The 56,485-nt window shown below is 51.6% G+C and carries 45 protein-coding genes, 1 tRNA gene and 1 other annotated feature (1 of these 47 running past the window's edge); of the genes, 6 read left to right on the top strand and 40 right to left on the bottom strand.

The genetic code is table 11. From position 1 onward, the window contains the following. From DWY84_RS17705 to DWY84_RS04655, 3 genes are all read right to left on the bottom strand, one after another. Positions 1-340: Rho termination factor N-terminal domain-containing protein (locus DWY84_RS17705; RefSeq protein WP_243024757.1), on the bottom strand; the 340-nt coding region annotated here is incomplete at its 3' end. A gap of 164 nt (positions 341-504) precedes the next feature. Further along, positions 505-1,851, bottom strand: a complete 1,347-nt coding sequence (locus DWY84_RS04660; RefSeq protein ID WP_118531272.1) for an AAA family ATPase — start codon at positions 1,849-1,851, stop codon at positions 505-507. A gap of 211 nt (positions 1,852-2,062) precedes the next feature. Continuing rightward, a complete protein-coding gene (locus tag DWY84_RS04655; RefSeq protein WP_243024756.1) occupies positions 2,063-2,770 on the bottom strand; it encodes a polysaccharide deacetylase family protein in 708 nt (235 codons plus the stop codon). Between the two features lie 157 nt (positions 2,771-2,927). Between DWY84_RS04655 and DWY84_RS04650 the strand changes: the two genes are divergently transcribed. Both DWY84_RS04650 and DWY84_RS04645 read left to right on the top strand, forming a co-directional pair. Next, entirely contained in the window at positions 2,928-3,812 is an 885-nt protein-coding gene (locus DWY84_RS04650; RefSeq protein WP_178716437.1) for a LysR family transcriptional regulator, read from the top strand. 306 nt (positions 3,813-4,118) lie between these two features. Continuing rightward, positions 4,119-4,325 (top strand): cold-shock protein, encoded by a 207-nt coding sequence (locus DWY84_RS04645; RefSeq protein ID WP_118531268.1) that lies wholly within the window; start codon positions 4,119-4,121, stop codon positions 4,323-4,325. Positions 4,326-4,458: 133 nt separating this feature from the next. On the opposite strand, the gene rplL is transcribed toward DWY84_RS04645, so the two are convergent. From rplL to DWY84_RS04575, 14 genes are all read right to left on the bottom strand, one after another. Beyond that, the gene (gene rplL, locus DWY84_RS04640) at positions 4,459-4,833 is read right to left on the bottom strand and encodes a 50S ribosomal protein L7/L12 (RefSeq protein WP_118531266.1); all 375 of its coding nucleotides are present in this window, start codon (positions 4,831-4,833) and stop codon (positions 4,459-4,461) included. Between the two features lie 115 nt (positions 4,834-4,948). Next, the gene (gene rplJ / locus DWY84_RS04635) at positions 4,949-5,443 is read right to left on the bottom strand and encodes a 50S ribosomal protein L10 (protein ID WP_118531264.1); all 495 of its coding nucleotides are present in this window, start codon (positions 5,441-5,443) and stop codon (positions 4,949-4,951) included. A 33-nt stretch (positions 5,444-5,476) separates the two neighbouring features. Continuing rightward, positions 5,477-5,619 (bottom strand) — a sequence feature (ribosomal protein L10 leader region). A gap of 48 nt (positions 5,620-5,667) precedes the next feature. After that, on the bottom strand, positions 5,668-6,363 hold the full coding sequence (rplA, locus tag DWY84_RS04630; RefSeq protein WP_118531262.1) for a 50S ribosomal protein L1: 696 nt from the start codon (positions 6,361-6,363) through the stop codon (positions 5,668-5,670). Positions 6,364-6,443: 80 nt separating this feature from the next. Next, on the bottom strand, positions 6,444-6,869 hold the full coding sequence (gene rplK / locus DWY84_RS04625; protein WP_118531260.1) for a 50S ribosomal protein L11: 426 nt from the start codon (positions 6,867-6,869) through the stop codon (positions 6,444-6,446). Positions 6,870-6,946: 77 nt separating this feature from the next. Beyond that, complete coding sequence (gene nusG / locus DWY84_RS04620) at positions 6,947-7,462, bottom strand: transcription termination/antitermination protein NusG (RefSeq protein ID WP_118531258.1); 516 nt, start codon at positions 7,460-7,462, stop codon at positions 6,947-6,949. 19 nt (positions 7,463-7,481) lie between these two features. After that, complete coding sequence (gene secE, locus DWY84_RS04615; RefSeq protein ID WP_118531256.1) at positions 7,482-7,685, bottom strand: preprotein translocase subunit SecE; 204 nt, start codon at positions 7,683-7,685, stop codon at positions 7,482-7,484. A 12-nt stretch (positions 7,686-7,697) separates the two neighbouring features. Further along, positions 7,698-7,847 (bottom strand): 50S ribosomal protein L33, encoded by a 150-nt coding sequence (gene rpmG, locus DWY84_RS04610; RefSeq protein ID WP_080552267.1) that lies wholly within the window; start codon positions 7,845-7,847, stop codon positions 7,698-7,700. Positions 7,848-8,086: 239 nt separating this feature from the next. Next, positions 8,087-8,854, bottom strand: coding sequence for a ComF family protein (locus DWY84_RS04605; protein WP_347560767.1), 768 nt, complete (start codon positions 8,852-8,854; stop codon positions 8,087-8,089). Between the two features lie 20 nt (positions 8,855-8,874). Beyond that, entirely contained in the window at positions 8,875-11,151 is a 2,277-nt protein-coding gene (locus DWY84_RS04600) for an ATP-dependent RecD-like DNA helicase (protein WP_118531254.1), read from the bottom strand. 80 nt (positions 11,152-11,231) lie between these two features. Continuing rightward, positions 11,232-12,239: a rod shape-determining protein MreB gene (mreB, locus tag DWY84_RS04595; RefSeq protein WP_118531252.1), complete on the bottom strand. Its 1,008-nt coding sequence runs from the start codon at positions 12,237-12,239 to the stop codon at positions 11,232-11,234. A gap of 420 nt (positions 12,240-12,659) precedes the next feature. Beyond that, complete coding sequence (locus DWY84_RS04590; RefSeq protein ID WP_118531250.1) at positions 12,660-23,528, bottom strand: hypothetical protein; 10,869 nt, start codon at positions 23,526-23,528, stop codon at positions 12,660-12,662. A 72-nt stretch (positions 23,529-23,600) separates the two neighbouring features. Continuing rightward, positions 23,601-27,200 (bottom strand): hypothetical protein, encoded by a 3,600-nt coding sequence (locus tag DWY84_RS04585; RefSeq protein ID WP_118531248.1) that lies wholly within the window; start codon positions 27,198-27,200, stop codon positions 23,601-23,603. Between the two features lie 16 nt (positions 27,201-27,216). Then, on the bottom strand, positions 27,217-28,101 hold the full coding sequence (locus DWY84_RS04580) for a DUF6273 domain-containing protein (protein WP_118531246.1): 885 nt from the start codon (positions 28,099-28,101) through the stop codon (positions 27,217-27,219). A gap of 178 nt (positions 28,102-28,279) precedes the next feature. Next, positions 28,280-29,833, bottom strand: a complete 1,554-nt coding sequence (locus DWY84_RS04575) for an ABC-F family ATP-binding cassette domain-containing protein (protein ID WP_118531244.1) — start codon at positions 29,831-29,833, stop codon at positions 28,280-28,282. A 224-nt stretch (positions 29,834-30,057) separates the two neighbouring features. Between DWY84_RS04575 and DWY84_RS04570 the strand changes: the two genes are divergently transcribed. After that, complete coding sequence (locus DWY84_RS04570; protein WP_118531242.1) at positions 30,058-30,291, top strand: FeoA domain-containing protein; 234 nt, start codon at positions 30,058-30,060, stop codon at positions 30,289-30,291. 78 nt (positions 30,292-30,369) lie between these two features. Next, entirely contained in the window at positions 30,370-30,951 is a 582-nt protein-coding gene (locus tag DWY84_RS04565) for a hydrolase (protein ID WP_118531240.1), read from the top strand. 36 nt (positions 30,952-30,987) lie between these two features. Here DWY84_RS04565 and DWY84_RS04560 read toward each other — a convergent pair. From DWY84_RS04560 to DWY84_RS04490, 15 genes are all read right to left on the bottom strand, one after another. After that, a tRNA-Gly gene (locus DWY84_RS04560) sits at positions 30,988-31,058 on the bottom strand. A gap of 96 nt (positions 31,059-31,154) precedes the next feature. Continuing rightward, positions 31,155-32,558, bottom strand: coding sequence for a serine hydrolase domain-containing protein (locus DWY84_RS04555; protein WP_178716435.1), 1,404 nt, complete (start codon positions 32,556-32,558; stop codon positions 31,155-31,157). Next, the gene (locus DWY84_RS04550) at positions 32,555-33,640 is read right to left on the bottom strand and encodes a dipeptide epimerase (RefSeq protein WP_118531236.1); all 1,086 of its coding nucleotides are present in this window, start codon (positions 33,638-33,640) and stop codon (positions 32,555-32,557) included. Before DWY84_RS04550 ends, DWY84_RS04555 begins: the two co-directional genes overlap by 4 nt. 21 nt (positions 33,641-33,661) lie before the next feature. Further along, entirely contained in the window at positions 33,662-34,684 is a 1,023-nt protein-coding gene (locus DWY84_RS04545) for a dipeptide ABC transporter ATP-binding protein (RefSeq protein ID WP_118531235.1), read from the bottom strand. Then, complete coding sequence (locus DWY84_RS04540) at positions 34,684-35,670, bottom strand: ABC transporter ATP-binding protein (protein WP_118531233.1); 987 nt, start codon at positions 35,668-35,670, stop codon at positions 34,684-34,686. The genes DWY84_RS04545 and DWY84_RS04540 overlap by 1 nt, the downstream gene beginning before the upstream one ends. Positions 35,671-35,682: 12 nt before the next feature. Then, on the bottom strand, positions 35,683-36,600 hold the full coding sequence (locus tag DWY84_RS04535) for an ABC transporter permease (protein ID WP_118531231.1): 918 nt from the start codon (positions 36,598-36,600) through the stop codon (positions 35,683-35,685). 3 nt (positions 36,601-36,603) lie between these two features. Continuing rightward, positions 36,604-37,536: an ABC transporter permease gene (locus tag DWY84_RS04530; protein ID WP_118531229.1), complete on the bottom strand. Its 933-nt coding sequence runs from the start codon at positions 37,534-37,536 to the stop codon at positions 36,604-36,606. Between the two features lie 88 nt (positions 37,537-37,624). Next, positions 37,625-39,244, bottom strand: a complete 1,620-nt coding sequence (locus DWY84_RS04525) for an ABC transporter substrate-binding protein (RefSeq protein WP_118531227.1) — start codon at positions 39,242-39,244, stop codon at positions 37,625-37,627. Between the two features lie 442 nt (positions 39,245-39,686). Beyond that, positions 39,687-39,809, bottom strand: coding sequence for a hypothetical protein (locus DWY84_RS17950; protein WP_279220306.1), 123 nt, complete (start codon positions 39,807-39,809; stop codon positions 39,687-39,689). Positions 39,810-39,927: 118 nt separating this feature from the next. Then, positions 39,928-41,103, bottom strand: coding sequence for an ATP-binding protein (locus tag DWY84_RS04520; RefSeq protein WP_118531225.1), 1,176 nt, complete (start codon positions 41,101-41,103; stop codon positions 39,928-39,930). A gap of 179 nt (positions 41,104-41,282) precedes the next feature. Next, positions 41,283-42,050, bottom strand: a complete 768-nt coding sequence (locus tag DWY84_RS04510) for a hypothetical protein (protein ID WP_147354274.1) — start codon at positions 42,048-42,050, stop codon at positions 41,283-41,285. After that, positions 42,047-42,673, bottom strand: coding sequence for a cytidylate kinase-like family protein (locus DWY84_RS04505; protein WP_118531219.1), 627 nt, complete (start codon positions 42,671-42,673; stop codon positions 42,047-42,049). The genes DWY84_RS04510 and DWY84_RS04505 overlap by 4 nt, the downstream gene beginning before the upstream one ends. Positions 42,674-42,691: 18 nt before the next feature. Next, the gene (locus DWY84_RS04500; RefSeq protein WP_118531218.1) at positions 42,692-44,800 is read right to left on the bottom strand and encodes a hypothetical protein; all 2,109 of its coding nucleotides are present in this window, start codon (positions 44,798-44,800) and stop codon (positions 42,692-42,694) included. Positions 44,801-44,821: 21 nt separating this feature from the next. Beyond that, positions 44,822-47,077, bottom strand: a complete 2,256-nt coding sequence (locus DWY84_RS04495; protein ID WP_118531217.1) for an MMPL family transporter — start codon at positions 47,075-47,077, stop codon at positions 44,822-44,824. Between the two features lie 74 nt (positions 47,078-47,151). Continuing rightward, positions 47,152-47,928 (bottom strand): hypothetical protein, encoded by a 777-nt coding sequence (locus DWY84_RS04490; protein ID WP_118531215.1) that lies wholly within the window; start codon positions 47,926-47,928, stop codon positions 47,152-47,154. A 263-nt stretch (positions 47,929-48,191) separates the two neighbouring features. On the opposite strand from DWY84_RS04490, the gene DWY84_RS04485 reads away from it, so the two are divergent. Beyond that, positions 48,192-48,785: a TetR family transcriptional regulator gene (locus DWY84_RS04485; protein WP_118531214.1), complete on the top strand. Its 594-nt coding sequence runs from the start codon at positions 48,192-48,194 to the stop codon at positions 48,783-48,785. A 72-nt stretch (positions 48,786-48,857) separates the two neighbouring features. Here DWY84_RS04485 and glpK read toward each other — a convergent pair whose 3' ends face one another. Then, on the bottom strand, positions 48,858-50,354 hold the full coding sequence (glpK, locus tag DWY84_RS04480) for a glycerol kinase GlpK (RefSeq protein WP_118531213.1): 1,497 nt from the start codon (positions 50,352-50,354) through the stop codon (positions 48,858-48,860). Between the two features lie 210 nt (positions 50,355-50,564). Here glpK and DWY84_RS04475 point away from each other — a divergent pair, with 210 nt between their 5' ends. Beyond that, entirely contained in the window at positions 50,565-50,792 is a 228-nt protein-coding gene (locus DWY84_RS04475) for a hypothetical protein (RefSeq protein ID WP_118531211.1), read from the top strand. 63 nt (positions 50,793-50,855) lie between these two features. Here the strand turns inward: DWY84_RS04475 and DWY84_RS04470 are convergent, their stop codons facing one another. The 7 genes from DWY84_RS04470 to DWY84_RS04440 form a co-directional block, all read right to left on the bottom strand. After that, positions 50,856-51,287 (bottom strand): hypothetical protein, encoded by a 432-nt coding sequence (locus DWY84_RS04470; protein WP_147354273.1) that lies wholly within the window; start codon positions 51,285-51,287, stop codon positions 50,856-50,858. Positions 51,288-51,634: 347 nt separating this feature from the next. After that, positions 51,635-52,099 carry an Hsp20/alpha crystallin family protein gene (locus DWY84_RS04465; RefSeq protein WP_118531209.1) on the bottom strand — a complete coding sequence of 155 codons (465 nt, stop codon included), beginning with the start codon at positions 52,097-52,099 and terminating at the stop codon, positions 51,635-51,637. A gap of 126 nt (positions 52,100-52,225) precedes the next feature. After that, entirely contained in the window at positions 52,226-52,690 is a 465-nt protein-coding gene (locus DWY84_RS04460) for an Hsp20/alpha crystallin family protein (protein ID WP_118531207.1), read from the bottom strand. Between the two features lie 366 nt (positions 52,691-53,056). Continuing rightward, positions 53,057-53,818: a class I SAM-dependent methyltransferase gene (locus DWY84_RS04455; protein WP_118531206.1), complete on the bottom strand. Its 762-nt coding sequence runs from the start codon at positions 53,816-53,818 to the stop codon at positions 53,057-53,059. Between the two features lie 21 nt (positions 53,819-53,839). Beyond that, positions 53,840-55,459 carry an ABC transporter substrate-binding protein gene (locus DWY84_RS04450; RefSeq protein ID WP_118531205.1) on the bottom strand — a complete coding sequence of 540 codons (1,620 nt, stop codon included), beginning with the start codon at positions 55,457-55,459 and terminating at the stop codon, positions 53,840-53,842. Positions 55,460-55,511: 52 nt separating this feature from the next. Next, the gene (locus tag DWY84_RS04445) at positions 55,512-56,285 is read right to left on the bottom strand and encodes an ATP-binding cassette domain-containing protein (RefSeq protein ID WP_118531203.1); all 774 of its coding nucleotides are present in this window, start codon (positions 56,283-56,285) and stop codon (positions 55,512-55,514) included. 1 nt (position 56,286) lies between these two features. Next, positions 56,287-56,485, bottom strand: the 3' portion of a protein-coding gene (locus tag DWY84_RS04440; protein ID WP_118531202.1) for an ABC transporter ATP-binding protein. 587 nt of this gene lie beyond the right edge of the window; the window shows 199 of its 786 coding nt (coding positions 588-786); the start codon falls outside the window, past its right edge; its stop codon occupies positions 56,287-56,289.

Below are 56,485 nucleotides of genomic sequence, written 5' to 3'. Positions count from 1 at the left end.
GGTTCTGGTAAGACTGTTCGCCATTCTGGTTCTGGCGGTTCTGATAAGTCTGTTCGCCATTCTGATTCTGGCGGTTCTGGTAAGACTGCTGCTCCCCCTGCGCGTTATTATTCCGTCTTGCCGCGGCAGGCCGGCCATTCTGTCCACGGTTCTGGTAGGAAGTGCGGGTCGGCTGGGAATTCTCCGGCACTGCCGTCTCATGACCGATATTTTCCTCTGCTGCATTGCAAAGCGCTTCGATCAGTTCTGCTTTTCTCAGGGCGGTTGCCCCCTTAATTCCCTGCTTCTTCGCCATTTCCTTTAATACAGCTACAGGTAATGTCTGCAATTTTTCTCTCATATATGTTCTCCATTCTAAACTTGTTCAAGTGGGTGGGATAATAATGATAGATATGGTTTTCACCATGTGATTAATTAACTTCCGAATGATGCGGGAGCTGCAGTCCGCAGCCCCCACGCATGATTTTATTATAATGGAATTCCCGAAAAAAGAAAAGATTTATTTTACCTGGATTCGCTGTCATCCCTTACCGATTCCCGCAAAAAGCGCATATGTTCGCCAATTTTCGACTCATAGCCGTTTTCGGACGGATGGTAAAATACCTGTTCTTCCATTCCATCCGGCAGATACTGCTGTTTTACGTAATGATTCGGATAGTTGTGAGCGTATTTGTATCCGATTCCGTGTCCCAGTTTTGCGGAGCCACCATAATGGGAGTCCTGCAGATGCGCCGGAACCGGCATGGAACGCTGACTTTTCACGGCATCCATTGCCTCGAACACGGCATTGCACGCGGAATTGGATTTCGGTGCTGTTGCCACATAGAGGACCGCCTGGGAAAGAATGATCTGGGCCTCCGGCATACCAATGCGCTCCACCGCCTGTGCCGCGCTGACGGCCACGGTAAGTGCCTGCGGATCCGCGTTTCCCACATCCTCTGCCGCGCAGATCATGATCCGGCGGGCAATGAACTTGATGTCCTCTCCGGCGTAAAGCATGCGTGCCAGGTAGTAAACCGCCGCATCCGGGTCCGATCCGCGCATGCTCTTGATGAACGCTGAGATGGTATCGTAATGGTTATCTCCATCTTTATCGTAGCGGACCGCGCGTTTCTGAATGCACTCCTGGGCCACCTCCAGCGTAATGTGGATCAGGCCGTCTGCCTGGTCACGCTCCGTGGTAAGAACGCCCAGTTCCACGGCATTTAAGGCCGCGCGGGCATCTCCGCCAGATACATCCGCGAGGAAATCTGCCGCTTCGTCATCGATCACCGCATGATAACTTCCCATGCCCTTTTTCTCATCCCTCACCGCCCGCAGGATCAATTCTTTTACATCTTCCTTCTCCAGTGCCTTCAGTTCAAAGATCCGGGAGCGTGAAAGAAGCGCGCCATTTACCTCAAAGTAGGGATTCTCCGTGGTCGCGCCAATGAGAATCAGGGTTCCATCCTCCACATAAGGAAGCAGATAATCCTGCTGGCTTTTATTGAAGCGGTGGATCTCATCTACAAACAGGATGGTCTTTTTTCCGTACATGCCCAGGGCATCCTTCGCCTCCTTCACCACATCCTCCATGTCCTTCTTCCCCGCCACGGTTGCGTTGATCTGGCGGAAGCTGGCACTGGTGGTGTTGGCAATCACCTTGGCCAGCGTGGTTTTTCCGGTTCCCGGCGGGCCATAAAAGATGATGGAACCAAGCTGGTCCGCCTTGATGGCGCGGTAAAGCAGCTTGTCCTTTCCGATGATGTGCTTCTGCCCTACCACCTCGTCCAGCGTGGTGGGGCGCATACGGGACGCCAGGGGCGATTCCTGCTCCTGGGTGCTCGCTCTCATATAGTCAAACAGATCCATGTATCTTGTTTCCTCCTCTTGCCGCAGCTTTCCGGACGTCTGGCCGCAAACTGCAGCGTATGCTTTTTTCCAGTATAATCCGCGCGGATTCCTGCGTCAACCAGGATTCGCGGCGGTAATCCGGCCAGCTCCGCAGTGGCTGTTTTGTCTGCTCAGCCGGATCAGCTGCCCGCCTGCATTATCCGGACAGTGCCAGACACTCTGCCCTGCTTCAGTCCACCAGCAGTTCTTCCACGGTCACAAATTCATAACCCTGCTTCTGCAGGTCATCTACGATCCGCAAAGCCGCCTCCACGGAGGTTGGGAAGATATCATGCATCAGGATGATGTCACCATTCTTCACATCTTTCTCCACCCTCCGTACAATCTGCTCTGTGTTCTGCAGCTTCCAGTCCAGGGAATCCACATTCCACAGCACTGTAGTCAGATTCACCCGGCACTCCAGCTGTTCATTCCAGGCACCGTAGGGCGGACGCAGATACTCCGGCCGTCTGCCGGTGATGTCCTGAATAAGCGTCTCCGTCTGTTCGATTTCCGCGCAGGCCTGCTCTGCCTCTTCCTTTGTCATCTGGATGTGGCGGTAGCTGTGATTGCCGATAAGGTGTCCCTCCTCCTGCATCCGCTGTACCAGTAATTCTTTTCCGGCAATATTTTCTCCCATGAGGAAAAATGTGGCTTTCACGCCGCGCTGCTTCAGTCCGTCTAGCAGGGCAGGCGTGCAGGTCTGATGGGGGCCGTCATCGAAGGTGAGGGCAACCTGGCGAGGCTGGGCGGTGGATGCTTGAATGGTGGATGACTGGAAGGTACCGGACTGGTGCCGCGCAATCGCAAAAACCGTGCCGGCCAGGGCTCCATCTGCCAGAAGCACCAAAAACAGCAGCAGACTCATTGCCGGCAGCTTCCATTTTCTTTTGCTCACAGCAGTACCCTCCACGCCCTCTTTTCCCTATTATTTATATCAGAATTTCCCTGCGGATATGCTTGCGTTTTTCCTCCATGTGCGCTACAATAGTCATGTCAAATATTTTGAAGTATTTGAAATATACTTCATTAATTCCGATATTAGAAAGTATTTCATGGAAATTAGAAACCTGATTACATTTACCAAAGTAGCTGAGACCCAGAGTCTCTCCAAGGCTGCAAAAGCGCTGGGTTACGCCCAGTCTACTGTTACCATGCAGATGCAGCAGCTGGAGCAGGAACTCGGAGCGCAGCTCTATGAGCGTGTGGGTAAACAGATCCGTATCACACAGATCGGGCAGGAATTCTTATCCTACGCAGGCGCCATCGTCCGTATGTCGGAAGATGCCCTGATGGTTGGCAGACAGAAGGAGGCCGCTGTAAGCGGTTCTCTGCGTCTTGGCATATTAAGCCCGCTGTCCCCGGCTGTTGGCAGCGCCATTGCGCGCTACCTGCAAAGCTATCCCCAGGTTGACCTGGAGGTGCAGACCGTACAGAATCCGGACGATCTGCTTTCCCGTCTGCGGCATAACGAGATTGACCTCGCCCTGACGCTGGACACGCTTTACACCGATGCCGATCTGCTCCATGCTTTGGAAGATCAGCCGGTTCCGGTTCACTATTACACAAACAAAGCACATCCTCTGACCAGCCATGCAGGACCGGGCGCAGAAGATGTTTCCCATTATCCGATCATCCGCACCAGCTGTTACAATTCCAGGGCGAACGTTTCTGCTTCCAGGCAGCTGTATATTGCGGATCCGGGATTAGCGCTTTCCATTGCAGCCAGCGCGGATCCACAAAGTGGTTCCTCTGTTATTGTTCCGGTTCCGGATCTGATTGCGCAGAATCATCCGCTCTTTCAAAATCTGGCCCGGCTGAACTGCGAATGCGACATTCCATCACTCTGGCTGCAGACGCTTTACCACCGGAACAAATGGCTCACCGGAGCCATGAAGGCCTGGCTTTCTGATAGCCAGAAGCTTTCCTTTTCCCTTTGACAACTTTTCCATTTTTTGTTTTGGCATAGCGTGCGTGGCCGGCCACTTTCCCCGGTCACGCACCCATCACACAAGCTTTAAAACTCCTGCCTGTGAACTGCAATCACCCACTGCTTCAGTATCTAAAGAAATGCCGAAATTGCTTGACAGAAAAGGGGTTGGGTGGTAAACTCACAGTGTATTTTGATATGAGCTTTTGATTCACATATTTTTGTAAGTCAAGAAGTACATTCCAGATTTACAAAAATATGTGATTTTTGTTTCATACGAAAATACAAATTTTATTTTTTTATAGGAGGTACCACAATGAATAACGGTACAGTTAAATGGTTCAACGCAACTAAGGGTTATGGCTTCATCACCAACGATGAGACTGGCGAGGAAGTATTCGTACACTTCTCCGGTATCGTAGCTGACGGCTACAAGACCTTAGAGGATGGCCAGAAAGTTACCTTCGATACCGCTGAGGGCAACCGTGGTCTGCAGGCTGTTAACGTTCACGTTGTAGCTTAATTTACCACCTGAAAATAGGATACCCGGAAATCCGCAAGGGCTTCCGGGTATTTTTTTGCATATTTTTTGTATAACAGAAAAACCCCGGAATTCCTTGCGGATCCCGGGGTTTTAAGCTCTAGTTGAGTTTTAATTACTTCAGGGTAACTTTTGCGCCCTCAGCCTCAAGTTTAGCCTTGATGTCCTCAGCCTCTTCCTTAGAAGCGCCCTCTTTCAGGACCTTCGGAGCACCGTCAACTACGTCCTTAGCCTCTTTCAGACCAAGACCGGTAGCTTCACGTACAACCTTGATAACTTTAACCTTGTTCGGGCCAACCTCGGTCAGCTCTACGTCGAACTCAGTCTTCTCCTCAGCTGCCTCGCCTGCGCCTGCTGCTGCTGCAACTACAACGCCTGCTGCTGCGGATACGCCGAACTCTTCCTCACAAGCCTTTACCAGGTCGTTCAGCTCTAATACGGATAACTCTTTGATAGCTTCGATAAACTCTGCAGTGGTTAACTTTGCCATTTTAATTTCCTCCATTAAAATAATTATAATTCTAAATCAATTGTTGTTCGATATGACATCGAAATGCTTACTTCTGACTGCTCATACGGCTGGCCGCAGAACCATGCTCAGATAATTAAGCCTCTGCGCCCTGCTTCTCAGCGATCTGATTAAGCACACGAGCGAAGTTGGTGATCGGAGACTGGATGCTTCCCAGTAACTTTCCGAGAAGTACTTCTCTGGACGGGATGGTTGCGATAACCTGCATACCCTTCTGATCATAGTAAGTACCTTCAACAACACCAGCTTTGATCTCAAGCTTGTCTGCCTTTTTAGCAAACTCAGCCAGGATTCTTGCCGGAGCTGTAGCGTCATCCTTAGATACTGCGATTGCGGTCGGTCCTTCTAAATCCGGATCCAGAGCTGCGAAATCAGTACCCTCAGCTGCACGCTTGATCATGGTGTTCTTGTATACTTTGTAAGTAACACCAGCTTCTCTTAACTGCTTACGAAGCTCGGTATCCTGAGCAACAGTAAGACCACGATAGTCTACTACTACTGCGGATGCAGCGCCGTTTAACAGCTCGGAGATCTCAGCTACGATAGGCTGTTTTAACTCAACTTTAGCCATGAATGTCTTCCTCCTGTTTTATTATATAACTGGAGACTGCAAGGAAAAGCCCCACTGTGCAAGACAGAGGGGCTCTACAAATTCGTCATTTAATACAAATTGTACGTTCCTCGGTAGGCGGCTGTAACCTTACGCCTTACGGCACCTACTGTCTTCGGCAGTCAATACTTGTGTATGATAACATACTATATTGGGATTGTCAATCAGTTTTTTGCAAAATCTGATTAAGCCATCAGCTTAACTACGTTCAGCTTAACGCCCGGGCCCATGGTAGAGGTCAGGGTTGCGCTCTTGATGTAAGCACCCTTTAAGGTAGCCGGTTTTGCTTTGTTGATTGCATCCATAAGCGTCTGGAAGTTGTCCGCTAACTGCTCCTCAGTGAAAGAAGCTTTACCCACTGGCACGTGGATGATGTTGGTTTTATCAAGTCTGTACTCGATCTTACCAGCTTTGATATCGTTGATAGCTTTGGTTACGTCCATGGTTACGGTACCAGCCTTCGGGTTCGGCATTAAGCCCTTCGGTCCAAGTACACGACCCAGACGACCAACAACACCCATCATATCCGGGGTAGCTACAACTACATCGAAATCTAACCAGCCTTCGTTCTGGATCTTCGGGATCAGCTCCTCAGCGCCTACGAAATCTGCGCCTGCAGCCTGAGCCTCGTCAGCCTTTACGCCCTTAGCGAAAACAAGGATTCTGGTAACTTTACCAGTACCGTGCGGGAGAACAACTGCACCACGGATCTGCTGGTCAGCGTGACGTCCGTCACAACCGGTTCTGATATGAGCCTCAATGGTTTCATCAAATTTAGCTACAGCAGTCTTCTTAACAAGTGCGATAGCGTCTGCTGCATCATAAAGAGTAGCGCGGTCTACTGCTTTAGCCGCTTCTACGTATCTCTTTCCATGTTTCATAATAAAATAACCTCCTAGTGGTATTGTCGGGGATGTCCCTCCCACGTATTTAAAGTTTCATCTCAGTCCTGTATGAAGAATTACTCCTCAACAGTGATACCCATGCTTCTTGCAGTACCTGCAATCATGCTCATAGCTGCTTCCAGACTTGCTGCGTTTAAGTCAGGCATCTTGGTCTCAGCGATCTTCTGAAGATCTGCCTTAGAGATGGTAGCAACTTTGGTCTTGTTCGGGGTTGCGGAACCGGATTTGATCTTGCAGGCTTTCTTTAACAGAACAGCTGCCGGCGGAGTCTTGGTAACGAAGCTGAAGCTTCTGTCTGCATATACGGTAATAACAACCGGGATGATCAGATCGCCCTGATCTGCGGTTCTTGCGTTGAACTCCTTGGTGAACTGTACGATATTAACACCGTGCTGACCCAGTGCCGGACCTACTGGCGGAGCCGGGGTAGCCTTGCCTGCCGGGATCTGTAATTTGATGTAACCAGTAACTTTCTTTGCCATGATAATGACCTCCTAATAATGTGGTATTGTCGGGGGTGTCCCTCCCACGAACCGGCATCACCGGTCCTTTTTCGTTGTTACATGTGTTTCACTTCTGTGAAATTGAGTTCAACCGGTGTTTCACGGCCGAACATTTCGACATTGATCGTAAGAGTGTGCTTACTCTCATTGATAGACTTAACGGCACCGATCGTGTCCTTCCATGCGCCGGCGGTTACCACAATGGTATCACCAACCGCATAATCCAGAGCGACTTCTGTCTTTCCGAATCCGAGGCTCTCCATCTCCTCATCGCTTAACGGAACAGGCTTGGAACCCGGTCCGACAAAGCCGGTTACACCGCGGGTGTTGCGTACTACATACCAGGTATCATCGTTCATGATCATATGGATGAGTACATAGCCTGGGAACATTTTTTTGTCCGCAAGCTTCTCCACGCCGTTCTTGAGTTCTGCGACTTCGAGCATCGGAACGGAAACTTCGAGGATCTGATCCTGGAGGTTACGGTTCTCAATGGTTTTCTCAATGTCAACTTTAACTTTGTTCTCGTAGCCTGAATAGGTATGAACTACATACCACTTTGCTTCTGACATCTTATCACCCTCGCCTTAATTAAATAATGAAGCTGAGGCCCCATTTGATAATGAAATCCAGGATTGCGATGATAATTCCCAGCGCAGCGGTAACCGCCACAACAGCAACAGTCTGCTTGCCAACGGTTTCCTGGTCAGGCCATACGATTTTGTTGAACTCAGCTTTTAAACCCTTGAAAAAGCTCTTCTTCGGAGCCTTCTCAGTGCCTGTAGTTTCTCCCATAGTTCACACTCCTTACTTGGTTTCTTTGTGTAAAGTATGAGTTTTGCAGAATCTACAATATTTTTTGGTCTCCATGCGATCCGGATGTGTCTTTTTATCCTTCGTCATGTTGTAGTTCCGCTGTTTACATTCTGTACATGCCAGTGTAATCTTTGTGCGCACGACTTCCACCTCCACTTGATTTTTTCGTTGTTTTTCAGCCTTTTTTTCTGCCGGACCAGCCCACAGGCTAATTTTGAGCATAAAAAAAAGACCTAAGCTCTTCCATTCGCCATACCACTATAGCATAACGATGTCCATGCGTCAATCTTTTTCTTTATTTTTTTGCCGGAAATCCGCGTGTTTCCGTGGTTTTTCCGGATTTTTTCATATTTTTTCCATGTTTCTTCCGTTTTTTCAGCTTATAAGCCACCACCGATACAGATAGAAACGAAATAAACCTGACGCACTCCGGCTGCTTTTAAAACTCTGGCGCAGGCTTCTATGGTGCTGCCTGTGGTGTAAATGTCGTCTGCAAGAATGACCGTTTGTGGGAGTTTTGCTGCTTTACCTGCGGGCACTGAAGCTGTTCGTCCCGGCATCCTCCGGCTATCCGTTTTGTCCTGCGCAGGTTCCTGTCTGAATTCTGCCGCCACCGCGAATGCGTGGCGCAGATTCCGCAGACGCTCATCCGGACCGAGTTCTTTCTGCGGTGCTGTCTTTTTAGTCCGGACCAGCAGGCGTTCGTTTACCGGAAGTCCGGTCAGCCGCCCCAGGCGTACTGCCAGCTCCCCCGCCTGGTTAAAGCCACGGCTCCGCAGTCTTGCCGGATGGACTGGCACCGGCACCAGCACCGCGTCTTTATGACACTTGAAAAAATAGCCGTACCGCCTTGCAATGGCCTCTGCGTAAAAATCCAGATACTCCCGGCGGTTTTTGTACTTGACCGCCGCTATGGATTTCTGCGCCACAGTGTCATAGCGGATTAAAGCCACGCCGGACTCAAAGCTGCGCTGCCGCCGCAGGCAGTCCGGGCAGTATTCCGCCCGGTCACTGATGAGCTCCGTCCCGCACTTTTTACAGGACGGCTGCTGAATAAAATGAAGCTTCGGCACGCAGCCAGAACAGATGAGCGCACCCTCCGGCAGTACAATCTGGCTGCAGACCGGACAGCAGCGGGGAAAGAGCAGGCCGACCAGGGGTTCTATTTTTACAATTCTGATTTCATGACCTCCTGAATCCGGATCTTCAATCCGGTGTAACGGCGCTGTTCTACCTCGTTGTCCACCATGGCCTGCAGCATCTCCGGAATTCCTACCAGGCACACACAGGCACGGGCACGGGTGACCGCCGTGTAAATCAAGTTTCTTGTCATCAGCATGCGGGGGCCGGAATAGACCGGAATGACGACTGCCGGATACTCACTTCCCTGGGACTTATGAATGGTGATGGCGTAGGCCAGCTCCAGCTCTTCCAGCTGCTTAAAGCTGTAGTCCACCATCTTTCCCTCGTCAAACTCTACGGTCAGCTCTTCCGCAAAGGTGTTAATCTCACGGATGATGCCGATATCCCCGTTAAACACCCCGGCTCCGGAATCCACCGGAATGCCATAGCGGTTGCGGGTCTCCCACTCAATCTGGTAGTTGTTCTTAATCTGCATGACCTTATCCCCGACACGGTAGATGGTTCCGCCCACTTCTTTTTCCGGCTTGGACGGGTCCTGCGGATTTAAAAAGCTCTGCAGAATGGTATTCAGCCGTTCCACGCCAAGCGCGCCCTTCCGCATGGGCGTCATGATCTGAATATCAAACATATCCGCATGCACATAATTCGGAAGCTTTTCCCTCACCAGCGTCAGCATGGCGCTGATAATGGCGTCCGGCTGTTCCCGGCGGATAAACAGAAAATCCTTGCTGCGTTTTCCCAGCGGGATCCGTTCTCCATCGTTGATCTTATGGGCGTTCACGATGATGTCACTCTCCGCAGCCTGACGGAAGATCCGGGTCAGCTGTACCACATTAAAGGCTTTGGACGCGATCAGATCACGCAGGACGTTGCCCGGACCTACACTCGGAAGCTGGTTGGTATCACCCACCAGAATCAGGCGGGTTCCCGGGTTCACGGCACGAAGAAGCGCGTGCATCAGGTAAATATCTACCATGGACATTTCATCAATAATGATGGCATCCGCATCCAGCGGATTCTCCTCGTTGCGCTCAAAGTGCATGCCAGAAGTATCTTTATCATCAGACGGAACTCCGGTCAGCTCCAGAAGCCGGTGAATGGTGCGCGCCTCGTAGCCGGTGGCTTCTGTCATACGCTTAGCCGCGCGTCCGGTCGGTGCCGCCAGAAGAATCTCCATCTCCTCCTGTTCAAAATAGCGGATGATGGTGTTGATGGTTGTTGTCTTACCGGTACCAGGGCCGCCAGTGATGATAAGAAGGCCGCTGTTGACTGCCTCAATGACTGCCCGGATCTGAAGCTCATCCGGCTCAATCTTCTCTTCCTCGCAGATCTTCTCCAGTTTTTTTCGGATTTCTGTTTCCGGCTCGGAACCGCGCAGGTTCAGGTCGTGGAGCATGCGGGCGGTGTTGAGTTCTGTGTAGTAATACTGGGAGGCATAGACATGGCGGGACGGCGGATCTGTTTCCTGCGCCGCCGTCTCCGGATCCGGCACATTCTCCTCATTCACCTTCACCACGATCTTCTTTTCCATCTGCAGATCTGTCAGATGCTTTTCCATCACGGACGGATCTACGCGCAGAAGTTCGGAAGCCGACGCCAGAAGCTCCTCCTGCGGAAGATAGGTGTGTCCGTTGGCCACAGACTGCAGAAGGGTGTAGTAAATACCACTGCGGATGCGGAAGTCGGAATCCGTGAAAATGCCGACCTTCTGGGCAATCTCATCCGCCATCTTAAATCCGACACCCTGGATATCGTCCGCCAGGCGATATGGATTTTCCTTGATGATACCATACATACGCGGGCCATATTCATTATAAATTTTCAGGGCCAGGCTCATGGAGATACCGTAATCCTGCAGAAACATCATGGCCTGACGCATTTCTTTCTTGGATTCCATCTGCTCAGAAATGGCCCGGGCCATCTTTTCGCTGATGCCCTTTACCTCTGCCAGACGTTCCGGCTCTTCTTCAATGATGCGGAACGTATCTGCCTTAAACCGGCGCACGATACGCGCTGCCAGAGCCGTTCCCACACCGCGGATGGCACCGGAACCCAGATACCGTTCCATGGATGCCGTATCTTCCGGTGCTTTCAGCTCGTAGGATTCCACCTGAATCTGGTCGCCGTAAACGGGATGCTCCACGTCACGCCCTGTGGCCTCAATAAAATCTCCCTCACTGATATAAGGAAAAGTTCCCACCAGAACGTAATCCAGGCCATCCGCGCTGACATTCAGGATGGAGTAGCCATTCTCCTCGTTGCGATATTTGATTTTCTCCACATATCCACTTACTGTCGCCATGTTTGTATCTCCTGCGAAAAGAAAGGCCCCGCGTCCGCGATGGACACGAGACCCTTTCAGTTGCCCGTTTGTCTTCTTTCTTAGTTGAATTCCTGCTCTTTTTTGTCTCCATGCTGGAACTCGATGAACTTACCGGTTCCGATTGCCACTGCAGTCAGCGGATCTTCCGCTACCATGGTGGTAATGCCGGTTTTCTCCTCGATCAGCTGGTCGAGACCGTTTAACAGGGAACCACCGCCTGTCATTACGATGCCGCGGTCAAAGATATCTGCTGCCAGTTCCGGAGGAGTTCTCTCCAGGACGTTGTGAACAGCGTCTACGATCTGCATAGCCGGCTCACGCAGTGCCTCCAGAGTCTCCTCGGAAGTAACCACGATGGTCTTCGGGAGTCCGGTTACCAGGTTACGGCCACGTACTTCCATGGTCAGTACTTCCGGTCTGCGGTATGCGGTACCGATGTTGATCTTGATTTCCTCTGCGGTTCTCTCACCGATCAGCAGGTTGTGCTTCTTTCTCATATAGCGGACCAGCGCCTCATCAAAATCATCACCCGCAATCTTGATGGAGGTGCTTACTACGGTTCCGCCCAGGGAGATGACTGCGATATCCGCAGTACCGCCTCCGATATCTACGATCATGTTTCCGCATGCCTTGGAGATGTCGATTCCGGCACCGATGGCTGCTGCTACCGGCTCCTCAATGATGGAGACCTCGCGCGCGCCCGCCTGATAGGTAGCGTCCTCAACTGCCTTCTTCTCAACCTCAGTAGCTCCGCTCGGGATGCAGACTGCGATACGCGGCTTACGCAGGGTTCTCTTGCCGACTGCTTTATTGATGAAATATTTTAACATCTTCTCGGTAACGGTATAATCGGAAATAACGCCCTGGCGCAGCGGTCTTACCGCGATGATATTGCCCGGGGTTCTTCCGATCATCAGACGCGCTTCCTCGCCGATGGCCATGATCTTGTTGGAATCACGGTCAATTGCTACTACGGAAGGCTCTTTGAGCACAACGCCTTTGCCTTTGATATACACCAAAATGCTCGCCGTACCTAAATCGATTCCGATATCGTTGGATACTAACATAAATTTCCTCCTGATGTTTCTCGTTTCCTAACTGCTTTGTATCTTCGCAGTTACCTTGTTTCCCACTTCTATCCATGAATATGCGCAGAGAGCGCATTTTTCGTTCTAATCTCTCTTATTATATACAATCCAGGAGGTTTTTGAAAGGGTTTTTTTATTTTTTATTATGTTTATATTTTTTTTATGATGGCGACACAGTTTAGTCACAATTCTTTTTTATACTTTAAGTACATTATCCGAAAGGGTAATGGAACCTTTGTTTCAAGTGCATACTTGAAATTACAAAGCTTTTTCATACTCATACCGGGCAGCCCGAAACTGCCCGGCCCCCCTAAAACATTTTCTTTTATTTTGTATACCTACCATTCCCAAAATCAAAGGGCGAAAAGGACTGCCAAACCTTTTCGCCCTTTGATTTTCTTATTTTTTCCGTTTCTTTTTTCCGTGCCATCCTATGAGACTGCCACAGCGTTTTGTACCGGATCCGGCCAGCCCCAGTCCTGCTGCCGATAAAAGAAACAGACCCGATAAAAGCTGAGTATGCCGCACATCTCCCATCTTTGGAAGGCGGAGCCGCCAGCGTCCATCCGGACCCAGATACAGCCAGCCTGTGCCGTCCGGCGAAGAAGGCTGATACCAGGCAAGAATTTTCCCGATGCGGAACACCGGCTGAATTTCCGGCTGCGGTGTTTTTGGATTTTCATGCCCGAAGTCACTGGGTGTTTTCGGTGGCTCTTCCGTTTTTTGCGGTTCCGGGGGCTTTGGTTCCGGCGTGTCAGGCTCTGGTTTCTCCGGTTCGGGAGTGTCTGGTCCGGGCGGTTCCGGCTCCGGGGCTTTGCGGTCTATCACGATAATCTGATACTGTGTCTGCCCGTTCCACGGATAGGATGCCACGCCGGTATCCGGCGCGAACTGCCAGCAGAACACCTCTGGATTTAATTCGTAACCGGGTGGTGCTTCCACCTCACGCAGTTCATACCAGAAGGGACGGATCGTACCATTCTCCAGCACCGCCCCCACAGGCAGATTCGTTTTCTCTACAGGTGCCGTCAGCCGCATAGAATAAACAGGCTGCCGCATATCCGTTCTTCCCGGAATTTTTCCGGACAGAATTTCTGCCGCCCAGCTTCTCTCCGCTTCCGGATATGCCCTCAGTTCAAACACCGCGCCCTCCAGTGGACCGCCTGCGGAATCAGTCTTTTTCAGTATCAGTCTTCCTGTCACCGGCCGGTCATTCACGCGCACAATCCGGATTTCCGGCTGCCACTCATAAACAATCTGTACCGGCTGAAACGTTGTGTAATAAGCCGGGCTTTCCTGTTCCGCAAGCCAGTAGGTCCCATCCGGCAGACGCCGGATCCGGTGCGGCTTTAAATCTCCCTCTGCATACCCCTGTGGAATTCTGTGATTGATGGCATCCAGCTCTGTATAGCGGCCATCGCTGCCGCTCACCCAGGAGTCAAACAGATAACGGCTGCTTCTGGTCAGCCCTCCTTCTTCATCTGCCCGGTAAAGCGCCAGTCTTGCCCCCGCCAGTTCTTTGCTTCCGTTTTCATAAACTTTGGAGATGAGCAGCGTTCCTTCCTCATTTTCGATCCGGTACAGCTGGACTGTCCCGGTGTCCTTCACTGTAACCAGAACTGCTTCCCCGCGGACAAACCCCGGTGGCACTTCCGTTTCCACCAGTACATAGCTGCTTTCTGCCGGCAGATAGTCAAACCGCTGGTGATTTTCCAGAGTCAGGTAAGTGCAGGCATAGGCATTGATCTCCGGAAGCTGCTGCCACTCAAACTGATACTCGAAACGGTAAAGATGATCGGACAGCGGATCCTGCTCCTTCGTCACTCCGATGCGGATGCAGGCACCGCTCTCTGTCCGGTATGTATAGACCGTCTGCTTCGGATCCTGCGGGCGCAGAAGTTCTTTCTGCCGTTCTGACACATATTCGGCCCGGCGCAGATCCACTCCATCATCCCAGGCAACGCTGCTTCCCGGCTTCGCGCCATGTTCCAGATACATGGTTTCAAAAGCGGTTGGGAATTCCCGGTACGTGGTACCGTCATCGGTTATCCAGTGCGTCACAGGTGAGTCTTCCACATAAAGCAGCTGTCCATCCTCGTCCCGGCATACCTTCCCCGCCGCGTCCAGCTTTGCCGGATACAGCGTAAAACCAGCTCCTGCCACCGGCACCTCCCCATCCGCGCTGTCCTTTCCATTTTCCAGGCAGTATTTTTCCACCTCTACCCGGGTATGTTCTTCCTTCATCTCAAATTTCTGCAGCTCCGGCCGGTCAGTTACCCTGACCGCTACCGAATCGTGGGAAACAAAGCCGGAAGGAACCTGAATTTCTTTCCAGAGATAGCTTCCAACTGGAAGATGTGTAATCCCATGCGGAGTTTCATCCGTGGTCCATTTCATATACCAGTCAGCATTTTCTTCCTGCTGGCATGTTGCAGTGTCTTGTCCTTTCTGCGTTTTCCGCACATTCTTTCCCGCGAATTCTCCCTCCGTTTTCCACAGTCCAAGCACCGCGCCTTTTACATATCCACAATCAAATGCCGAGTTTTCCCCGGATGTGGTCAGGCTGCCTTCCGCATCCCCGTATGCGTCCGAACCTCCGTCAATTTTGGAAAATTCTGTTTTTGTCGGCTCATCGACCATGGTCACTGTCTGGATCCTGGCCGTTTCTTCCACAGAGATTCCCATCGGAAGCGCCTTTGCAAATCCTTCTGGTGCCTCAAGCTCCTCCATAATATATGTCCCGGCGGCAACCCGCTCCAGAATATCAGCGCTTCCCTCCTTTACGACGGATGTGAACGGATCATTGGGGTACTGCTCCGATGTCGTCCAGGTGTTTTCCATTACATAAGCTTCTCCGTTCCGGTGTAAAAGCGCCTGGTTTTCATCGACCTGCATCTCGTGCTCCTGTACCGCGTAAGCGGCATGATTGTACGCTTCCAGATTATCTGAATGCTGTGAACGGACAAAATCTCCGTTTCGGTCATAGAGTTCTGCTGCCTTATCATAAGTTTCCATGCTCTGCTGATAATAAGTCACCAGTCCGTGCCGGTCATATACCGGATCCATGCTCTTTTCAAAGCTTCCGTTATTGTCATCCAGGAGAACCTCATCATTCAGATTCTGCCTCTGAGCATTCCGGGAAAGCGTGGATTCCCTGTGGCTTTCCTCTCCCGCTTCGGACCTCCAGCTTCCGGTCAGATAAGCCTCCTCTCCATTTCCGGCAAGCGCAGCGCGGAATGTGGTAATCTTGTCCCGGGCAATGATATTACCGTAGCTGTCCCGGCGAATATTGACCGGCCACACAAGCACCTGTTTTTTTCCTGCGCCGGTTCCATCCCGGCCCCGGAGCTGATCCCAGCTTCCATTGGTTCCGTCAAAATCCCGCACGACATACGCCATGCCCGTGTACGGATCTACCAGAGCGTCCCGCGCGCCGTCCCGGCCCAGATGATACACATGGGTTCCTGCGTCCACGGTCAATATCTTATCTTTTGCATCGTATGCCAGTTTTGTCAGGTCACCACCTGTAAATTCCAGAAATTTCAAGGCACCTTTCCAGGCAAAGGCCTGATAACGCCCGTCTTTTCCATCTGTCTCCGGCGTAATTTCCAATACCAGATCGCTCAGGTCGTAATACAGGATATCCGTGTCCGGCCGCATGACGGTAACGGAATTCCAGACATTTCCTTCCGCATGGACGATTTCACCATAATGGTCCACGCCGGCCGGCCAGGATGCCGTATAAAGGTGCCCGTCTTCGTCCCGTTCCGGGAGAAATTCTGTCTTTTCTCCTCCGTATCCTTCCTTTACATACATACGGTCAATATGTCCTGCGTCATTCCGCTCAATTACCAGTCCCTCATACGCAAAATCCTGGGAATCGCCCGACGGAGTCAGGGCAATGGCGTCAAAGAGCGTCATAGTGGCACCTGCCGCATACTCTGCGGCGGCTTTTTGTGCAGGCTCCTTTTCCGGCTGTGCCTCCAGCTTCTCCACCTGCAGGCGGATCGGTTCATTTTCCAGATAAACCCGGGCCGTATGGCTCTGATCTTGCGGCTTTGTGCCATAAGTCGTCTGCTCATCTGCCGGATCCTCATAGATCGCCGCAAGGACTCTGCTGTCCGGTGTTCCGTTCTGATAATAGGTCACCTGGTCCGAATAAATTTCCAGCGCTACCGGTTTTGAGCGGGCATATCCCACTGGAGGCCTGGTCTCGCACAGGACGTAGGTTCCCGCTGAGAGCGGCTGGGGTGTATTCAGATATCCAACTGTCTGCAGCTGGTACTCCATCCCACTGCCCGGCTCATTTTCAGAACCATTTTCCTGACTGTCTCCACGGTCATTTTCTGAATGGTTTCCGGGTCTGCTTACCAGTCCGTCCCGCACGGTCACAAAAGCCTTCATGACTCCTGTCTGCAGGCCAGACCGGTCCCCCAGGAGAATCTGCTCCGATTCCTCACACACCGGGGTTCCTGCCGGAACAACACCAGTACAGAGTTCTGTGGCTTCCAGTCCATCTGTGATACCCCTGGTACCTGTGGCGCTCCGCTTTCTTTTTTCCGGCACTTCGATCAGACGGCTCCGGAAGCTCCGGCCCCGGAGTACCGGCCGGATATCCAACGCGCCCATAGCCGTCAGAAATTCCTCTGAGCCAGCGATCTGTGTATCTTCTTCATAAAAGAGGACTTTTCCTTCTCCGTCCTTTGTATCATCCCGCTTTGCCGCGTAAATGCAGAACACGGCTCCGTCATGCAGGATATTTTCATGGGTTTCTGAATCCAGTTTTTCCAGTCGGAGTCTTGCGGTGTAAAGCCGGTTGCGGAAGCGGACGTTGGCATAGCCAAGACTGTCCGGGCCACTTTCCGGCTCCCGGACTACAGAATACGGCACCAGCATCGGGGCATAATGGCCATCATAGGCCATCTGTGAGCCCTGCATGGCCGCCACACCATCCTGGTACCAGACCCCTGGTACATTGTCCTCTGTACCGCGGCCGCCGGGATAACACACATCATCCGCAATCTGCGCCTGCTCTGATACCGAGCTATAGCGGTACACCTTCGACACACTCTCCCGCCCGCTCTGCCCTTCGCTCAGATAATACGGCACGATTCCTGCCGTACGGTCATCCTGCGCGTTATAGTAATTCTGGCGCGGACAAAACTCGGACTGGGTCAGGGAAATATAATCTCCTGCCTCCGGACGCTCCACCGCTCCATTCCGGATCCGGTCTGTCTCCATTCCATATTTGTAAATTTCGAAATCCCCACGGTCACTGTGTGCCTGGATCACATGGGATTCTTCCAGGAAACGGATCTGATACCGCTTTTCCAGTTCTGCTGCCGTGTCGGACGCCTTATAACAGTAAAATGAATCCAACATTCCTGGAGATGCCTGCGCCCCTGCTTCATCGGAATACACTGCTGGCAGTTCGATCTCCTTTGGTTTGTCTGTCTCATAATGCCGGTTCTTAAAATCTTCCAGGCTGGCATACTTTGGCTGCTGCTCCACAACCACATAAGTCCCATAAGGAAGCATGGCAGATATGCCGTAATATTCCATGATTGCTTCTCCGCCCCCAGCCTGATTGGGTATATCCACAGACAGCGTGGCCCGGTCCCGGTCTGCCCCGCCGCCCGTTTCCTCATCCCAGGCAATGGCGTAAAGTCCGTCCAGATCATAGGCGAAAAACGGTTTCAGGTAGTTTTGCGCTTTTTGAATGGCATTTTTCAGCCCCTGATCCAGAATCTCATCCGAAAATGATGTACTGCCCTGCTTTGCCACGTACCCGGAAGCTGCTGCTACCTGCGCCCCGGATGATTCTGTCCGCATTTCCGGCTGCTCTGCCTGTGTCCCGGACGCCTCTGTCAGCTTCGCGATTTCATCATCCAGATACCAGGTGATGGCAAACTGGCGCACACAGTCAGACACTCCGGTATTCCAGATAGTGGCTTCACTCCGGTTTACCATATTTCCTACCGGGCGCCAGCTGGTCCAGGTGGGAGCCGCTTCATCCCATTTGTCGTGATTCGCGGTCTCTACGGCATCAAAAAATTTTTCGTAATTCAGGTGTTTCACGGTGCGGATTTCTTCACCGTCCTCCATCAGGACTTTCTCCGTCTCCAAAAGCGCCGTATAACCCGGCGATGGCCGCGCCTGAATCTTTCCGTCCTGGTAAGCATACAGCCGTTCGTTGTAAACCGCGGCATCCAGGGGATCCTTGTATAGCGGCTCTGTGCGGTGGCGTACCCGGGTATAAATCCGGTTTACTTTTTCCGGGAACAGGGCATTGGCCTGCTCCTGCTCCGCAAAGGTACGCTCGGTTCCCTTTCTGTCCTGCCAGATCACGGTTCCGTTTTCGTCCCGAAACAAATTCTGCAGATTGGATTTCAGGTACGCTTTAAAGCGAAAATTGTCCACCGCTTCTGCCTGATCATAGCGGTCTGTCCACCAGTCTTTGTGCACATCCGCGTAAGAGCTAGTATTGCGATAGGAGGTTTTCTCTATCGTTTTGCTGACCCGGACCCGCTGGCGGATGCCGCGCTCTTCCAACGCCAGAGGTTCTGTCGAAGTACCGCTGCCCGGACGCCCTTCTCCATCCTGCCAGACCGCATTCTGCCCGGGATAAACCAGGCTGATCCGCTTCACAAAGCTGTTTTCTCCGCCAATTCCTGCCTCCTGATTTAGATAAGCCCGGACTCCGGCCCTTTTTACGCTCTGATAATAGGCGGCCGTTCCCATGGTATCTCCAGGTGCCCAGGTTCCGGTGAGATATGGCAGATCTTCTTCCGTCAGCACCGTCTGCTCCGCGCCGGGAAGCACCAGCTTAAACGCATACTGCTGCATGGTATCATCCCGGTGCGTCTGTCCATAAAAATCCGTATAACTGCTTTCCACATGCCAGACCGTTTCCCCGGTCCGGGAAGAAAGTTCCGTCCAGTTTCCATAATGCTTCTGCGTCTCCCCGATAACCGTTTCTTCTATATAAGAAAGTTTCGGAATCCGTTTTCCGGACGCATCAAGCGGAATCTCCCCGGGCTCATAATAGACCGTTTCAGCGATACAGCGGGTCACAAGGCTGCCATCCGGCTCCGCCTGCGCGTCCGGTACCAGAACCGCAGACATGCGGTCTGACCACACAACTGTTTCCTCTTCGTCCTGAGTTTCCCTGTTTGCCCATGCTGCAGTTTTCTCCTGTTCAGGGTTTTCCCGACCACTCGCAGAGGAAACAAACGTTCCAAAGCTTTCTGCTTCATCCTCCTCAGTATAGACAGCATAGGTATAACGCGGAGATCCAGATTCCGGCATCACCGGTACGCGCAGATAAAAGGCCGCGCTCTGCTCCCCGGACTCCGGAACATAAAAGCACTCCGGGCTTCCACTGCGTCCTGCATAGATGGACACTTCAAACGCATCCTCTGTTTCCTCCACACGGTCCACACCGCCATAGGACAGATAAGCGTGTTCCTGGTAATAATCCAGTACTGCCGCCAGCAGTTCTCCTGCCGTTACCACATCCCCGTTTTCCTGAGTCCGTGGAATCTGCAGCGTGACAACCGGCGAACCAAAGCTGATCTGCGCTCCGCTCCGGTAACCGGTATCGTAAACCGGGCGGTCCAGTGTTGTGTAGCGGGAACCGGACTCCTGATTCTGTTTGGGAGTTCCTTTTCCATGGGCCCGCAAAATCAGCTCCAGCTTATATTTGACAAATTCCTGATCATCCCGCGTAAATGGTTGTCTCAGCTTTGTGAGAACTGCTTCTTCATCCATTCCGCTCTCCGCACGCAAAAGCAGTTCCTCGCACCGCACTGTGTCCAGCTCCGCCACCGCTGCGCACGGTACGTCCATCACGGTCCGGTTTACCGGGCGTTTTCGCGTAAGCAGATTCCCTCCCGCATCGTATTTCGGATACTGTCCATCATACTCCGTCGTGGCATAAACGGGATTTCCCAATGCATCGGTCTCCACCACCTCGGTAAAACGTCCGGTTCCAACGGACGCAGTTTCCGTTTTTACAGTGGTATCCAGACGATACAGGCGGCTTCCCGCCGGAATGCCGGAAAACACCAGATCAAAACCACCGCTTTTTTCACTGTTTACCTGAAAGAACAGTTCCTGAAAGGCCGGATCCCCGTATGCGCCGCTGGCACCGGACTGCACCTGCTGTTCCGCGTACAAGCCCTTTGTCACCACGGCATACCCCGCGCCTTCTGACTCTGCCGCCGAAACCTCCGGGGCCTGCCCGGCATTCGTCCACGGGTGCTTCCGGTTTCCGATCGAAAGCTCGTAACCTTCGGAGCGGCTCAGTTCTTTCACATAGTAATCCCCCATCAGAAGCGGCCTGCCGATCCAGCAGTTTCCGTTGGCCGTCCGATAATCCGGGTAGCTTCTCTGATACCGGCCATCTTCTGTATAATCATCAAAGCTCTGGCTCCGGTCATAGAGATTGGATGGTGCCGCCTGGTTCCATCCGCCCGGACGATTTTCTATCCGCCCGTTTTCATAGCAGTATGTTCTGCCAGGTGCTTCCGTGCAGGCCAGGAAGGAACCATCTCCATTTTTATCGGTGGAGGCCACGGCAACCAGATCATTTTTCTGGTACACGACTCCCGTCTTTCCATCCGGGTGCACCAGATCTTCCGCCGCGAACAGGCCGTACACCGCACCCTCCAGCACGGCGTCTCCCTGAGCATCTCCATAAGAATCATAGGCCTCATTGTCTCCGGCCTTCAGATCCAGATCTCTTTTGTTGATATGGATCTCTCCCTCCGTCCGGTGATCGTAGATCCGCCACCAGTCATCCTCGCCGTCTCCACCATTGCAATGGCTGTAGTGATCTGACGGGCCGGGATTGACCCCGGCTCCGCTGTTTGCGGCATTCAGGCCGCGGTTATAGGCATCCGCAAACAGATCTCCACTGCTTCCTCCGGATCGTGCCGCACGGCTGACAGACCGGTGAACCGCCTCACCAGCTGTCTCATGCCGCGGAAATTGCAGCTTCAGGATCCACTGCATGGATACCTCTTCCGCTTCGTCTGATGCTTCTGTCTCCTGGAAGTCAAATGCGGCGGAATTTGACGCAGTAGCCGTTTCCGCATTCGATGCGCTTGCCTCTGCGCCGCCCACTGTCCCATTACTTTCTGGTTTCCGGTCATTAATCAAAGCCTCTTCCTCTGTCTCCTCCAGGAAAAATACCGGGAAGATTTTCTGCCAGAAGGACCGTCTCTCTTTTCTGCGCTGTGGAGCTTCTGATTCTGTGGTCTCTGATTCCACCTGTCCGAGCTCTGCGCTCAGCCACCCCGCTTCTGCCTGTGTGCGTGCTTTACGGACAGTCCGCGCCGCCTCAGCCGCTGCCCCGTCATTCACCCGGATCTCGTAACTGTAAATTCCGGCAAAGGAAGCGTTAGCTCCATTCTCAGACGCATCGGTGGTAATGACTTCGATGGACAGGTCATCGCTGTGGTTGCCGTGGAGCGTGTAGCCTTCCCGGGCTGTATCCTCCGCAATGGCATAGCTGTATTTCAGGGCAATAAAACGGTCATAGGTTTCTCCAGCATCCGCCCTGCAGCCGGAATCCGCATAGGCGCGCGCTCCATCTGCTGAAGCTGTGGTTCCTCCGGACGGTGTTTCGCCTTCCTCCCCGCCAGATGAAGCGATCCGGCTGATCTCACCCTGATCCACCTCCGGCATAAGCCAGTGAAAATGGACGCCGGAAAAATTTTCCGAAGCCCAGGATGCGCAGGACGCAAAGGTATTGAGCCAGATGGATGCCAGACGCCGGTTTTCTTCCTTCGCCGCGTCTATCTCTGCCTGGTTTTCAATTTCTCCGGTTTCCTCATCCTCTTCCTCCTCCGGAACCGGCACAAAAACCGGAGCCGGATGTCCGTCGCAGAAGGTCTTATCGTAATGATAGCCATGCTCCACTGTTTTCTCTGCCTCACCTGCTCCGTCCGTCATCATAGGTGACACAAAGCGGAAATCCTCCCAAAGCACCGGGCTGTCTTTATGAAAGCTTTTGTAAGGCGCGCCCCCGGCATAAAGATGCGCGGCTCCATCCCGGCCAGTATCAATCTGGTCCTTGTCATCAAATCTCTCATATAAGGAAAAGACAGCATCCTCCAATGCCTTTCCAGTCTCGTGGTCATACTTTCTCAGACGGACATTATAGGTGGAAGTCCAGTCCTCCTCATGGCGGTAAATCCGGAAAGCCACACCGCCCTCTTCCGGCGTTGTCTGCCCGCCTCCGGTCCCGGCATAATAGCAAAGCTCCGGCGCATTCACTTCCACAAAGGCAAGACGCTGGTGTGCCGACAGCGGGGCCGCGCCATTGTACATCTGGCGATGAGTGCCGCAGCAGCGGCTGCAGCGCCAGATCTGCAGGCACTGCTCGTACACTTCCTCCGGAGATGAAAAGGTCCCGCCTCCGGAAGCATAGCGCGTGCCGCGGACATCGAACATCAGGTAGAGGCTGCCGCTGCTTCCCATGCTCGTAAGACGGATCTGCGAATCGGTTTTCTGGCAGACCCAGCCAGACGGCAGCTGCGTGGTAAACGAGCCCTCTGCCCCGGTAGAAGAATATTTCAATGGAACATTGCGGATAAACTCCGCATCCGCCCCGGACGGATCAAAGTTCAGAACATATTCGCCAGAACGCTCTGCTCCCAGCACCGGGGTAAGCGCGGCCGGATTTCCTGTCTGCGTATGCCCCTGCAAGGCCGCCGGAATGCCAGTTTTACCGCCGCCTCCGGTCCCGCCAAGAAGACCTGCCAGACGCAGATATGTCTCTTCCTGCGCCAGCACTGCCTTCAGCCACGCATATTTTTCCCGCACGGCGGACGAATGGATCAGCAGCTTTAAATCTGCTTCCGTGACCAGGCTTGAGATTGCAGGCACGCCCTGCGCGGCCGCTCCCTCATTAATATTCCGGACTACCGCGTTAACCTGCGGCACATTGCCAAAACTGGCCTGCAGCGTCAGCATGCCCCAGAACACCAGCGCCATTTCTTCCCGGGTCAGTGTCTCCGAAGGCAGAATATATGTATACTCATCCCCATCGATCAGTGCCCGGTTTGCTCCGGTTCCATCAATGCAGTAATGATGAAAGCCGGCACCATAGGCAGTCATTGTGTCCCCCTGACGAGCCGCCTCTGCCTTCCATGGCAGCAGCGGTATGATCGGAAGCAGCCTGCCACTGAACAAAATTACTGCCAGCAAAAAAGCGGCTGCCCTGGTCACGGATTTTTTCTTTCGCTCCACTCGTTTTCCCATACATCTGTCTCCCCTGTTTTTCTTCCCATTTCACGACAGTTTTTCTGCTCTCCCGGGAAGTTTTCTCCTCCTTTACCGCTCTGTCTCCTGGCGCTGTACCACCCCGTTCACGATCCACGCACCATTTTCATTAGTCTGTTTGCCATCTGCCAAAACCGCATTGCGTTTCAGCGCGCCGCGGCTTCCGTTGGATTCTTCTTCAAAGTACAGGCACTGTCCGTCAATCCAGTTCCAGCCGGTCAGCATACGTCCCTGAGTTCCGTCAGATGCCGGATTCAGGTAATAACGGTCTCCGGCCTCATCCTGATACCAGCCGGTCATGAGAAATCCGGCCTCGTCAAACCGGAACCAGTCATAGGCACTCTGTCCGTTCTCAGCGCTGGCATACGGATTGTGGACTGCTGCCCACTCCTTTGCGTAGGTCCGCTCCTGATCCGCGAACATCCACTGTCCTGCCGCATTCTGCACCCAGGTACCTGTCACCACATAGGACGGCATTGACGGTCCCGCTGCTTTTGTCACTCCGCCGGATGTAATGCCGGTGGAACCGCCGCCACCGCCTCCTCCACCGGAGCCTTTTGAGGATCCTCCGCCAGAACCGCCTGTGCTGATTTTCGGAACCGTATCATCCTCCGTGACAAAAACGATCCGCACACGGCACTGCGCCTGAATATGACCATGAGTCTGGTCTTCACTGACTGCCGTGACCAGCTCTGTCTTCTCCCCGCTTCCACTGACTTTCTCCAGAGGCTTCTCCCGTTTCAGAGCGCGGTCACGATGGATCAGGTTCTGGATCCAGGCAGGGTTTGTTTCTCCTTCCGGATCCCACACCAGTGAAATCTTACAGTTCTGCTGATTGGCCCCGGATGGTTCCAGCCGGAGATTTTTTCCGCTCTCCGTATCCTTCCAGCTTACCTGCTCATAAAAGGGATGTTCCGGGTTCAGCGCAGCTGTCAGCACCACCGGCCCGCTGACAGAAAGCGTTTCTGTCGGCTGATAGCAGCTTCCCGTCAGCCTTCTGGTAATTGTAAACAGGGCTTCCGTCTGGTTCAGGCTTAAGGTCTCCACGCGCACTGTAGTCAGATCCACAATCTGAAAATCCACCGCCACACGGCAGTTCGCGTAAAGTGCCCGATGATTCACTGAAGTCTCCGGGTTCGTCACTGCGGACACCACACCATACCGGGTGTAGACAGTATCCTGAATCTTCTCCCGGTACTGGTTCGCCGCCTGGGCCTGCACCTCCCGGTTTATGATATTGGTAATAAATGCCGAATTCATATTGGGCAGAATCGATGCGTCCTTCATTGTATAACCGGTCTCCGAACGATTCTCCAGAAGATCTGTATCGTCCACCAGCCAGCGCACGGTCCGGTCTATGGTCTGTCCATTTCCATTGTGTTCCACATGAATCAGCACCGGCTGCACCTCCACGCTGTGATCCTGCTTTCCATCCACGTAGCGGGCAATCAGAATTCCGTCCTCATTCTTCACTTCCGTGACGAGCTGCGGATGCTTGCGGTCTCCGCTCCGGGTCTGCACCACCGAAATGCGTGTCTGCGCCGGATCCGTCTCCAGCTTCGTGGTCACCTTGACATACTCCGCGCCCAGTTTTGTGTCGCACTCCGGCATAATAAAGGAATACGCCCCGCCGCTCACATACTGCATCAGCTGCTCCTTTCCATCCTCATCCAAATAAGTAGGAGGTTTTACTCCGCCGGCCTCGCTGGTATCCACAATCATCTGGTAACGGTCCGCAGCTGTGTTTTTCGGGGCAGTCGCAACCGTCACTACCGCTCCCGCCTTAATGGCAGACGGATGATCCTTATCCACATCCCGGTAATAGGAGCTTCCCGTAGATGAGATGGCCGTCAGCACCGCCACATCGGTATCGTAGGTTCCATTGGCATTTTTCGCGTCGATACGCGGAATGTAGACCAGATATCCTCTTGTGGGTTCTCCCATAAACCCCGGCGCAAAGTGGTCCATGGCAAAGGGCAGATCCCTTTTGTAACCCTCCATGGTAAATTCCCTCCCCAGCTTCTGAGTGACGATGTAGCGGACTCCGTCCTCCAGCTCCTCATAAAAAAACCGGTCCCCGCAGTCGTGCTCGATCTGTCCTGCTACGGTTTTGTACTTGCGCTCCAGGTCAGACCAGTAGCCGATGTGGGCGTCCTCCGAAAAGCGGTTGTCACCGTCAAGCGTGCTCCCGAAAACCTGCTTTGCCTTAGCCGGTGTATTGGTAAAAAGATAGGAAACGCGGCTGTCACGCTCGGTTCCATAGGTGAAGCGGGCACCGCTATCGCGGGTTCCTATAAAAGTTCCCTCCCGGGAAGCACTGCCGTTGTTGGTTCGCGAGATACTGCCTGCCATGCGGGCCAGAATCAGGTTTCCACTCTCGTATTTTCCAATAATGCCGCCTGCCGCGCGGCTTCCATTTCCTCCAATGGTTCCGTTTACGTAAGAATTATAGATGCCGCTCTGGTTCATAATACCGGCAATGCCACCGATATAGCCCTTTCCGTGAATCCGGTCAGAAACTCCGTTCTGGGTAATGACCACGTTGTCAACCAGATAAGCTTTTTCTGCCTTACCGGCAATGCCGCCCACTGCGCCATCGGTTCCGGCACTGTTCATGGCAATTCCCTCTGCCCGGCAGTTCTCCACAATGACGGAACCGTCCGACTCCTGAATCTGGGTTCCGGCTGCTGTTCCCTTTCCGCTTCCGCAAAGTACCGCCGCGATTCCACCCGCATCCTGCTCTGAATACACATAACCGGATACCGTGACATTTCGGATTACTGCGCCGTTTTTTATGGTACCGGCCAGAAGCCCTGCCCGGTCCGCGCCGCTGATCTGGTCTGCATGGATTTCCAGATTTTCCACGCTGCCACCGTCTATCACGCCAAACAATCCCAGGTTTGTCAGGCCCCGGAGTTCCCCGATGATTTTCAGACCAGTTATGGTATTTCCACAGCCATCGAAATGTCCGCGAAACGGTGTGATCACATTGCCGCCAAATTCTGAGTGGTCACGATACCAGCCAATGGGATTCCAGTTTCCCAGATTGATGGAAATACCGCCCAGATCCAGGCTCTGCGTCAGCTCAAAATAGCAATCCTTATAATCGTTTCCTGCCGCCACCGCCTCGGAAAGTCCCATCAGATGAGATAATGTTTCTATCTGGTACGGGTCTTCCCGGGTTCCTTCTCCCGGAAAATTCACGTTGCCGTTCCAGTCCGTCCACAAATCCCCGGTGACCGGAAGCTCCGCCGCAAGCAGAGCCAGATCGGACGCGGTAGCCAGCTCCACCTGCCGCGCGTCCGATGCGGTGGCAAGGTCTATGTCATCCAGCTCTTCATCGGCGTCGGAATCTGTAGCCCGGGCATATCCGCCCTGGTCTGCTTCCATATTCTTATCAAAATCCGTGATCAGATCTGCCTCCAGTTCCACTTCATCCAGATTTTCCTCATCGAAATCCTGCAAATCCCCCTCTGCGTCACTCTCCGTTGCCCGGGCATACCCATTTCGCATAACCGGCGCAAGCGTTCCCGCGCTCTCGGCCATAGCCAAGCCTGCCGGAAACATCCCCGGTGATAATACGGCCAGTACCACCGCCATGGCAGACGCGGTCTGGCGTCTGATATGAAATACCTTCCTGTTCTTCTTCATACATCCCCCTTATACATCAGTTCTTCTGCGGCAGAACAAATACCGGCCGCACCCCCGTAGTTCCCGTAACCTTCATCTCATCATCCTGCTTTTCCGTTTCCGCTGTCTGCACCGCTTCTGGCCGTATATTTCCCTGAACCAGATCCACGATATAAATCTGGCTTCCCTCTGCCGTTCCACAAGGCGTCCGAAGCCAGTAGCCTTTGCAGAATTCGCTGATCTGGGTCTCCGGATTCTTTCGTTTCACCGCTCCGAATTTCCAAAGCCAGTTCCGATAACGGTATGCTTCGTCCACCGACAGAATAAACAGCCGGTCTTCCATTTTCTGGCTCCCAAGATACTGCGCCGTCAGCCCACCTTCCGGAAACTGCTCCCAGCATTCCTCCTTTGTTTTCCCGAAATATCCCCATTCCACGCCTGTATTAACCATTTCCGCATCCGCAAATTCTTCCGCAAAGCGGGAAAGCCACCCGCGGACCGCAGAATATTTGTAATCTGCCGAATTTCCAAAACACACAATCGGCCCTGGTTTATACACATAGCCGTGATCGCGGTCCCCCGGTGTCTCAAACTCATATCTGGAACCAGTATTAGCCGGAATTACCTCGTCGCAGAGAAACAGCGCGCCACTTTTGTGGCCGCCCATATGATCCGCATAGTTCTGGTCAATGCAGCGAAACCGGTATGATTTCCCATCAATCTTCCGGGTTACCGTATCACCGATATTCCAGTGCCGAAGCTGCCGCGCCTGATGTGCTGAAAATGCGCGCTCTTCCCAGGCAGCTTTTGTATTTTGTTTCTTCTCCTGCGCCCCATAAACACAAAGCGCCGGTCCCGCCGTCAGAAAGGCCCAGGCGCACAGCAGCAAAATCAGACACTGCCCCCTTTGTTCAGCCTGCATCGCATCCCCCTCTCTTTTTTAATTTTTTCTGTTTTAAACTTGGAAATAAATAAATGAAATCTGAAAAATAACTTGAGATAACTGGAAAAACTAAGATTTCAGATGACTCGTTACTGTGCCATCATCATAGCACAGTAACGATCACAGTACAAGAAAAGTTCATCGACAAAAAATGACACTATCCGCGCAGGCAGAATTCACTGCAGTCTACCACACGGGTCGCAAAGCCTTCGTAAAATTCCGGCTCATGACAGATCAGAAGGACGCTGCCTTTGTAGGCCTTTAAGGCACGGGCCAGTTCTTCCTTGGCATCCACATCCAGATGGTTGGTCGGCTCGTCTAAGAGGAGCACATTGGTCTCCCGGTTAATCAGTTTACATAATCTTACCTTTGCCTGCTCACCACCGGACAGAACGCGTACCTGACTCTCAATGTGCTTGGTGGTAAGACCGCATTTTGCCAGGGCAGAACGCACCTGATACTGGGTGTAGGACGGAAATTCCTTCCAGATTTCCTCAATGCAGGTGGTGGTATTTCCCTGTGCCATCTCCTGCTCAAAATAGCCAAGATACAGATAATCACCTAACTCCACGCTGCCGGAAAGTGCCGGGATCAGGCCCAGGATACTCTTTAACAGGGTAGTCTTTCCGATTCCGTTGGAGCCCTTTAAGACGACCTTCTCGCCGCGTTCCATGCTGATGTCAAACGGGCGGGTCAGCGGCTCGTCGTAGCCGATCACCAGGTCCTTCGCCTCAAAGATCATTTTGCCGGCAGCACGGGCCTCCATAAAATTAAATTCCGGCTTCGGCTTCTCCTTCGCCAGCTCAATGACCTCCATCTTATCCAGCTTTTTCTGGCGGGACATAGCCATGTTCCGGGTGGAAACTCTTGCCTTGTTGCGGGCCACAAAGTCCTCCAGCTCGGCAATCTCCTGCTGCTGGCGCTTATAAGCGGCCTCAAGCTGTGCTTTCTTTACTGCATAAACTTCCTGGAAATGATCGTAATCGCCCACATAACGGTCCAGCTTCTGGTTCTCCATGTGGTAGATCAGGTTGATAACGCTGTTTAAGAATGGAATATCATGGGAGATCAGAATAAAGGCATTCTCATACTCCTGCAGATAACGCTTCAGCCATTCAATATGCTGCTCATCCAGATGGTTGGTCGGCTCATCCAAAAGCAGGATGTCCGGCTTTTCCAGAAGCAGCTTTCCCAGAAGCACCTTGGTACGCTGGCCGCCGGAAAGCTCGGAAACATCCTTATCCATGCCAATCTCCTGCAGGCCCAGTGCGCGGCCTACCTCTTCTACCTTGCTGTCAATGATATAAAAGTCATGGGCCATCAGAAGATCCTGAATCGTGCCCAGCTCCTCCATCATGGCATTCATCTCGTCCTCGGATGCCTCACCCATCTTATCGCAGATGGCATTCATCTGCTCTTCCATCTCAAACAGATACGCGAACGCGCTCTTTAACACATCGCGGATGGTCATGCCCTTTTCCAGTACGGTGTGCTGGTCCAGATAACCGGCACGCACATGCTTTGCCCACTCGACCTTTCCCTCATCCGGCTGCAGTTTGCCGGTGATAATGCTCATGAAGGTAGATTTACCCTCGCCGTTGGCGCCCACCAGACCGATGTGCTCACCCTTTAACAGACGGAACGAAACGTCCTGGAAAATAGCCCGGTCACCAAATCCGTGACTTAAATGCTCTACATTTAAAATACTCATGAAAACTCCTCTCAAAACCTCTCAGACACAAACAATCTCTGCAAAATATTGAAATCTGCGGCTATGCCGTATTTTGCGAATGCTACTATTTTACCTAACAAATTCTGCGGTGGCAAGCTCTTTTCCCGGAATTTGCGCATATCTTATGGTAATTACGCACCGGTCCGTGTGAACCCGGCGCTCTGCCTGTCACATGGCCCCGGCAAACATGACCAGGTGATTCCATGGTACTTCCGCTCAGCCACATTCCCCCTGCCTCCGATGCCCGCATCATCTGGATCGCCAGTGAACCGGCACGCCGGGAGAAGCTTGCCCGGCAGGGCTTTATTCCCGATGAAGCCGTACACTGCGTGTGCCGTTCCCTCCGAAGGCGGCTCTTTTTATTCCGGGTGCGCGGCCGTCTGATTTTACTGCCGCGAAAGCTTGCAGGCGAAATTTTTGCCGAAATCCAACGCTGATCTTTCAAAAACAAATGCTTAACAATTTTCATCAGACGCAGTATAATGAAAAAAATTTCCAGCAGGAGGAGACACGAAATGATAAGTCAGATCACACGAGATGAAGCATTGAACTTACTGAAAACCTACAACAAGGAGCCGTTCCACATTCTGCACGGTCTCACCGTAGAAGGCGTCATGCGCTGGTACGCAAAAGAGCTTGGTTACGGAGATGAGGAAGATTTCTGGGGAATCTGCGGACTGCTCCACGACATTGATTTTGAGCTTTACCCGGAGCAGCACTGCACAAAAGCACCGGAGCTGTTAAAGGCCGGCGGTGTCGGCGATGACATGATCCATGCCATCTGCTCCCATGGCTACGGCATCTGCTGCGATGTAGAGCCGGTCCATGAGATGGAGAAGGTGCTGTTCGCCGCAGATGAGCTGACCGGTCTGATCGGAGCCGCAGCCCGCATGCGCCCATCCAAAAGCACCAGGGATATGGAGGTTTCCAGCTTAAAGAAAAAATTCAAGGATAAAAAATTTGCTGCAGGCTGCTCCCGCGACATCATCCGCACCGGTGCCGAACGCCTGGGATGGGAGCTGGATGAGCTCTTTGCAAAGACCATCGAGGCAATGCGCTCCTGCGAGGACGCCGTGAATGCGGAGATGGAGGCCTGAAAATACAAAAACCGCGTAGCTACGCGGTTTTAAGGAAGCAGGCGACGGGAATCGAACCCGCCTCCTCAGCTTGGGAAGCTGATGTTCTACCAATGAACTACGCCTGCGTTTTCTATGGAAACACTGTTTATTATAAATCGTATTTTTCAAAAAGTAAAGAGATTCCTGTTTTTTGAAAAAGCAGGAATCTCTTTTCAAAATGATTATGCTTCCTTCGGGAAGATCCGGCTGCCATAGCGCGCCGCAAATACATGGCCTTCTTCGTCACGGATCGCAGTCAGGTAAATGTCGGAATAGGTTTTCCGTACCATACCCTGCCACGGATATACGGCCTGAAGTGCGGTCGGATTTCCGTTTACCTTCATGCTCAGGGTTCCGTTTTCTACAGTCAGCGTAAATGCATCACCCTCACCGGATACATAGCTTCCGGCTAACTCTTCCAGTTCTTCGGCGCTCCAGCTGCGTTCTGCGTGGATCTGCCGTTCTTCCTCGACCTCAAGGCCGCAGTAGGCATTCAGGGCTGCATCTGCGATGGCTGCCACGGAAACATCCATGGTGTTGCACAGCACTACAATACCAACCTCTTCCTGCGGACAGAAAGAGAAGTTGGAGGATACGCCCGGAAGGCTTCCACCGTGCTCATAAACAGCACGGTCACCTACCTGCTTCGTCTCCAGACCGTATCCATAGTATATGCCCGGCTTCATAAACTGTCTCGGCTTCTCCATCTCCTGAACAGAATAACGGTCCACAATGCGGTTTCCATTTCCCGCTACGCCTTCATTCAGATACATCACTGCGTATTTCATCATGTCGCCCAATGTGGATTTCATGCCACCGCCTCCATGTAAAACGAAAGCGTCGTTCTGGTAATCCCGGTCAGCTCTCCAGGTTCCATTTTCCAGAGAGTACAGGATTGCTGCATTTTCATCCTGGCTGTTACGGATAAAGCTGATATTGCTGCGGTCCATACCGATCGGCTTCAGGATCTTCTTATCCAGATACTCTGCAAAGGAGCCATAACCGGAATGACGGCGCACAATATCAGAAAGCAGACCAAAACCGTCGTTGCAGTAGCTCATGCGCTGTCCCGGACGTCCGGTGAAACGGGTCTGGGAATCCAGGCGGCCTGCCACACGGCGGATGCCTTCCTCTGCAAAGTCTTCCCGGTAAATGAGCTCTGCATCCAGGGAATCCTCAATTCCCATCTCCTGCGCGGTCTTATCCACTACAATACGCGGAAGCGGGAAATAGCCGCCGCTGTGGCACATCAAATGCCACAGCTTAACCGGCTCAGACTGATTCTTGTTGGTGAACTCCGGAATGTATCTGGAAACCGGATCATCTACCTTTAAAAGGCCGTCCTGCTGCATCTGCATGATGGACAGTGCCGTAAAGGATTTGGTCACAGATGCCATACCGAAGATGGTGTCTCTGGTGATCGGGAGCTTGTTCTCCGCGTCACGGTAACCGAAGTAATTTTCGTACTGGATCTCTCCGGCTGCATTGACGATGCCGACCGCGATACCGCGGGCCTGGCCATCCTTCATTACGCGGGCAACCAGCTCTTCCAGCTTTGCCTTGCCCTCCTGCGTCATACGGTTCATGCCAGCATCTCCTTTTTCAGACATTTGATGCCAAGGCCCGGATCAGAGGAAAGGATCAGGTGTCTGGTATCTTTTACGGTAAAGCCGCCCTCGTACGGAAGCTCTTTTAAGGAGAAGGTTGCGTCCAGATCCGCACGTGTAATGTTCTTTAATGCCGCGCCCAGGGAAGCTGCCGCGGTTACGCCGATACCGCTCTCCTCTGCCATACAGCCCAGCATGACCTCCACGCCTGCTGCCTCTGCGATCGCAGTGATCTTCTTTGCCTCATACAGGCCGCCGCACTTCATCAGCTTGATGTTGATGAGATCTACAGCTCGCTGGGATACTAACTGCAGGGCATCCTTGGAGTCCCAGCAGCTTTCATCTGCCATGATCGGCACAGAGCTGTGGGCAGTCACGAATTTCAATCCCTCAAAATCAAAGCGCGGAACCGGCTGCTCTACCAGCTCGATATCGTACTCATTCAGACGGTTGATGAGTTCAACAGCCTCCTTGGCTTTCCAGCCCTGGTTTGCGTCCAGACGGATCTTCACCTGGTCACCGACTGCCTCACGGATTGCGCGGACTCTTGCCAGATCGGAAGCAAAGTCTACGCCGACCTTGGTCTTGATCACGTTAAAGCCTGCCTGCACATGTGCCTTTGCATGCTCTGCCATGACTGCCGGATCATCGATGCCAACGGTCATATCTGTCTCGATCTCGCCGGAAAGTCCGCCCAGAACCTTATACAGCGGAAGATTGGTGCTCTTGCCGATGATGTCATGGCATGCCAGGTCGATGGCTGCCTTTGCAGTACCTGCATACGCTACGGTACGGTTCATCACGGTATAGATTGCCTCCATGTCACGCGGATCCATGCCGATCAGCTTCTCCTTCAGACGCTCTACGGTAGCGATGGTTCCATCGAGGTTTTCACCGGTGATCAGCGGTCCCGGAGAGCCCTCACCATAACCGGTGATGCCGGCATCGGTCTCAACCTCAACCAGGCAGCTGACTGCGTGAGTGATGAGGCCCAGTGCAATGCGGAACGGGCGCACCAGCGGCACCTGCATTCTGTAGGTCTTAATGTTGGTAATTTTCATGATACTTTTATACCTCCTCCATTATTTTTCTTCTGTAGTTCCGTTCTGTGCACAGGCTCCATTGCAAAAATGGCAGGCGCACAGATGACCTCCTCCGATGTCCCTAAGCTCCGGCTTCTGTGTGGAACAGATTTCCTGAGCCATGAAACAGCGGGTATGGAAGATACATCCGGACGGTGGATTTGCCGGGCTCGGCAGATCACCCTGGAGAATGATCTTCTTTCTCTTGGAATGGCGCTCCGGTACCGGAATTGCGGACAGCAGGGCCTGGGTGTACGGATGGGACGGGTTCGCAAACAGCTCTTTCTTGTCCGCCAGCTCTACCACATGTCCCAGATACATAACCATGACACGGTCTGAAATATGCTTGATAACGCTTAAGTTGTGGGAAATGAAGATATATGCCATTCCCATGGATTCCTGCAGCTGGCGCAGCAGATTCAGTACCTGAGACTGGATGGAAACATCCAGTGCGGATACCGGCTCATCGCAGACTACCAGAGACGGGTTAAGCACGATCGCGCGGGCAATACCGATTCTCTGACGCTGTCCGCCGGAGAACTCGTGAGGATAGCGGTTGTAGTATTTGGTGTTCAGTCCTACGACCTCCATCACCTTTAACACCTGTGCCCGGGTCTCCTCCTGGGTCTTATAGCGTTTCTGAATATTTAACGGCTCGGCAATGATCTCGCCGATGGTCATTCTCGGATTTAAGGATGCGTACGGATCCTGGAAAATGATCTGCATATCTGCGCGCATTTTCCGCAGCTCCTGGCCGCTTGCCTTGGTGAAATCCTTTCCCTTATAGAAGATCTCGCCGGAGGTCGGCTCGATCAGACGAAGCACAGAGCGGCCCATGGTAGATTTACCGCAGCCAGACTCACCAACCACACCCAGGGTTTCTTTCGGATTCAGGGTAAAGGATACATCGTCCACCGCCTTGATCCATGACTTATCTTTCTGGAAGAAGGAAGATTTTCCCGCGAACAGTTTCCGCAGGTTCCGGACCTCCAGAAGCGGGGTCTTTTCATTTACTTCACTCATCAGATGTTCTCCTCCCACTCCTTCGTATATTTAAAGCAGCGCACTTTGCGGCCCTCGGCTTCGACTAACTCCGGCATCTTCTGACGGCAGATCTCGCGGGCCTGCGGACATCTCGGGCAGAACGCGCAGCCTGCCGGCATATCATCAAAGCTTGGCACCATGCCCTTGATAACGCTCAGCTCTTTGGTGTCGTCATCATCCAGCTTCGGAATGCACTTCATCAGTCCGTCCGTATACGGATGCATCGGCTTGTCAAAGATCTGGTCGCAGCTTGCGTGCTCAACGACCTTGCCTGCGTACATAACCATAACATCATCCGCAACCTCTGCGATGACACCCAGGTCGTGGGTAATCATCATAACGGAGGTTCCGGTCTTTTCTTTTAACTCATTGATGAGGTCCAGGATCTGCGCCTGAATGGTTACGTCCAGCGCAGTAGTCGGCTCATCACAGATCAGCATAGCCGGATTACAGCAGAGTGCCATGGCAATCATGACACGCTGACGCATACCGCCGGAAAGCTGATGCGGGTACTCGTCGAAGCGGCGCTCCGCAAGCGGGATCTTAACCAGCTTTAACATCTCGATGGCGCGGGCTTTTGCTTCCTGCTTGGTCATTTTCTCATGAAGGAGCAGGGCCTCGATCAGCTGCTGTCCGATGGTATAAACCGGATTCAAGGATGTCATCGGCTCCTGGAAGATCATGGCAATCTTCTTGCCGCGGATGTCGCGCATCTGAGCCTCCGTCATCTTTAAGAGGTCTTCCCCCTCAAACAGGATCTCACCGCCCTCGATCTTACCGGGACGCTCTACCAGACCCATGATCGATAAGGAAGTGATACTTTTTCCGCAGCCGGACTCACCTACAATGCCGAGGGTCTTACCCTTTTCCACATTGAAGGAAACATCGTTAACCGCTTTCACAAGTCCGGCCTCAGTATGAAAGTAGGTTTTTAAATTTTTTACCTGTAAAATATTCTCTGCCATCTCTCATACCTCCTAACTTCTCAGCTTCGGATCCAGTGCATCTCGTAAACCGTCACCGAAGATATTGAATGCGATAACTGTGATCATGATAGCCACACCAGGCATGATGCTGTATACCGGGCGGTAGCTGATAAAGGTCTGTGCCGCACTGATCATATTGCCCCATGACGGAGTCGGCGGCTGGATACCGATGCCCAAAAAGCTTAAGGATGCCTCGTACATGATTGCGTTCGGGATACCAAGGGTAACCAGGACGATAATGGTGGACAGGCAGTTCGGAACCAGTTCCTTCATGATGATCCAGTAGGTAGATGCTCCGCAGGCGCGGGCTGCCTCTACGTATTCTTTTTCTTTTAACTGCATGACAGAACCGCGGATCATACGCGCGGTGCGAACCCAGGTCAGAAGGCCCAGGGCGATAAACAGGTTCAGGACACCCTTACCCATGAAGGTCATGATCGCCATGGCGAAGATCAGATCCGGGAATGCCTGGAAGATCTCCATGACACGGGAAATCAGGCTGTCGATCCAGCCGCCGTAGTAACCGGCCAGGGAACCTAAGGTTACGCCTACGATAGAAGCGATGATCTGTGCCACGATACCGATACTGATGGATACTCTGGAACCGTAGATGATACGAGATAAGATGTCACGGCCGAATTCATCGGTTCCGAACGGATGTGCCTTGCACGGTCCGCCAAGCACAGCGCTGTAATCCTGATAGGTCGGATCATACGGTGCGAGGAGCGGAGCGAAGATTGCCATCAGTGCCAGCAGGATCAGTATACATGCGCAGAACATTGCCATTTTGTTCTTCTTTAAACGGCGCAGGCTATCTCCGTAGAAGCTGGAATACTGCATGCCGTTTTCCATAACATCCTGCTCAAACTGTTTCTGTTTATTAAAAAATCCAAGTAATTTCTTAGCCATCTCTTATGCTGCTCCTTTCCCGTAGCGGATTCGCGGATCCAGAAATGCATAGGAAACATCAACGATCAGGTTTACGACAACGAATACAAATGCGATGTACATAACGGTGCCCTCCAGAAGCGGGAGGTCACGGTTGGACATGGCATCTACTGCCAGCTTACCGATTCCCGGAATGGAGAATACCTTTTCGATCAGCATGGATCCTGTCAGCATGTAACCAAAATCGGTACCTACGAGAGTTACGATCGGGATCATGGCATTTTTCAGGGCGTGCTTCAAGATAACGGCCCAGCGCATGGCGCCCTTTGCCTTCGCGGTACGGATGTAATCCTGTCCCAGTACTTCCAGCATACTGGTTCTGGTGATTCGCGCAATATTTCCTGCGTAACGCGCACCCAGCGCAAGACTCGGAAGTATGTAAGATGCCGGCGTATCGAATCCTGAGATCGGCAGAACGTTCAGCTTTAAGCCGAAAAGGATCTGCAGAATGATCGCTACCCAGAATGCCGGTGCAGATACACCGACGATAGAGAGTACCATAACCACGGTATCGATGCCTTTTCCTCTCTTGACTGCTGCAAAGATTCCGCACGGAATACCAATGACAGAGGCGAAGATAAAGGACATGCATGCCAGCTTTACGGTTACCTTAAAGCAGCGGAACAGCGCATCGGTAACAACCTCCTTGGTGAAATAGGAGGTACCGAAATCCAGATGGATGGCGCCTTTTATAAAATTCAGATACTGTACATAGTATGGCAGATCCAGACCGAGCTCCTTACGCACTTTGGCGATAGTCTCCGGATCTGCACGTTTCTCTAACATCAGGGCAACCGGGTCACCCGGTACTACCTGAAGCAGAACAAACGTGATCAAGCTGATGCCCAGAAGAACAAAGATCGTCTGGAGCAAACGTTTTCCTGTGTATGAAAGCATTTTATTTTCTCCTACATGCGAACAGAGGAACTGCCAAAATGCGCAGCCCCCCTGTTTCTCTAAACATTTTTAATTGTTGCCGCAATAATTACTGAATATCAGCATTCTTCCAGAACATACGGAAGGTCGCATCCATCTCAAATCCGGTGATACGCGGATTTAACAGATAGAACTTGGTCTCATTGTAGAGAGGAGTGGTTGCCCAGTCTTCTCTGGTCATGATGTGCTCTGCTTTTTTGTAGATTTCCTGACGCTCTGCCTCATCGGTGGTTGCGATACCCTCATCCATGAGTTTATCGAACTCGGCATTGTGCCAGAAGCTGGAGTTGGTGTCGGTCTTGGTCATCGGGTACAGCATGCTCTCCGGATCAGAGTAATCTACATACCAGTTGGAGATACCGCAGTCAACGCCGCCGTTCTTCTTCATATCGGACCATGCCGCAGAGTCAACCTGCTCAACCTCTACATTGATGCCTGCTGCCTTTGCCTGTTGCTGGAATGCGGTTGCGATTGCTACGTTGCCCTGATATTTGGTGTTTACGGTTACACGAAGGTCAATGCCATTCGGATATCCTGCCTCTGCAAGAAGGGATTTTGCCTGCTCCGGATCGTACTCGAACTCCGGAAGGCTGTCATCATGACCGATGATACCAGCCGGAATGTAAGAGGTCGGAACGGTTGCAGTGCCGTGAAGGATGCTATCGCAGATAGCCTTACGGTCGATGGAAAGCGCAATGGCCTCTCTTACCTTCGGATCGTCATAGGTCTTGCTGTTTACAGTCAGGCTGTAGCAGCCAGTCGGCTGGAAGCCATGCATCTGATCTTTCAGATCCGGGTTGCTGGAGTATACCGGGTAGATGGACGGATCAACATCTACATAGTCTACATTGCCCTTCTGATACTCAAGGACCTGGGTGTTAACATCCTCGATGAACTTGTAGTCCAGACCGGACAGTGCCACTGCGCCGCCATGGTAATCATCGAAACGGGAAAGGGTTGCGCCGACACCGGTCTGGTAGCTGTCAAGCTTGAATGCACCGGTACCGATCAGGGTGGTCATACCCCAGTTGTTGCCAGCTGCCTCACATGCCTCCTGCGGATAGATTGCGCAGTATGCGGTAGACAGAACGGAAAGGAACGGTGCGTACGGTTTCTTTAACTGAATGGTGAAGTGGGTATCGTCCTGAACCTCGACACCGGACAGCTCATCTGCGGTACCTGCGCTCATCTCGTCGTAACCAACCACGTTCTCAAGCAGGGTTGCCATCTTTGCCATTTTGATCAGACGCTCGTAAGAATACTTAACATCGGAAGCCTTCAGAGTCGTTCCATCATGGAATTTTACATCCGGAAGCAGCTCGAAGCTGTAGGTCATGTTGTCGTCGGAAATGGTCGGCATAGCTGCCAGAAGAGTCGGAACCAGTCCATCGGATGTGGTAGTCAGCAAGGACTCAGTAATGTTATCGGTAATTTTCATTACGATGCTGTAGGTGAACTGCTGCGGATCCAGTGCTACCTGCGGATCTACTGCTGCGACACGTACAACCTTGTCGCCGTTCTCAGTGGTTGCTGCTGCGGAAGTGCTGTCGCCAGCTGCTGCAGAAGTCTCTGCTGCGGAAGTGCTTGTAGAATTTCCAGAACCGCCGCATGCAGTAAGGGATGCTGCAATCACACAGCTCAGGACAATTCCTGCCAGTGTCTTTCTCATGTTTGTTTCCTTCTTTCCTCGTTTTCGCTTTATGCTTCTTTTGTGATACCGAATTCTATGATGCGTTTCAGATTTCCCAGCCGAAACCGCTGTCCGGACACCGTGACACACAAAAAGGGAGGTATACCGAGACCAATCTTTCTCCTAATACGTCCCTGCTTCTTTGCAATATCCGGTTTGACAATTTTTTGTATCATCTGCCACATTAATTCAGTAAAATCTTAAAGCTATGGTCATTATAACGATGTATATATGTAAATGCAAGAGGGAATTTTAATTTCCACTCATTTCTTATATGTTTTCCGTGTGATGCGGTCGTTTTCTCTTTTTGTCCGCGTGTCACGGTCATTCTTCCATCGTTGATAGACAGTTTGTCAGGATCACTTTGGGTCATGGCAGAAAAAAGAATCCGAAATAGTCCGGATTCTTTTCTCTGTACAGCTTATTCTTCGTCATCTTCCTCTGCCACAATGGCACCGATGGTGCCTAACATACTGGTTACCACTGCTACAACAACAAACAATACCAGCAGCAGAATACAGCCAAGAAAAATCATAATATCCATTTGCAAACGCCTCCCGTTCTTTATTTTACCTTCCTGCACAATGCTTTTGAAATAACCTGCCCACACTCATAATTATCCCAAGTATAACACAGGTCATACCGCAAGTAAAGAGGACCGTTTAATCGTCTGCTGCGTCTGAGCAGCACGGTTTTGCAGTCTCCGGTTCCCGGTCATAGGTATCCAGAAAATGATGGCGCACGCCACCCTGCTTGTAGGCTACGACCGTATCGAGATTGACATTCTCCACGCTTTTAAAGATATTGCTCTCTACAAATGGATTCTTCGCTTTTAAGGTTCGGATCAGTTCCTTGACTTCCACACGCTTGGACAGGTTTTCCTCATTATTGCAGGTGGTGCAGGTGTCGGTGAACTTGCAGGCACACTGGATGAAGTGCAGGTTGTTGTAATCTCTCCATGCCTTGATGTCGTCCTCGCGCACCAGATACAGCGGACGGATCAGCTCCATTCCTTCGAAGTTGGTGCTGTGGAGCTTCGGCATCATGGTCTGGACCTGGGCACCGTAGAGCATGCCCATGAGGATGGTCTCGATCACATCATCATAATGATGGCCCAGGGCGATTTTGTTGCAGCCCAGCTGCTTCGCGAAGGTGTAGAGATGACCGCGGCGCATGCGGGCACAGAGGTAGCACGGAGATTTCTCGATGGTATAGACCGCATCAAAAATGTCGGACTCAAAAATCTGAATCGGGATTTTTAACTTCCGGGCGTTCTCCTCGATGACCTGACGGTTCTCCGGGCTGTAGCCCGGGTCCATAACCAGGAACTTCACCTCGAACGGGAATTTGTTATGCTTCTTTATCTCCTGAAACAGCTTTGCCATCAGCATGGAATCTTTGCCGCCGGAGATGCAGACGGCAATGCGGTCGCCTTCCTTCACCAGCTCATACTGGTTGATGGCTTTCGCGAATTTGCTGAAAATGTTCTTGTGGAATTTCTTGCGCAGGCTCTTTTCCACGGAATCGCAGATTTCGTCTGCCTCCTGCTTTTTGATCTCGGCCATGAGCCAGGCAATGTAGCCGCCCTTTAAGCTGACTGCGTCGTAGCCCTGCTCGCAGAGATTCTCTGCCACATCGCGGCTCACGCGGCCGCGGCTGCAGCAGATGATGATCTTTTTGCCTTTCTCTTCCGGCGGATTTTCTTCCAGTTCTTCCGCGGAACTGGCAATGGCTCCCTTGATGGCACCATGATTGATCTCATCCGTGCTCCGGATATCATAGAGCACATAAGTGTCCGGGGAAAGGGCGTCAAATTCTTCTATGGTTAATTCATTCATATGATTCACTCCTGTAGCGTGTCAAATCCTGTCCATGCCGCATCTTCCCGCGTTCCATGGACAAAATGTTTTCCGTTTCCTGCTTCTGCATCGAAAAAACAGACGGCCACATCTGCAGCCGTCTGTTTTCCTTGCTGCGCACATCCATCATACAGGAAACACGCGCAAAACTCAATATATTATTCTATTTTCCAGACTTCCGAGGTCACCCACTCACTCTTGTTGTGGCTGCTCTGGCGCACGGTGCGGACGCGGAACTGATACTCACCCGGTTCGGTCATCTGGGATGAAAAATCATAGTGATTCTTGTATACCGAACGCATGATGCCGGTATCAATGCCGTTTCTGACCAGCTGAATCTGATAATAACGGGCGGATTCCTCCGTGTTCCAGGATGCCGTGCCCGGATGAGCGCTGTCCCAGCCAAACCCGGCAGAGGAAGAGGCCGCGTTCTGCGCCAGGGAAATGGCGGAACGGTTATCAAGCTTTGACTTCTTATCATAGATCAGCTTTACCCGCAGCGTCAGCATCGCGTTTTTTTCCGAGCGCTTTGCGCTGACAAACTGAACCTTGTCGTAGCGGTTCTTTGATGAAGCTGCCAGATTTAAGCGGAACGCATCGGAAGAAGATCTGGCAAAATACCACTGATCCTCATCTGCCACCACCAGGGTCACCTCAATCTCCGGCGGATTGCTGTCGCTGAAATCATCAGAATCCTCGTTTACAACATCTGTGTCACTGATATAGTAGCGGTCCGTATTCGCCCCCTCCGCAGTGACGGAAAGGGAGCTGCCCTCTACACCAATACCCAGGTTGGAATCAAACACAAGATCCATTTTCCCAACCTTGCGCTTATCCGATGCCGCATAGCTGGTGCAGACCGCTCCAACGGATAAGATGAGAGCGGCCAGGCTTACCAGAAGCCGTTTCGTTGTCTGTTTCATCACTGTTCTGTGTCTCCTTCCTGTTTTCGCTCATAGAGATGGCAGATCAGATCCACACAGGTGTCCAGCCCAAGCTCGGCACTGTTTAAGGTCACATCGTAGCTGGCCCCGGCACCCCAGCGCTTTCCGGTATAGCACTCGTAGTAATTCCGGCGGCTCTTGTCATTCTTTTTGATCAGCGTGATGGCCTCATCCCGGGTAATTTTCCGTGTCTCCATAAGGCGTCTGATCCGGTCATTCATGTCCGCGTAGATGAATACAGAGGTCACCCCGGACTGCTCCCGCAGCACATAGTCAGCGCAGCGGCCAATGATGACGCAGGATTCCTTCTCTGCCAGCTGCCGGATAACCTCCGACTGTACATTAAATACCATATCGTTGATGGCAATGCCCCGTCCGGTCTTGTCGTTCTGCATCTGACGCGGAACGGAATAGAGAAATGGATTTGGCCGTTTTTCTTCGGCTGCCGCCAGAACATCCTGATCCAGCTCTCCGTAATTGCAGGCCAGCTCAATGAGCTGTTTATCATAGCACCTAATGCCAAGACGTTTCGCCACCTCCATACCAATCTCACTGCCGCCGCTTCCAATCTGACGTCCTATGGTTATGATCCGGTTTCCTTTCATATTCTCCAAAACCCCCTTTTATCTGTTCTTGAAGATTTCCACAAATGCTTTCCACATTTTCACAAGCACGTTCCAGATCCGGCGCAGCGGGCTCTGGCCTGCTGCCTCACTCTCTGCATCCAGAAGTTCATCATCGTCATCCAGACTGATTTCTGCGGTTCGCAGAATGATCTGTACGGATTCCGGCTCCTGGTTCTCATCGGATGTGAAGGATACCTTCTCCGCATTCGGATCCATGTTCAGGAACCGGGTGTCGCCGTCTAAGTCATCCCACTCTTTATCGATGGCTTCCTTCATGGTCACGCCCGCGTGACGGATGGAAGCGGTGCTGTCCAGCACGCTCAAGCTCTTATCCAGAAGCTCCAGCGTACCGCGGATGCTGTCGCGGGTGGCAGCGTCCAGATTGTCACTGCTGCTCTTTAAGGTGTTCTGCACGATGGCTGCCGTGCTCAGGCTCGTGTTCAGTGCCTCGGTGATCCGATTCATCAGTTCCTCGGAATCATCCAGTGTTGCCTGCAGATCCGGGTAGTAGCTGTCCATGGAATCGTACAGAGCCGCGGTGTCCTCGGTAAGCATCTCCAGGCTGTCGGTCAGCTCGGAGGTGTATTTGGCGGTATCAGCCACATCATCTAAGAGGCTGGAAAGGCCGGATGCCAGTTTGTTGCTGGAGGATGCCAGAACTTCCAGATACTGCTTTCTCACGAGCAGATTTTGTGCCAGTTCTCCCGCACTCATCATCACACCGCTGGCCGCGCTCACCGCTGTGGAGGTTCCTGCCCCCGACGCGTAGGTGGCAATTCCTGTATCATCGCTTTCTGCGTCATCCGGGGTCGCCTGTATATCATTCTCCAGCGGAACCTCATCCATGCCCCAGTCTTCACCCAGATAATAATCATCCTCCAGATCATGAGTACTGGTCAGTAATGTCGGCAGCGCAGTAACATAGGCCTGTTCACTGGCCTGCAGTCTCGCATCCAGTTCAATGATCTTCTGCATCAGCTCATTCAGCTGCGGAACCGCGCCTGCCATATCCTCTGATCCACTCTTGATTCCCTTTAACGCGCTGTGCAGCTTATTCAGCGGATCCTGCATTTCCCGCACGGTGTCCACAATATCACCCAGGCTATCATGAGCCGTGTCTGCTGCCTCTTTCGCAGTCTCGATATGCGGGATCATGGCCTCTAACTGGTCCGATACCGCACTTAAGGTCTCAATGGCGCGGTCATTGCCCGCCAGAATGCTGTCCTTTGCGCCGCTCCAGGTCTGTCTTGCGCTCTCTGCGGAATTCATGCCATTCTGCAGAGAATTGATGCCGTCCTGCATCGCCTCAACAGACAGCGCCATCTGCTGCATACTGTCGTGCATCTGGTCACCGCTTTCCTTCCAGGTATCCTTTGCATCCTTTAAATCAGTTATATGCTCCAGGTCACTGCCGGTCAGCGGAGTCATGGTCATGAATACACCGCTGGTCTCAAAGCTGTCCGTGCCAATGCGGACGGTGAAGTCGCCATCCTCGCCCGGAAGTGCCGTGAACACAACCGCGCTGTTGCTGCCGATGGTCTGCTTCTGCGCGCCATCCGCCTCGAGGCTGTAGCAGTCATTGGTGTCCAGCATCACCGCTACGGCCAGAACGAAGTTGTTCTTATAATATTCATTTACCTCTGCGCTGTCGTTAAACTTCGCGTCAATGTGAATCTCTATGAGTCCGGAAGCGCCTGCCAGCTCGTCTGCGTTTTTCGGCACACCGTTCAGCTTGTAGGACACATCGAAATTCCACGGAAGCGCTACCTTCTTCGCGTCCAGCTCCCCTTTATAATAGAAGCGTCCTTTGTAATCCGGTGATACATTCCAGGTTACCTTATTTCCCTCAATGACCGGCTCGGTGTAGTCGGACATGTTAGTCACGGCTGTATAATCACCGTAATCCGTGATGGTGGTCTGCCCATTCAGATCACAGCCCTTCACCACATTGACCCGGTCTACGTTTCCATAGTAATCCAGGTTTACATACATATTTTCATCTACGGCCACAGATGCCTGACCCGCAAGCACCGGCAAAACCATGCCGGTACATGCCATGACTGCCGCCAGTCCCATGACACCCAGTCTCTGATATCTTTTCTTCATGACATTCTCCTCCTGCTGCCCTTATTTCTCTTTCCTGTGTTCTTCCAGCTTCGTCCGGATCTGCTCTGCCCGCTCATGGAACTGCTGCCTTCTGGTCACATAGCGCTCTCGGATTCTTCTTCTGGAGCCTTTCCATTTTTTCTCAATGACCAGTCCGTCAGTCAGCACCAGAAGTGCCGGAAGCAGAGTCAGTACCAGGACCAGACTCAGGAAGCCTCCTCGTCCGATCAGATGGCCCAGATCTCCAATGGCCGCCGTCGTAGAAATCAGATATACAATATATCCTGCCAGGGTGATAATGCCGCCGGATGTAAAAACAGAGGAACAGGACCGGGTCACCGCCTCAATGCAGGCCTCCTTCTTCGGAAGTGTTGCACGCTTCGCGATATAATTGTTGGTAAGCAGGATCGAGTAGTCTACCGTCGCACCCATCTGGATACTGCTGACAATAATGTAGCCCATGTAGATCATATCCACGCCCTGCACATACGGAACTGCCATGTTGATGAAGATGGCAACTTCAATCGGGATCATAACCACGATCGGGATCAGAACTGACTTAAAGCTGAAAGCTACAACCAGGAATACACCCAGCAGCGTCAGCAGATTTACCCGCGCGTTATCGTCCGTAATTGTTTCCTTTATATCCTGGGTAGACGGAGTCTCTCCAACCACGTACGAATGCTCCGGATAATATTTCTTCATGAGATCCCGGATCTGGTCCGTATATTCGAAGGATTTGTCACTCTCACCCTTGGTCCTTATGTATAAGAGCATCCGTGCCGTGTCCTTCGTATGGAGCTGGCTGACAGTAGACTCCGGAAGAAAATCTTCCGGAATGCCCTCCGGCAGCGTATTAGCCATAGAGGTGACATTCTTTACATATGGAAGATCTTCCAGCTCGTCGGACAGCTTCTTTTCTGCCACCGGATCGTTGTTCGGATAAATCAGAAGCATCATATTGCTCCGGCCAAACTTCTGGGTAATTTCCTGATCATCCGCATAAACCTGAGTTCCCGGAGCACCGCCCACGGCGCTGTTTCCGTACTGGAAGTTGTTCATCTGCTGAGCCACATAGGCCGGCGGAGTAATGATGATCACGGCCGCCAAAACCAGGTAGCGGATGCGGTACACGCCCCTGCCCAGTCTGGTAAAGTCCGGGAAGAAGGAACGGTGTTTCGTCTTATCATTCCATTTGGTAAATTTCAGGATCATGGCCGGCATGAACAGTACCACGGTCAGAAGGCTGAAGATGATACCCTTTGCCAGAACCAGGCCCATATCGAAACCGATGTTGAATTTCATGGTAACCAGGGCCAGGAAACCAACTACGGTGGTCAGGCTGCTGGCGAAAATGGAGTTGATGGCCTCTTCAACCGCCTTGACGATTGCTTCCTCCTCGGAAAGTCCGGTATCTCGCCAGTTCATGTAGGCATCCAGCAGGAAAATGGAATAGTCCATGGATGTTGCCAGCTGCAGGATAATGGCTACGTTATCCGTCAGGAAGGAGATGGTTCCAATGAATATGTTGGTTCCCTTATTTAAGAGCACCGCCACACCCATAACCAGCAAAAACAGAATTGGCTCCGTCCATGCCGTTGTAGCCAGGCAAAGTACCACAAAAATCATGATGACCGCAACCACCAGGATCTTGTTCATCTCCTCGTGCGTAGTCTGGATCAGGGATTTGTTCTGTACCGCCATACCAACGTAGCAGCCTTTGTCGCCGGTGATGGCTTTCATCTCATCAATGGCCGTTTCCGTCTTCGGAGAATCGGATTCTTCCTCAAAGGTGATGTCCATGACCGCGCAGCGGTCTTTATAGTAGTCTTTGATTTCATCCATATTGATGAAATCTTCTCCGGCATAGACATTAACCGTGGTATCACACCAGAGGACCTGGTCCACACCGTCAATGGCCTGGATTTTATCTTTGTATTGCTTTGCTTCGTACAGGCTTACATCCTTTAACATCAACCGGGCTGTTCCCGGATATCCAAACTCCTTCTTCATCACATCCAGTCCCATGCTGGACTGGGCCGTGGAAGGAACATATTTGGTCAGGTCATAGTTTACATTAACAAACAGCATTGCTACCGCGCAGAAAATGCAGCCCGCAATGAATACCGATTCGATCCAGGCACGTTTTTCAATGATGAATCGTGCCAGGCGGATGGTAAATCCAGTATCTTCCGTTCCCGTCTGCTTCTTCTCCGCTCCCTTTTTATGGGGCAGATGCGCTTTTAATTTCTCTTTCAGGGATTTTTTGTCTTCCATAGTCTCTGCTCCTCTTTCCCTTTTTTATTTCATACTGTTCGCATGATCTGCAAACAGAAATCCGTTTTCTGACTCTACCGCATCAGGATTACCATAAAATACTGTTCTCCGTCCTTCTCTGCGTGGGCCATACCGACGCGCCGGTAATAATCCAGGGAATCTTTTCGTTTTCCGTTGGAATCATATTTGTCCTGGGTCTTGCCGATAAGCTTGTCAAAGGCGTCATCCACATCCTCCCTGCCCCGCAGGTAAAGTTCCCGGCAGCTGGAATTCTTTCGGTAGGAAATCTTTCCCAGGTAATCCTTTAAGGTTCCCTCTCCCGGAATTGCGTCACCGCTGTAGCCATTTGCCAGCGCTGCTTCCAGACGGTGAGCTGCTGCCTGGTTCAGTTTTTCATCCATGATAAATCCGGCATAGCGGTCGTACTGCCGCTTTTCATCATTACCGTACTCCTCTTCCCGGTCCGGATACTCGTCAAAATACAGATCCCGCTTCTCATCATTTAGCTGATCGAATAAGAACTGTGTTTCCTCATCATAACAGAACACCGGATAAGCACCGCCGCCGGTATTCGGTACCCATTGGGCGGTCTTTAAAGAGCCGTTCCAGTTAAATTTATAAAGGGCATTGTCAAACTGGAGATCCTGCCGGTTCCTGCTGCCATCTGGCAGGAGATAATACCAGTCGTCCCCCTCCTTTACCCAGTTTGCCCGGGCCGTTTCTGTTTCTTCTGAATCGATTACTGTTGTCGTTCCATATACAGACGCCGGCTTTGTCTCTGCCACAGCACCGCTTCCTGCCTCAATGGTAGAAGCAGCCGCCAGCACCGGCACCGGGTAAGACAGCAGCATGAGTCCTGCCGCCAAAAATGTGACACATATGGGAGTCGTTAAGAACCCCTTGTTTTTGTGCAATTTATCTCGATAATCCATAGAAACCTCCAGAATTCCTCTTCATTTTCTTGCATTATTATCTATGTATATGTTAAAATACACAAGTATCAGTTTTATTTGGAATGTTCATAATGAGACACTTATTTTAGATTTGTCCAGTTTTATACATTGTGAACCTGTTCTGTTTTTCATGCGCAAATTCATCGATCACGGAGGTTATTATGGCACAGTCTACACCCCGGAAAACCAGTATTACCGCCCGCCGCACCTACGCGCTTTTGAAGGGTGCTCTCTTTTCCCAGCTTGCAGCCCTGCCATTTGAGCAGCTCACACTAACCGACATCTGCAATACCGCGCTGATTTCCCGGTCTACGTTTTACCGCTATTTTGAGGATAAATATGACCTGCTCCATTACTGCCTTGGCTCCATGCTAGATGAGCTTGGCCTGAATGAAGATGTCATGTATTTCACCAACCGCACTTCCGTGCGGGACTTCCTGCTGATCCTGCTGCGTCTTATCGGCGAGAACCGGATTCTGTACCAGAAAATCTACCATGCCAATCAGGACGGTGACCTGATGCGCATCATCCGCACCGGCCTTATCCGCATTATGAATGATAAAATTCAGGCTGCTGAACAAAAGGGCTACCGCCTGAAGCTTCCTGCCCCTATATTCACCAGCCTGATGACAGATTTTTATTTTAATATTGTACAGTGCTATCTCGATCAGGAAGAACCATGTGACCCGGACAGCTTTGTCGACAATGTCTGCCTGTTTATTGAACGTGACTTTTTTGCACCGCCGAAGTCCTGAGCCTTATGCCCAGCGCTCAGGTGTTTTTTACCGCCAGACTGCACTTCCGGCAGCCTGATCCGATTGTGACACTCAGCGTTCCCGCGCCCAGCCGTATGCGTAGCGCACCGCCTTTTCCCACCCGCGGACCATGGTCCTGCGGGTCTTTTCGTCCAGTTCCGGCGTAAAGATCCGGTCTGTCTCCTGATTTTCTTTGACTTCTTCCTGATTCTTCCAGTATCCCGCTGCAAGTCCCGCCAGATAGGCCGCACCCATGGCCGTTGTTTCCACACAGGCCGGGCGTCTGACCGGTGCCTGAATAAAGTCTGCCTGGGTCTGCATCAGGAAATTGTTGGCACTGGCTCCGCCATCTACCTTCAGGGAAGTCAGGTCAATACCGGAATCCGCTTTCATGGCCACCAGTACGTCATGTACCTGGTAGGCAATAGACTCCAGTGTAGCCCGGATGATGTGGTATTTGTTCACACCCCGGGTAATACCCACAATAGTTCCTCTGGCGTACTGATCCCAATGCGGAGCGCCAAGACCGGTGAAGGCCGGAACCACGTAGCAGCCGTTGGTATCCTTCACTTTTTTCGCCATATACTCGGAATCCTCTGCCGAATCGATCAGCCGCAGCTCATCCCGCAGCCACTGAACCGCCGCCCCGGCCACAAAGATGGAACCCTCCAGCGCATAATTCACCTTTCCGTCCAGTCCCCAGGCAATGGTGGTGACCAGCCCGTTTCGGGAGAATACCGGCTTTTCTCCGGTGTTCATAAGCAGGAAACAGCCTGTTCCATAGGTATTCTTCGCTTCACCCGCCTCAAAACAGGTCTGACCGAACAGCGCCGCCTGCTGGTCACCTGCTGCCCCGGCAATAGGAATGGCTCCGCCCAGATAAGAAGGATCTGTCTCCCCGTATACGCAGCTTGACGGCTTCGGCTCCGGCAGCATGCATTTCGGAATATCCAGGATCTTTAAGATTTCATCATCCCACTGCAGAGTATTGATATTGAACAGCATCGTGCGGGAAGCATTGGAGTAATCGGTTACGTGCACCGCGCCCTTGGTCAGCTTCCAGATCAGCCAGGTTTCCACAGTGCCAAACAAAAGCTCGCCCTTCTCCGCCCGCTCCCTTGCTCCCGGCACATGGTCTAACAGCCATTTGATCTTGGTCGCGGAAAAATACGCGTCAATGACAAGTCCCGTTTTCTTCCGGAAGCTGTCCATATAGCCCTGTTCCTTCAGGGAATCGCAGTAGGCTGCGGTACGGCGGCACTGCCAGACAATGGCGTGGGCAATGGGTTCACCGGTCTCCTTATCCCATACAATGGTGGTTTCTCTCTGATTGGTGATACCGATTGCCGCAATGTCTGCTGCTTCTGCGCCAATGCGGCTCATAGCCTCCACGGCCACTCCCAGCATGCTGGCCCAGATCTCATCTGCGTCATGCTCCACCCAGCCAGGTTGTGGAAAATACTGGTGAAATTCCCGCTGCGCCATGCTGCAGATCTCGCCTTTTTTATTGAAAAGAATACAGCGGTTGCTGGTTGTCCCCGCGTCCAGTGCCATAATATAATCTGCCATGATTGGTTCCCCCTTTATATAAGATTTTGTCTGATCATTACTCTATTATCCTTAAAACTCAACGATAAAGCTGTTTCCCAGTTTGTTTTCTTTCTTGCATCATACCATTTTTTTCCGCACTCGTACAGTTGATTTGTTGCAAAATATTTCTTTTTTTCTCATTTTATCAGAATTTTATTGTTTTTATGAACATTTTGTGAATTTAACGCTTTGTTCTTTATACTGGGCACATCAAACAAAGATCAGGACGGACAGAATGAAAACAATAACGGAAATGGCGCGCCAGATGGCAAAGAAGCGCCGGACGGCAAGGGCGGACCGGATGACAACGGCGGTGAAGGCAGCGCAAACGCCACCATCAAAAAGAGGGACGGAACGGTAATAAAAAAAGGAAGCAACTGCTATACCATTACGGTAGATTCCTACAGTGCTTCCTGAAGCATATAATGTTATTTGGCAGATCTGAACATTCACTGTACAGACCTGCCAAACGTTTTCCTCTTAGTCTACTTTTTCAACAGAAAGGATTTTTCCGGTGAAGGCATCCACGGTATTTACCGTACCGGTATAGGTTACCATCACGGTATCACCATCCTTCACACTGTCTAACCCCTGTGGCTTCTCATTCTGATCAAAGCTGAAGCCGTAATCCTGACCATCAAATGTGATGGTAAACATGAAATCCTTGATGTCGCTGATCGTGCCTGTCATGCTTGCTTCTTCCTGATCTGCGGCAGAATCTGCCTTAGATTCCTCTGAATCCTTTGCTTCATCTGTGTTCAGACTCTCAGCAGAGGTTGTGCTTTCTGCCTTTGTGGTCTCCTGCTGTGTTGTCTCTGCCACTGCAGCCGTTGTCTCGCTTGCTGTAGCAGATGGGGTGTTTTTTGAAGAACAAGCTGCTGCAAATACCATGACCATTGCGGTGCTCATCATAATCAATGCTCTTTTTTTCATTTTAACCAACCTTTCTTTTTTCAGCAGCCGGAATTTGTTTTCCTCGATCTGAAAACATTTCCGGCTGCTGATGCATATGCGATCTGTAACTGTATCTATCTCTACAGCCACTCCTATTGAACAATAAAATTGTGTCCAAATTGTCATCGTTTTATGAAGAAAGGAAACTTTTTTCTTAAGATTTCAAATGCAGATATGGGACAGCAACCGGACGCTGGCTTTTACAAGCACGCAAAAAGTCCACGGACCAGCACATTTACTGGCCCGTGGACTTTTTATTCACTTTCTCTCATGCGGTTCTGCTGCCATCTCATCCTGCTTACGCATCAGCCTTCAATGGTAACATATTTCTTGGTTTCTACCGCCGGTTTTGCTTCCTTCTTCGGAACAAACAGCTTCAGCATACCATGCTTGAATTCTGCCTTGATGTCCTGCTCGGTGATATCTTCACCTACATAGAAGGAACGCTGGCACGCTCCGGCATAACGCTCGCGGCGGATGTACTTACCGGTTTCTTTCTCCTGCTCATCCTTATCAAGTCCCTTAGCGGCACTGATGGTTAAATAGCCATCCTTCAGTTCTGCGGTGACTTCCTCTTTCGTGAATCCCGGAAGATCGATCTCCAGCTCATAGCCGCCTTCCAGCTCTTTGATATCGGTTTTCATAACGTTCTTGGCGTTGTGACCATATAGTTTCTTCTCAACGTTGTTCTCTGCGCTGTTATCGAAGAACGGGAAACCTCTCATAAATTCATCAAACATATCCTCACCAAAAATACTCGGCATTAACATAAGTCATCTCTCCTTTATCTATCTAAAATTTACTTATTATCAAATTCAGTCTTCTATATTATGGCTGCGGTTTCTTCCCCGGCCAGGCAGCCTTACTGTTTTCCGGGGAAGTTTCAGTCATTTGTATTAGCCTTCAATGGCTACATATTTTTTATTTTCTACCTTCGGCTGTGCTTCCTTCTTCGGAACGAACAGTTTCAGGATACCGTGCTTGAATTCTGCCTTGATGTCCTGCTCGGTGATATCTTCACCTACATAGAAGGAACGCTGGCACGCTCCGGCATAACGCTCGCGGCGGATGTACTTGCCGGTTTCCTTCTCCTGCTCATCCTTATCAAGTCCCTTGGTCGCACTGACGGTTAAGTAACCATCCTTCAGCTCTGCGGTAATCTCATCTTTCGTGAATCCCGGAAGATCCATCTCCAGCTCGTAGCCGCCTTCCAGTTCCTTGATATCGGTCTTCATCATGTTCTTAGCATGACGTCCGTAAAGTTTCTTCTCTATTTTATTACCTGCATTCTCATCGAAGAATGGAAAATCTCTCATAAAGTCATCAAACATATCCTCACCAAAAATACTCGGCATTAACATAAGTCATCTCTCCTTTTCTATCTATGCTTAACCTTGTTTCTTTGGAACCAGGATCTTTCAGGAACTTCCGGGAACCTCTTTCTTTGCTCCCTCTGTATCCCCTTCCTTTGTTCTACATGTAATATAGCACGCATTATTAGCACTGTCAATAGGTGAGTGCTAATTTTCTGTGAACTTTTTGTGAACTTCGTTTTGTGCAAGATAACATTGCACGTTTTAGCAAAATTACGAAGTTATGCGCACTGATCTTGCACATTTGATATTAGACAAAAACACAAGAAAGCGTGAAACCTCTGTTTTCACAAAGAGTTTCACGCTTTCTTGACTGTCTCTCAGATTATTACAGCTTGCTCTTCCTTCTCCCGTTTATACTTTTTCCGCCCGCAGCATATACAGCGGCGTGGCAGCATAAAAGAATTTTTCCCTCTCACTCCAAAGCTCCTTTGTCACGTCACGCTCAAAGGATACGTTCGTACAGGGAAGCTGTTTTAATACGCCCATGTCAAAATCCGGACGCTGGGCTTTTCCGAATACTCTATAATTTTCCGGTTCCAGTTCGCTATCAATGTACTCATAGGAGCCATCGTGGGTGTATCCGCGGCCATATTTTTTCAGGCCTTCGCGCTCCCGGCGGATAGCCTCCTCCCGCACCGGCCCCGGCTGATAAGGAAGATGCCAGTTGGCATCAAAGATCAACAGCACGCCGCCCGGTTTCAAAACCCGCAGCCACTCCCCGTATACCTTCAGATGTTCCCGGATGATGTGAGTCACATTCCGGCTGACCACCAGGTCAAAAGTTCCATCCGGAAATGGCAGCGCGCCAAAATCCCCCTGCAGAAGTTCCGGTGAAACGCCATAATGAGCCACGTTTTTTCTGGCATACGCAAGCATCCCCTCCGAACCGTCAATGCCAGTCACGTGATGACCGGCTTTTGACAGCAGCACAGAGAAAAAACCTGGTCCACATCCGGCATCCAGAATCCGTAAAGGGCGCTCTGCCGGTGCCTGGGACTCGATCAGCTCCAGCCACTTTTCCGGTCGGTTCGTCGCAAACTCCTCTTCTACATAATTGTTGTAATTGTCAGACCGGACTGTCCAGTCTTCGTTGATCTGTTCCTGTGTTAACATTACAAAATACCTCTCATAAAACTAATTGATATCCAGATCCACCGTAACCTGGTAATAATCACAGGCATGGGCCGTATAATTCTTCACATTGGATCTTGAGATCATATTCATCTGAAGAAATGAGCAGAAAATGTACGCGTGATCATCCAGAATCTTCTGCTGAAGTTCAATTGCCAGTTCTGCGCGTTTTTCCGTGTCAAATTCCATCGAAAGCTGCTCAATCAGCGCTGTAACCTCTGAATTATCGTAAGCACCAAAGTTATAGTTCATTCCCGGCTGACAGCTCGTAGTAAAGAAATACTGAGGATCTCCGGACGGTGCCGTCACCAGAGCCGACGCATAAATATCAAAGCTGGACATATCCGCCAGAAATTCCCGGCGATTTGCGGTGCAGTTGATATCCACATCCATTCCAACCTCTTTCAGACTGGCCTGAACAGCCTCCGCCAGCAGCGGCAGTTCCTGACGGCTTGGATAAGTCAGCCAGCGGATTACCAGCTTCACGCCGTCTTTCTCCCGGATACCGTCACCATCGGTGTCCACCCAGCCAGCCTCTTCCAGAACGACTTTGGCTCCTTCCGGATTATAGCTTTCTGTCTTCACATGTTCACCGCCAAAACCGGCAAAGCCATCTGGAAACGCTCCGTTTGCTGCCACCCCATGACCATCCAGCAGAGCAGTGACGAACCCTTCTTTATCAATGCTCATGGCAATGGCTTTCCTCACGGCATCATCCTGGATCACAGGACTTGTCATATTCATGCTGCAAAAAAACGCACGAGAAGTCTGGACGGATGAAAACTGATAGTTATCATTTTCAAAGTTTGGATAAGCCTCATACGCCATGCCGTAGGCTGCGTCAATATCACCGGACTGCAGCGCGGCTGATAAGGTATCGCCATTAGACATGGTCCTGATCGTCAGTTCATCAATCTTTGGCGCTCCATTCCAGTAATTTTCATTTTTTGTCAGAGTCAGGTGGTCATCCGTAACCAGCTCTTTCACTACATACGGACCGGTTCCGGCTACAATTCCTCTCTCAAAATCACTGGCATCCACGTCGATAATACAGCCATAAGGATCTCCCAGATAGTTCATTAGGGCCGGATTCGGCTCACTGGTTGTAATCGTCAACACCTGCCCGTCTGCCTGAATATCCACGATTTTCGTATCAAGCGGAGCTCTGTCATGCACCTCCAGCAGATGATCCAGACACTGCTTCACCGCCTCGCCGTCCATCTTCCGTCCACTTGAAAAGGTAACCCCGTCCTGCAGGATAACGGTCCAGGTACAGTCTCCATCATTCTCCCAGGATTTTGCCAGCCACGGCTCCAGCTCCATTGTATCACTGTAATGAACCAGCGTCTCGCCCACGCCATAGCGGATGCAGGCCCAGCCATTGTAGGTTTCATGTGGATTCACAGTCTCTTCCCAGTTTTCTGAGTTGAATGTCGTATCTCCGATCACCATGGTCTTTCGTGAATCCGAACTGCCGGCCGGTTCCGTGTTCGTACCGGCTGCTGCCTGACCTGTATCTGCTGCATGCTCTATACTCTCTGTGCTCCCGGCCCTGCTGCCGCATCCGGCCAGTATCCCTATTGTAACCCCCAAACACAAGAATACAGCGATTGTCTTTCTCATAGATCTTTTTCTCCTTCATATAATTTTTATCTGTATCATTCCTGACTCTGGATTATTCAAACTCCAGAACACTGTCAATCAGTCTCCTGGTATACGCATGTTCTGGTTTCTGAATCACATCGTCCGGCTTCCCCTGTTCCACAATTTCTCCCTGATACATGACCAGCACACGGTCACAGAACTGCTGCACCAGTGACAGATCATGACAGATAAACAGAATGGACAGATGTTTTCCCTGCGCGAGGCGCAGCTGATTCAGAAGATCGATGATTTCCTTCTGAACTGTCACATCCAAAGCTGAGGTCGCCTCATCACAAATCAGAAGTTTTGGCTGAATAGCCAGCGCCCGGGCAATGGCCGCCCTCTGACACTGCCCACCGCTGACCTGGTGCGGATAACGGTCGGCGAATTTCTTTGACAGTTCGCACTGCTCTAATAGCCGTTCCACTTCTGCCCGGGTCTCCCGCCTGGACATTCCGGCATTTCTCAGGCTTTCCCCGATTCCATCCCCCAGTGTCTTTCTCGGATCAAAGGAATCTGCCGGAGTCTGAAAAACCATCTGCATCTTTCTATAAACACTGCGAAGTTCCTTTCCCCGCAGGTTTGTGATATTCTGACCATCCAGAATAATCTGCCCCACTGTAACATCCAGTAATCGGGTAATCATACTTACCATAGTCGTTTTTCCGCTGCCGCTCTCTCCCAGCACGCCAAGACATTCTCCTGGCATCAGCTCAAAACTGACATTTTTTACCGCTGTAACCGGCTGCTGTCCGCCCCGCAAGAAAACTTTTGACAGATTGTCCACCTTCAGAATTGGCCCCATCTTACTTCCTCCTTAAGCGCGGAACAGCTGCAAGCAATTCCTTTGTGTATGCTGTCTGCGGATCCGTCAGAATCTTCCTGGTTTCTCCATATTCTAGCATTTCTCCATTTCTCATCACCAGAACCCTGTCTGCCATGGCTTCAATGACCCCCAAATTATGGGACACCATCACAATAGCTGTGCCAAAACTTTTCCGCACC

It is taken from the genome of Clostridium sp. AF27-2AA, assembly GCF_003478505.1.
GTDB lineage: Bacteria > Bacillota > Clostridia > Lachnospirales > Lachnospiraceae > Brotaphodocola.
The sequence above is the reverse complement of the archived record's forward strand: the minus strand, read 5'-3'. Positions and strand labels throughout refer to the sequence as shown.

What these genes read in the sequence shown, in the direction of transcription:
- DWY84_RS04570 (WP_118531242.1), top strand. Translation starts at nt 30,058, where the DNA reads ATGGTACTTCCGCTCAGCCACATTCCCCCTGCCTCCGATGCCCGCATC.
- DWY84_RS04445 (WP_118531203.1), bottom strand. Translation starts at nt 56,285, where the DNA reads ATGGGGCCAATTCTGAAGGTGGACAATCTGTCAAAAGTTTTCTTGCGG.
- rplJ (WP_118531264.1), bottom strand. Translation starts at nt 5,443, where the DNA reads ATGGCTAAAGTTGAGTTAAAACAGCCTATCGTAGCTGAGATCTCCGAG.
- DWY84_RS04470 (WP_147354273.1), bottom strand. Translation starts at nt 51,287, where the DNA reads ATGATGAGCACCGCAATGGTCATGGTATTTGCAGCAGCTTGTTCTTCA.
- DWY84_RS04495 (WP_118531217.1), bottom strand. Translation starts at nt 47,077, where the DNA reads ATGGAAGACAAAAAATCCCTGAAAGAGAAATTAAAAGCGCATCTGCCC.
- DWY84_RS04540 (WP_118531233.1), bottom strand. Translation starts at nt 35,670, where the DNA reads ATGGCAGAGAATATTTTACAGGTAAAAAATTTAAAAACCTACTTTCAT.
- DWY84_RS04645 (WP_118531268.1), top strand. Translation starts at nt 4,119, where the DNA reads ATGAATAACGGTACAGTTAAATGGTTCAACGCAACTAAGGGTTATGGC.
- nusG (WP_118531258.1), bottom strand. Translation starts at nt 7,462, where the DNA reads ATGTCAGAAGCAAAGTGGTATGTAGTTCATACCTATTCAGGCTACGAG.
- secE (WP_118531256.1), bottom strand. Translation starts at nt 7,685, where the DNA reads ATGGGAGAAACTACAGGCACTGAGAAGGCTCCGAAGAAGAGCTTTTTC.
- DWY84_RS04500 (WP_118531218.1), bottom strand. Translation starts at nt 44,800, where the DNA reads ATGAAGAAAAGATATCAGAGACTGGGTGTCATGGGACTGGCGGCAGTC.
- DWY84_RS04555 (WP_178716435.1), bottom strand. Translation starts at nt 32,558, where the DNA reads ATGAACCGTATGACGCAGGAGGGCAAGGCAAAGCTGGAAGAGCTGGTT.
- glpK (WP_118531213.1), bottom strand. Translation starts at nt 50,354, where the DNA reads ATGGCAGATTATATTATGGCACTGGACGCGGGGACAACCAGCAACCGC.
- DWY84_RS04530 (WP_118531229.1), bottom strand. Translation starts at nt 37,536, where the DNA reads ATGCTTTCATACACAGGAAAACGTTTGCTCCAGACGATCTTTGTTCTT.
- DWY84_RS17950 (WP_279220306.1), bottom strand. Translation starts at nt 39,809, where the DNA reads ATGGATATTATGATTTTTCTTGGCTGTATTCTGCTGCTGGTATTGTTT.
- DWY84_RS04600 (WP_118531254.1), bottom strand. Translation starts at nt 11,151, where the DNA reads ATGGCGACAGTAAGTGGATATGTGGAGAAAATCAAATATCGCAACGAG.
- DWY84_RS04535 (WP_118531231.1), bottom strand. Translation starts at nt 36,600, where the DNA reads ATGGCTAAGAAATTACTTGGATTTTTTAATAAACAGAAACAGTTTGAG.
- DWY84_RS04585 (WP_118531248.1), bottom strand. Translation starts at nt 27,200, where the DNA reads ATGAAGAAGAACAGGAAGGTATTTCATATCAGACGCCAGACCGCGTCT.
- DWY84_RS04520 (WP_118531225.1), bottom strand. Translation starts at nt 41,103, where the DNA reads ATGAATGAATTAACCATAGAAGAATTTGACGCCCTTTCCCCGGACACT.
- DWY84_RS04485 (WP_118531214.1), top strand. Translation starts at nt 48,192, where the DNA reads ATGGCACAGTCTACACCCCGGAAAACCAGTATTACCGCCCGCCGCACC.
- DWY84_RS04650 (WP_178716437.1), top strand. Translation starts at nt 2,928, where the DNA reads ATGGAAATTAGAAACCTGATTACATTTACCAAAGTAGCTGAGACCCAG.
- rplK (WP_118531260.1), bottom strand. Translation starts at nt 6,869, where the DNA reads ATGGCAAAGAAAGTTACTGGTTACATCAAATTACAGATCCCGGCAGGC.
- DWY84_RS04565 (WP_118531240.1), top strand. Translation starts at nt 30,370, where the DNA reads ATGATAAGTCAGATCACACGAGATGAAGCATTGAACTTACTGAAAACC.
- DWY84_RS04580 (WP_118531246.1), bottom strand. Translation starts at nt 28,101, where the DNA reads ATGCAGGCTGAACAAAGGGGGCAGTGTCTGATTTTGCTGCTGTGCGCC.
- rplL (WP_118531266.1), bottom strand. Translation starts at nt 4,833, where the DNA reads ATGGCAAAGTTAACCACTGCAGAGTTTATCGAAGCTATCAAAGAGTTA.
- DWY84_RS04550 (WP_118531236.1), bottom strand. Translation starts at nt 33,640, where the DNA reads ATGAAAATTACCAACATTAAGACCTACAGAATGCAGGTGCCGCTGGTG.
- DWY84_RS04575 (WP_118531244.1), bottom strand. Translation starts at nt 29,833, where the DNA reads ATGAGTATTTTAAATGTAGAGCATTTAAGTCACGGATTTGGTGACCGG.
- DWY84_RS04460 (WP_118531207.1), bottom strand. Translation starts at nt 52,690, where the DNA reads ATGTTAATGCCGAGTATTTTTGGTGAGGATATGTTTGATGACTTTATG.
- mreB (WP_118531252.1), bottom strand. Translation starts at nt 12,239, where the DNA reads ATGTTAGTATCCAACGATATCGGAATCGATTTAGGTACGGCGAGCATT.
- DWY84_RS04660 (WP_118531272.1), bottom strand. Translation starts at nt 1,851, where the DNA reads ATGGATCTGTTTGACTATATGAGAGCGAGCACCCAGGAGCAGGAATCG.
- DWY84_RS04455 (WP_118531206.1), bottom strand. Translation starts at nt 53,818, where the DNA reads ATGTTAACACAGGAACAGATCAACGAAGACTGGACAGTCCGGTCTGAC.
- DWY84_RS04590 (WP_118531250.1), bottom strand. Translation starts at nt 23,528, where the DNA reads ATGGGAAAACGAGTGGAGCGAAAGAAAAAATCCGTGACCAGGGCAGCC.
- DWY84_RS04465 (WP_118531209.1), bottom strand. Translation starts at nt 52,099, where the DNA reads ATGTTAATGCCGAGTATTTTTGGTGAGGATATGTTTGATGAATTTATG.
- rplA (WP_118531262.1), bottom strand. Translation starts at nt 6,363, where the DNA reads ATGAAACATGGAAAGAGATACGTAGAAGCGGCTAAAGCAGTAGACCGC.
- DWY84_RS04490 (WP_118531215.1), bottom strand. Translation starts at nt 47,928, where the DNA reads ATGCTGCTGTCTTACCCGGTGCCGGTGCTGGCGGCTGCTTCTACCATT.
- DWY84_RS04525 (WP_118531227.1), bottom strand. Translation starts at nt 39,244, where the DNA reads ATGAGAAAGACACTGGCAGGAATTGTCCTGAGCTGTGTGATTGCAGCA.
- DWY84_RS04450 (WP_118531205.1), bottom strand. Translation starts at nt 55,459, where the DNA reads ATGAGAAAGACAATCGCTGTATTCTTGTGTTTGGGGGTTACAATAGGG.
- DWY84_RS04545 (WP_118531235.1), bottom strand. Translation starts at nt 34,684, where the DNA reads ATGAGTGAAGTAAATGAAAAGACCCCGCTTCTGGAGGTCCGGAACCTG.
- DWY84_RS04505 (WP_118531219.1), bottom strand. Translation starts at nt 42,673, where the DNA reads ATGAAAGGAAACCGGATCATAACCATAGGACGTCAGATTGGAAGCGGC.